We start from the raw sequence: 42,091 nt of genomic DNA, 5'->3' as shown, positions 1-42,091 counted from the left end.
CTACGTCGACGGCACCGCCGACCGGCTCTTCACCGCCCCGCCCGCCCTGCCCACCGGCACCCGCGCCCTCTCCTTCGGCACCTGCTCACTGGTCCTGGAACCGGGCGCGAGCGCCTACGAGGAACTGCTGCGGACCACCGCGGCCGAGGGCCTGTTCACCGCCCTGGACCCCAACATCCGCGCCGGACTGATCCCCGACCCCGACGCCTACCGGGCACGCTTCACCAGCTGGCTGCCCTCGGTCACCCTGCTCAAGCTCTCCCAGGAGGACGCCCGGTGGCTGGGCGGCACCCCACGCGAGTGGCTGTCCGCCGGCCCCTCCGCCGTGGTGATCACCCAGGGCCGCGACGGAATGACCGCCTTCACCCGCAACGGCGGCGTCCACCCCATGCCCGGCCGGAACGTGGACGTCGTGGACACCATCGGCGCCGGCGACACCGTCAACGCCGCCCTCCTGCACCGCCTCTCCCGACAGGACGCACTCTCCCCACACGCCCTCGACGACATGGGACCCACCGACTGGGAAGACCTGCTGCGCTTCGCGGCCCACGCGGCCGCCGTCACCTGCACCCGAACCGGAGCGGAACCCCCCTACGCGACCGAACTCGACGACCAGTAGCAGCCGTTGAGGCACGGCGAGGGCGGGACGGGACGGGGGTGGATTGGGATTCCTGACCGGATTCTCCTGTGCTGTTGTCAAGGTACGGTCGCCCTGCCGTACGGCGGGCCATGGAATCTCGGCGGCTGATGTGACAACGGACGGCGCCCCGCGGGGAGTTCCCGTGGGGCGCCGTGTTTTCGGGGATGCGAGGACGGTCAGGCCTTGCGGGCCCGGGTCGTCTTCTTCGCGGGCGTGGCCTTCGCCGTCGTCCCGGCGGCCTTCCCGGTCGCCGTGTTGTTGGCCGCGGTCGTCTTGGCCGCAGTCGTCTTGGCGGTGGTCGTCTTGGCGGTGGTCGTCTTGGCGGTGGTCGTCCTGGCCGTCGCCGTCTTCCTCGCCGTCGTCCGGGCCGCGACCGTCTTCTTCGCCGCCGTCTTGCGCGGGGCCTTCACCGGAGCCGCGTCGCTGATCCGGTCGGCGCCGAGGACGTCCCGCAGGAACTTGCCGGTGTGGCTGGCCGGGACCCCGGCGACCTCCTCGGGTGTGCCCTCGGCGACCACCAGACCGCCGCCGGCGCCGCCCTCGGGGCCCATGTCGACGACCCAGTCGGCGGTCTTGATCACGTCGAGGTTGTGCTCGATGACGATGACCGTGTTGCCCTTGTCGACCAGGCCGGCGAGGACCTTCAGCAGCTTGCTGATGTCCTCGAAGTGCAGCCCTGTGGTCGGCTCGTCCAGGACGTAGACCGTGCGGCCGGTGGAACGGCGCTGGAGCTCGCTGGCGAGCTTCACACGCTGGGCCTCACCGCCGGACAGGGTGGTCGCGGACTGGCCGAGCCGGACGTAGCCGAGGCCGACGTCCTTGAGGGTGTTGAGGTGGCGGGCGATCGCGGGGACGGCCTCGAAGAACTCCGTCGCCTCCTCGATCGGCATGTTCAGCACGTCGGCGATGGACTTGCCCTTGTAGTGCACCTCCAGGGTCTCCCGGTTGTACCGGGCGCCGTGGCAGACCTCGCACGGCACGTAGACGTCCGGAAGGAAGTTCATCTCGATCTTGATCGTGCCGTCGCCCGCGCAGTTCTCGCAGCGGCCCCCCTTGACGTTGAAGGAGAAGCGGCCGGGCAGGTAGCCGCGGACCTTCGCCTCGGCGGTCTCGGCGAACAGCTTGCGCACATGGTCGAAGACGCCGGTGTAGGTGGCCGGGTTGGAGCGGGGGGTGCGGCCGATGGGCGACTGGTCGACGTGCACGACCTTGTCGACGAGGTCGTCGCCGTCCACGCGCGTGTGCCGCCCAGGCACGCTCCGCGCGCCGTTCAGCTCGCGGGCGAGGTGCGTGTACAGGATGTCGTTGACCAGCGTGGACTTGCCGGAGCCGGACACACCGGTGACGGCGGTGAACACGCCCAGCGGGAAGGACACGTCGATGTCCTGGAGATTGTTCTCGCGGGCGCCGTGCACCGTCAGCCGGCGGGACGGGTCGAGCGGGCGGCGGATGTCGGGCACCGGGATGGCCTTCTTGCCCGAGAGGTACTGCCCGGTCTGCGACTCCGCGTTGGCGAGCAGCTCCTTGAGGGAGCCGCTGTGCACGACCTTGCCTCCGTGCTCACCGGCGCCGGGGCCGATGTCGACGATCCAGTCGGCGACCTTGATGGTGTCCTCGTCGTGCTCGACGACGATGAGCGTGTTGCCCATGTCCCGCAGCCGGACGAGGGTCTCGATCAGCCGGTGGTTGTCGCGCTGGTGCAGTCCGATGGACGGCTCGTCGAGGACGTACAGGACGCCGACGAGCCCGGAGCCGATCTGGGTGGCCAGGCGGATGCGCTGGGCCTCGCCGCCGGAGAGCGTGCCGGCGGCGCGGTTGAGGGAGAGGTAGTCCAGGCCGACGTCGACCAGGAACCGCAGCCGCTCGTTGACCTCCTTGAGCACCCGCTCGGCGATCTTCTTGTCGCGGGCGGTGAGCTTCAGTTCGCCCAGGAACTCCGCGCAGTCGCTGATGGACATGCCGGAGACCTCGGCGATGGACTTGTCCATGATCGTGACCGCGAGGACGATCGGCTTCAGGCGCGTGCCCTCGCAGGTGGGGCAGGGCACCTCGCGCATGTAGCCCTCGAAGCGCTCGCGGCTGGCGTCGCTCTCGGACTCGCTGTGCCGGCGCTTCACGAACGGGACGGCGCCCTCGAAGGGGGTCGTGTAGACGCGCTCGCGGCCGTACCGGTTGCGGTAGCGGACCTCGATCTGCGTCTTGTGGCCGTGGAGCAGAGCCTTCCTGGCGCGCTGCGGCAGGCCAGCGAAGGGGATGTCCGTCCGGAATCCCAGCGCTTCCGCGAGGGCACCGATGAGCCGGCCGAAGTAGTCCTTGGTGTGGCCGTGCGACCAGGGGTGGATGGCCCCCTCGTCGAGCGACTTGTCCTCGTCGGGGACGATCAGTTCGGGGTCGACCTCCATGCGCGTGCCGATGCCGGAGCAGTCGGGGCAGGCGCCGAAGGGCGAGTTGAAGGAGAAGGAGCGGGGCTCGAGCTCCTCGAAGGACAGGTCGTCGTACGGGCAGTACAGGTGCTCGGAGTACATGCGCTCGCGCTCGGGGTCGCCCTCGGGGAGGTCGACGAAGTCGAGCACGACCATGCCGCCGGAGAGGCCGAGGGCGGTCTCCACGGAGTCGGTGAGCCGGCGTTTGGCGGAGTCCTTCACCGTGAGGCGGTCGACGACCACCTCGATGGTGTGCTTCTCCTGCTTCTTCAGGGTGGGCGGGTTGGAGAGCTGGACGGTCTCGCCGTCCACCCGCGCGCGGGAGTAGCCCTTGGTCTGGAGGTCGGCGAACAGGTCGACGAACTCGCCCTTGCGGTCGCGCACGAGCGGCGACAGCACCTGGAAGCGGCTGCCCTCGGGAAGCTCCAGGACCTTGTCGACGATGGCCTGCGGCGACTGGCGCGAGATCGGGCGGCCGCACTCGGGACAGTGCGGCTTGCCGATGCGCGCGAAGAGCAGGCGCAGGTAGTCGTAGACCTCGGTGATGGTGCCGACGGTCGAGCGCGGGTTGCGCGAGGTCGACTTCTGGTCGATCGAGACGGCCGGGGAGAGGCCCTCGATGAAGTCGACGTCCGGCTTGTCCATCTGGCCGAGGAACTGGCGGGCGTACGAGGAGAGCGACTCGACGTAGCGCCGCTGGCCCTCGGCGAAGATCGTGTCGAAGGCCAGCGAGGACTTGCCCGACCCCGACAGGCCCGTGAAGACGATGAGCGAGTCGCGCGGCAGGTCGAGCGAGACATTCTTGAGGTTGTGCTCGCGCGCGCCACGGACGATGAGACGGTCGGCCACGCCGGTCCGCACCTTTCTTGAGAGAAGTGACAGGGGCGGGGCCCCCGTCTTTCTCAGACTAGGGGGAGCCACTGACAACGCCGGTCGGATTCACCGGTTGACAACAATCCCCGGCCTTCCAGCATGCCCGACGCCGCCACCGACCATATAGCACGTGCATTCGATTTTGGGTTGTGGTCCGCCACCTTCACCCGAAGGTGTGGCGAGGCTAGGGTCAGCACCATGATTGATCACGCTCATGACCTGGTGTCTGTACGTGACGCGACGGAGCAGCTGCTCACCGCAGTCGCCAAACTGGACAACTCATCGCTGGCCGAGCCGTCACGTCTGCCCGGCTGGAGCCGCGGCCACGTCCTCGCCCACATCGCCCGCAACGCGGACGCCCTCGCGAACGTCCTCGAAGGCCGTCCCATGTACGCCGACGCGCACGTCCGGGACGCCGACATCGAACGGGACGCCCCGCGCCCCCTGGACGTGCAGCTCACGGATGTCCGGGAGAGCGCGGCCCTCTTCCAGGAGACGGGGGCCGCGCCCGCCGACTGGTCCCGCACGGTGGAGCTGCGCAACGGGGTCACCGACAGCGCCTCAAGGGTGCCCTTCCGGCGGTGGGCGGAGGTCGCGCTGCACCATGTGGACCTCGGGATCGGCTACGAGCTGGAGGACCTGCCGGCGGAGTTCACCGAGCGGGAGACCGTGTTCCTGGTGGAGCGGTTCGCCGGGCATCCCGAGGTGCCGCCGACCCGTCTGACGGAGGGCACACGCGCGTGGCACACCGGCCGCGCGTCCGAGGAGCCCGAGGGATCCGAGGTGACCGTCACGGGATCACCCGCCGACCTCCTGGGCTGGCTCGCCGGGCGACGCGACGGATCCGGCCTGACCGTCGTCGGCGGACCCCTCCCGTCCCTTCCGCCGCTATAGGCTGGCCGTCATGACGTACAGCGGAGAGGTGACGGTCGGCGGCCCGGCGGACGTCCACGAGCTCAAGGACCTGATGATCACCAAGATCGCGGTCGGCCCGATGAACAACAACGCCTACCTGCTGCGCTGCCGGGCAACGGACGAGCAGCTGCTGATCGACGCGGCCAACGAGGCCGGGGCACTGATCGGCATGATCGGTGACGACGGCATCGCGTCCGTCGTCACCACGCACCAGCACGGCGACCACTGGCAGGCGCTCGCCGAGGTCGTGGCGGCCACGGGCGCGCGTACGTACGCCGGCCGGGAGGACGCCGGGGGCATCCCGGTGGCGACCGACGTCCTGGTCGACGACGGCGACGTGATCCGGGTGGGCCAAGTGCAGCTGACCGCACGCCATCTGGTCGGGCACACACCGGGCTCGATCGCGCTGGTCTACGACGACCCGCACGGGCACCCGCACGTGTTCACCGGCGACTGCCTCTTCCCGGGCGGCGTGGGCAACACCTGGAAGGACCCGGAGGCGTTCGCCCGTCTGATCCACGACGTCGAGACGAAGATCTTCGAGACGCTGCCGGACGAGACGTGGGTCTACCCGGGGCACGGCAACGACACCACGCTGGGCGCGGAGCGGCCGCACCTTCCGGAGTGGCACGCGCGCGGGTGGTGATTCCTCCCTCGCCGTTGCTCCCTCGCGATTCCACTGTCGCGATTCCACTGTCGTGACTCCACCGTCGTGACTCCGCTGTCGTGATTGCTCGCACGGCGGTGGTGTATTTCCCTCCACGGGGCGCGCGTTGCCGAACGCGCGCCCCGTGTGAATCGCGCGCACACTCCGGTCCCTCGCGCGCGCTCCCCACCCACGTCGTTGCGCGGTCAACTGGTGCCAGCCCCGCGCGGGATGACGGCTCCGGCGCGGTATGGGCCGCCGGTCTACGTTCCCCGCCCTCGGCCGGCGGCCCGGGCAAGCCTTCTCGCCCCTGTTCACGAGACTGCAACACCCGTTCCCAGCATGCGGACGCATCATGGTGTGACCTCGACAATCAGGGCTCCGGGCTGCCACTCTCCCGCCATGCACCTCGCCCCCCGCGTTCTGCGCCGCGCCGTCGCCGGCGCCACCGTGGCCCTCCTCGCGACCGCTGTCGGCTGCGCCCCGCAGCCCGAGGAGGACGCGGCCGCGAAGCCGTCCGGATCGGCCGCGAACACCTGCACCCAGGGCAAGTTGGCCACCGAGACCTCCGGCAGGCTGACGATCGCCACCGACCAGCCCGCGTACGAGCCGTGGTTCAAGGACGACAAGCCGTCCAACGGCGAAGGCTTCGAGTCGGCCGTCGCGTACGCCGTGGCGAAGCAGCTCGGATACGACAAGAGCGCCGTCGTCTGGCAGAGCGTGCCGTTCAACAAGGCTTTCGCGCCCGGCGAGAAGACCTTCGACTTCGACATCAACCAGGTGTCGATCAGCGACGAACGCAAGAAGGCCGTGGACTTCTCGTCCGGCTACTACGACGTGCGACAGGCCGTCATCGCGCTGAAGGACTCCCCGGCCGCGAAGGCGACGAGCGTCGCGGACCTCAAGGGCCTCAAGCTGGGCGCCCAGGTCGGCACGACGAGCCTCGACTACATCGAGAACGTGGTGAAGCCGACCCGGGAGCCGGCCGTCTACTCCAAGAACGACCAGGCCAAGTCCGCGCTGAAGAACGGTCAGGTCGACGCCGTCGTGGTCGATCTGCCGACCGCCTTCTACATCACCGCCGCCGAGGTGACCGACGCGAGGATCGTCGGCCAGTTCGAGAACCAGGGCGGTACGCCGGAGCAGTTCGGGCTCGTGCTCGACAAGGGCAGCGCGCTCACCTCGTGCGTGACGGACGCCGTGGACACCCTCCGGGAGAACGGCACCCTGGCGAGGATCGAGCAGGAGTGGCTCTCCGACGCCGTCGACGCCCCGGTGCTCAAGTGACCGTCACCGAGGAGGAGTCCGGCCCGGAGGGAGCGGACGACAAGGGCGCCCCCTCCACCGCCGCGGCCGGTCCCGACGACGGGTACGTGCCGTCGCAGCGGCGGCTGGAGCGGGAGCGCCACCGGCGCAGACGGGCCCGCCGCGCGACGGCGATCGCCGCGCTCTCCACCCTCGTGACGGCGGTCGTCCTCTACCTCGTCGTGGTCGGCGCACCCGGCTGGCCGCGCACCAAGGAGACGTTCTTCAACGGGCAGTACGCGCGCGAGGCGTTCCCCAAGGTCCTGGAAGGCCTCTGGCTGAACGTCCGGCTGCTGCTGATCTGCGGCGCCGCCGTACTCGTCCTCGGCATGCTGATCGCCGTGGCCCGCACCCTGCGCGGTCCCGTCTTCTTCCCGCTGCGGGTGCTCGCGGCGGCCTACACGGACTTCTTCCGGGGGCTGCCGCTGATCATCAACCTGATGATCGTGGTGCTGGGCGTCCCCGCGCTGCGGCTCCAGGGCGTGACGGTGGATCCGGTGCTGCTGGGCGGCACGGCGCTGACGCTGACGTACTCGGCGTACGTCGCCGAGGTGTTCCGCGCCGGCATCGAGTCCGTGCACCCCTCGCAGCGCGCCGCGGCCCGCTCCCTGGGCCTGTCCAACCGGCAGGCGCTGCGGTACGTGGTGCTGCCCCAGGCCGTACGCCGCCAGGTGCCGCCCCTCCTGAACGACCTGGTGTCCCTCCAGAAGGACACCGGCCTGGTGTCGATCGGCGGCGCCATCGACGCCGTCCGCGCGGCCGACATCATCGTGGGCCGCAGCCTCAACTACACGCCGTACATCGTGGCGGGGCTGGTCTTCGTCGCGCTGACCATTCCGATGACCCGCTTCACGGACTGGGTGACGGCCCGGATGGACCGTCAGCGGGCCCAGGGAGGAACGACATGAGTGACGCGCCGGTGCTGCGGATGGAGTCCGTCCGCAAGACCTTCGGCGGTTCGGTCGTCCTCAGGGACGTCGATCTGGAGGTCGCCCCGCACACGGTGACGGCGCTGATCGGCGCCTCCGGCTCGGGCAAGTCCACGCTGCTGCGCTGCGCCAACCTGCTGGAGGACATCGACGACGGCGCGATCTGGCTGGACGGCGAGGAGATCACCGATCCGCGGGCGGACCAGGACGCGGTGCGGCGCCGTATCGGCGTGGTCTTCCAGGCGTACAACCTGTTCCCGCACATGACCGTGCTGGAGAACATCACGCTCGCGCCGCGCCGGGTGCACGGTGTCGCCCGGGCGGAGGCCGAGGAGCGGGCCGGGGAGCTGCTGGAGCGGCTCGGGCTGGGCGGCAAGGCCGGCGAGTACCCCGACCGGCTCAGCGGCGGCCAGCAGCAGCGTGTGGCGATCGTGCGTGCCCTGGCCGTACGTCCCCGGCTGCTGCTGCTCGACGAGATCACCGCGGCCCTCGACCCGGAGCTGGTGGGCGAGGTCCTGAACGTCGTCCGCGATCTGAAGGGCGAGGGGATGACCATGGTGCTGGCCACGCACGAGATGGGCTTCGCGCGCGAGGTCGCCGACCAGGTCTGTTTTCTGGACGGAGGGGTCGTGCTGGAGCGCGGCACCGCCGAGCAGCTCTTCGGGGACCCGCAGCAGGAGCGCACGCGGCGCTTCCTGCGACGGATCGTGGAGGCCGGACGTCTGTAAGGGACGTTCGCCTGGAGGCCGGTGCTTACGCGTCGGCCTGGGCCGCCCCCGCCAGCGCCGCCACCCGCTCCACACCGAACACGTACCCCTGCACCCCGCAGCCGGCGATGACCCCGTCGGCGCGCAGGGAGACGTACGAGTGATGCCGGAAGGACTCGCGCCGGTGGATGTTGGAGATGTGGACCTCCAGGACCGGCAGGCCGTCGCAGGTGTTGAGCGCGTCCAGGATCGCGACCGAGGTGTGCGAGTAGGCGCCCGGGTTGATCACGATGCCGCAGTGGCCGAGGCGCGCCTCGTGGATCCAGTCCACCAGCAGGCCCTCGTGGTTGGACTGCCGGAAGTCCACCGTGCCGCCGTGCGCGGCCGCCGCCTTCACACACATCGCCTCGATGTCGGCGAGCGTGTCGGACCCGTAGATCTCCGGCTGCCGCTGGCCCAGGAGGTTCAGGTTGGGGCCGTTCAGGATCATGATCGGGGCGTTGGCCAGGGTGCGGGGCACGGTTCCTCCGGTCCGTCGGGAGCGGCCCGTCCGGGACCGCTGCTCGGACCGGTTTATCACGGTGAAACCGCGGGGCCGGAGCCCGTACCCTCCCCGCATGATCACTCCCGTGTATCCGCCGAAGCCGTCACCCGGAGATCGCGTAGCCGTCCTGTCGCCCGGCGCCGGCCTGCCCGCGCTCTTCCCGCGCCCCCATGAACTGGGCCTTCGGCGGCTGCGCGAGGACTTCGGCCTGGAGCCCGTCGAGTACCCGACGACCCGCACGATGGGGGCGACTCCCCAGGCGCGGGCGGACGACATCCACGCGGCCTTCGCCGATCCCGACATCAAGGCGGTCATCGCCTCGATCGGGGGCGACGACCAGATCACCGTGCTGCCGCTGCTGGACCGGGAGTTGATCCGGGCCCACCCCAAGCCGTTCTTCGGGACGAGCGACAACACCAACCTGCTCGCCTTCCTCCACGGCACGGGGATCGTCGGCTACCACGGCGCGACCGTGATGGTCCAGCTCGGGCGGCCCGTGGCCATGGACCGGCTCACCGCCGATTCCCTGCGCGCCGCGCTGTTCACCTCGGGCCCCTACGAGCTGCGGCCCGCCGAGCGCTGGAACGACGTCGACCGCGACTGGGCCGACCCGGCGACCTTCGAGACGGAGCCGGAGACCCGGCCCGGCGGTGGCTGGACCTGGCGGGGCCCCGACCGCGTGGTGGAGGGCCGCAGCTGGGGCGGCAACCTGGAGATCCTCTCCTGGCTGCTGATGGCCGATCGCGAGATCGCGCCCGACCCGTCGGCGTACGACGGCGGTGTGCTGTTCCTGGAGACCTCGGAGGAGCTGCCGAGCGCCACGGAGGTCTACCGGATCCTGCGCAACATGGGTGAGCGCGGGCTGCTGGGGCGCTTCCCCGCGCTGCTCATGGGCCGCGCCAAGACCTGGTCCTTCGACCACCCCCACACCCCGCAGGAGGCCGCCCGGTACGCCGACGAGCAGCGCGCGGCGGTGGAGCGCGCGCTGGCGCAATACGCCCCCGACACGCTGGCCGTCTTCGACGTGGACTTCGGCCACACGGACCCGCAGCTCGTCATCCCCTACGGCGGGACGGTCCGCGTCGACGGCCCCGCGCGGCGCATCACCGTCACCTACTGACCCCGCCCGTCACTCCGCGCGCCCCCGTAACCGGCCGTCACCGTGGGTAGTTGACCTCCCATGCACGACGTACGCACCGTGAAGACGCCCTCCATGCCACGGCTCGCGGCCGCCTCGCTCGCCGGGACGGCCATCGAGTTCTACGACTTCTTCGTCTACGGGACCGCGGCGGCGCTGATCTTCGGGCCGCTGTTCTTCCCCACGTTCTCGCCGCTGGCGGGGACCCTGGCCGCGTTCGCGACGTTCGGCGTGGGCTTCGTGGCACGGCCGCTGGGGTCGGTGCTCTTCGGGCACATCGGGGACCGGCGCGGGCGCCGGCCGGTCCTCGTCCTCTCCCTGCTGCTGACCGGCGCGTCGACGGTCGCCGTCGGCTGTGTGCCGACGTACGACACGATCGGGGTGGCAGCTCCCCTGCTGCTGCTCGTGCTGCGCTTCCTCCAGGGGCTGGGGCTCGGCGGGGAGTGGGGCGGCGCGGTGCTGCTCACCGTCGAGCACGCGCCGGTCGAGCGGCGGGGGCTGTGGTCGAGCTTCCCTCAGATCGGGCCCGCGGTGGGCTTCGTGCTCGCCAACGGTGTGGTGCTGGTCCTGTCGGCGACCCTGACCGAGGCGCAGTTCACGACGTGGGGGTGGCGGGTGCCGTTCTGGGCGGCCGGGGCGCTGGCCGTGCTCGGGCTGTGGCTCAGGTCGTCGCTCCCCGAGAGCCCCCGGTTCCTGGAGATCGGCGACCACGCGCGTGTGCCGCTCGCCGAGGTCGTGCGCGACCACTGGCGGCTGGTCCTGCTGACCGCCGGCGCACTCGCCGTCGGGTACGCGGTCTTCTACGCCGTGACCACCTGGTCCCTGGCGTACGCGACCGAGCGGCTCGGCGTGAGCCGGACAGTCATGCTGGCCTGCATCATGGCCGCGGTGGTGGTGAAGGGCGCGCTGACGCCGGTGGCGGCGATGCTCGGCGACCGCCACGGACGGCGGCCGATGTGTCTGGCCGGATGCGCGGCGGCCGCGCTGTGGATGTGCCCGATGGTCGCGCTGCTGTCGACGGGCGCCCCGCTGCCGATGTTCCTCGGCTTCCTGGGCGCGCTGATCGCGTTCGTGACGATGTTCGCGGTGATCGCGGCCTATCTGCCGGAGCTGTACGAGCCGCGGGTGCGCTGCACGGGCGCGGCGGTCGGCTACAACCTCGGCGGGGTCCTCGGCGGCGCGCTCACGCCGATCGTGGCGACGGCGCTCGCGGAGCAGCAGTCGGGGCGCGTGCCGTGGGGCGTGGGGGTGTATCTGACGGGGATCGCGCTGCTCAGCCTGGGCTGCTTCGCGTTGCTGCCGGAGACGCGCCCGGTACCGGTGGCCTCGGTGCGGCCGGCCATGGACTGACCGGGGACGCTGCCACGTGGCTGGGTCCCCCTCCGGAGGGGGCGTACCGGGCGTCACGGGCCGGACGGGACTGCGCGGGCGCGGCCTAGGGGGTGTCTCGTCGATCAGGCCGGATCAGGGAGCGGGGTCCGGTGCCGTGCATCGCAAGGCGGAGGAGGGCGTCATGGCGGAGCCATGGCAACCGACCACAACGCCGCGAGGCGCGGTGCCGGACCCCGCGAGCCCGGCATGATCGACGAGACACCCCCTAGGGATTGATGGCCAGCTCCAGGTAGGCCGCGAACAGCACGAGATGGACGCCGCCCTGGAGCGGTGTGGCCCGGCCCGGCACCACCGTCAGGGAGCTGACCACGATGGTGAGGGCGAGCAGGACCATGTGGGTGGGGCCCAGGCCGAGGACGAGCGGGCCGGAGAGCCACAGGGAGGCCAGGGCGACCGCGGGGATCGTCAGGCCGATGCTCGCCATCGCGGAGCCGAGGGCCAGGTTGAGGCTGGTCTGGACCCGGTCGCGGCGGGCGGAGCGCAGGGCGGCGATGGTCTCGGGGAGCAGTACGAGCAGTGCGATGACCACGCCGACGACGGCCTGGTGCAGGCCCGCCGCGTCCACGCCGGACTCGATCGTGGGCGAGACCCCTTTGGCGAGGCCGACCACGCCGATCAGGGCCAGGCCGAGCAGGCCGAGGCTGATCTGGGCGGTCCGGGCGGAGGGGGCGTCGGCGTGGCTGTCCGCGGTGATGACCTCGCCCTGTCGGGTGATCGGCAGGAAGTAGTCGCGGTGCCGGACGGTCTGGGTCGCCACGAACAGCCCGTAGAGGATCAGCGAGGACAGCGCGGCGAAGGTGAGCTGGACGGTGGAGAACTCCGGGCCGGGTTTGCTGGTCGTGAAGGTCGGCAGGACCAGGCTGAGCGTGGCCAGGGTCGCGACGGTGGCCAGGGCGGCACCGGTGCCCTCGGGGTTGAAGATCGCCGTGCCGTGGCGCAGGGAGGCGACCAGGAGGCAGAGGCCGACGATGCCGTTGCAGGTGATCATCACGGCGGCGAAGACCGTGTCCCTCGCCAGCGTCGAGGACTTGTCTCCGCCGTCCACCATCAGGGTGACGATCAGGGCGACCTCGATGATCGTCACGGCGATCGCGAGCACGAGGGAGCCGAAGGGTTCACCGACCCGGTGGGCGACGACCTCGGCATGGTGCACGGCGGCCAGTACGGCTCCGGCGAGGACCAGCGTCACCAGCACGACGACCGCTCCGGGCAGGTCGCGGCCCCAGGTCAGCACCAGCAGGACGACCGCGAGCACCGGCACGAGGGACGTCCACCGGGTTGTGAGCGACCTGAGCCTAGCGATCATGGAGCGATCGTCGCAGAGCCCTATGTCCTTCGCACTCCGGCCGGGGCCCGGGGGTTACCCGAACGTGGCCCTGTCCTCGACATCACAGTCGGTGAAGACCGGCGGCCTGGTGCAGAGCGTGGCCATCTGCTCGGCGAACTTGCTCGTCTCGGGGTCCTCGCTGTTGCGCATGGCCTCCTCGTGAGAGGCGAACTCGACGAGAACGAGGTAGCGGTTCGGCTGGTTGCGGTCCTTCAGGACCAGGCGGTACGAGGGACCGCCGTCGCGGTCCGCGAGCCGCTGGTCCGTTTCCTCGGCCAGGGCCCGCATCTCCTCGATGCGGTCGGTCTCGAACTCGATGATCTGCACGAACTTCGTCGATGCACCCACGACTGCCTCCACCCTGTCGTGGCGTCCCGTGCTGGAAACGCCCCGCACCCAAGGAAGCACCGGGAGCGGTGCCCGGCAATTCGCCGCGCACCGCTCCCTGGGGTGGTTGTTCCTACGTCGTCCGTGGTCAGGCCTCGATGCTGTCCTTCGGAGCGCCTTCGCTCTCGGACTGCGCCGCCTCGGCCGCCGCCTGCTTCTTCGAGGCGCGCAGACTGGTGATCGTGGTGACGATCAGGACGGAGCAGATCACTCCGAGGGAGACCGGGATGCTGATCTCGGGGACGTGGACGCCCGACTCGTGCAGCGCGTGCAGCACCAGCTTGACGCCGATGAAGCCCAGGATGACCGACAGGCCGTAGCTGAGGTGGACCAGCTTCCTCAGCAGGCCGCCGATGAGGAAGTACAGCTGCCTCAGGCCCATGAGCGCGAACGCGTTGGCCGTGAAGACGATGTACGGGTCCTGCGTGAGACCGAAGATCGCGGGGATCGAGTCCAGGGCGAAGAGCACGTCGGTGGTGCCGATCGCGAGCATCACGACCAGCATCGGGGTCATGACCCGCTTGCCGTTCTGCTCGATCCACAGCTTGGTGCCGTGGTAGCGGTCGGCGACACCGAACCTGCGCTCGGCGGCCTTGAGCAGCTTGTTCTCCTCGAACTCCTCGTCCTCCTCCTCGGCCCGGGCCTCCTGGATGAGCTTCCAGGCGGTCCAGATCAGGAAGGCGCCGAAGAGGTAGAAGACCCAGGCGAAGCTGGCGAGGATCGCGGCGCCCGCGGCGATGAAGATGGCCCGCAGGACCAGGGCTATGAGGACGCCGACGAGCAGGACCCGCTGCTGGTACTGCGACGGGACCGCGAACTTCGCCATGATCAGGACGAAGACGAAGAGGTTGTCGACGCTCAGCGACTTCTCGGTGATGAAGCCTGCGAAGAACTCGCCGGCTGGCTGGCCACCACTGAAGAGGAGGAGGCCGAGACCGAAGAGTCCGGCCAGGGCGACCCAGACGACCGTCCAGATCCCGGCTTCCTTGAGGGATACGTCGTGCGGCTTGCGGCCGATGAAGAAGTCGACCGCGATGAGGGCGGCTAGGCCCACGATGGTAAGGACCCAAAGGGTCACGGAAACATCCACTGCGCCTCCGGCAGTACGTAACGGCAAATGTCAGCGTCGTCGCTGCCGGAGGTCTCTTCCACCCATGGGATGGGCCGGCGCCCCGGGATCTGGCCTGATCCGTATTGACGGGAACGCCGCAGTCAGGGAGTACTCCCCTCCGCACGGAAGACAATACCCAATTACCAAGGAAGAGTAAAGGGATTGGCAAAGGGGAGATCAAATTACCTGGTCAGAGGCCCTTTACCTGTACTTGGCGCGGGCCGCCGCGACCTGGGCGAGCACCTGCTCGAGCACCTGGCTGCCGTGCGGCACGAGCGGCGGTTCGTACGTCCAGGCGTGCCCCACCCAGGGGTCGGCGAGGTGGTCCTCGGGCACCGGCGTCAGCCGCAGCAGACCGCGCCACAGCGGGTCGAGCAACGGGCCGTAGGCGCTGGAGTCCTCCCGGTCGGCCACCATCATCAGGTGGACGCCGACGGCGGGACCCTCGTCCGCGAGATAGCGCAGCTGGTTCACCGCGCGGTCGTCGAAGCCGTGCGGGAAGTCATTGACGAGCAGGAGCTGCTGGGAGGTGTCGAAGCCGGGCGGGAGCGAGTCGGCCGCGCCACCGCGCACCGCCATCTGCACCAGGTCGACGCGCTGGGTGAGCCGCGCCAGGACGTCCGCCACACCGGCGGCGCCGGCGGTGGGCGGGGTCGCGAGCACACCGGTCCGCACCAGCGGCGCCAGCGCCTGCGCCCCGGAACCGGCCGGATCGATCACATGCACGGTGAACTCGTCGGCCGGATGCACGGCCAGCAGCCGGGCCGTGTGCGCCACGGCCGACTCCATGGCGAGATGCCGCAGCTCGTGCGAGTCCACGAACGACCCGTCGGACGCGGCCGTGCGCCCGCTGTCGATCCACAGACCGCGTTCGAGCGGCAGGCGGACCAGCATCGGGATGCGCAGCGGATCGCTCTCGGGCAGCTGGAGGTCGCCCAGGCGCAGCGCCATGGGCATCTCCATGGGGACCCGGTAGGCGTGCCAGGCCGGATTGTCCCAGCGCGCGTACGCCACGGGCAGCGCCGGTTCGACGACGTCGGCCTCCGCCGTGAGCTGGGCGAGGTCCCGCTCCAGGGCCTCACGGGCCTGGTCGACGAGCTGGACGTGCTTGGCCTGGGCGGCCTCGCGGGCGGCGTCGCCCTGGCCGCCGATCCGGCTGCGCGGGTCGGACAGGACCTGGTCCAGCTCCCGCTCCAGGCGCGTGTCGGCGAAGTCCACCGCGCTGCGGTAGGCGGCCGTGCTGCGCGCCAGGTCCTCGAACATGCCCCAGACCTGGTTGTACAGCCGCTCCTCCATGGACCAGCCGGTCGCGTCCCCCGCGACGGGCCGGGCGGGCTGCCCGGGCTGGGCCGGGGGTGCGGTGGGCGGAGGCGGCGGCGGGGCCCCGTTCTGTCGGCGCGGGTGGCTGTAGTCGATCGGGCCGCCGGAGGCGGGCGCGGCCGGGGACGCCGGCTGGGTGGCGGACGGGTCCGTGGGCGAAGTGCCGTCCGGGCAGCCCGCGGCGCCCTGGGAGCCGCTGTAGGGGCTGCCGGCGCCTTGCGTTCCCGCGTACGGTCCACCGGCGCCCTGGGTGCCCGGGGCACCCGCCGGGTACGGACCGGTGGCGCCGCCCTGGGTGCCGTACGGCGAGCCGCTCTGGTCCGGCCCGAGGGCAGAGGTGGCCGTCTGGCGGGAGCGGTCGCCCTCGGGGGTGCGCGGCGGCGGGGCCGGCACCGAGCGGGCCAGGCCCTCGACGACGGCGTCGTTGATGGTGGTGGCGAGCTGGTGGGCCTGCGGCAGGCCCTGGTCGCCGAGCAGTTCCGCGAGACCGCCCGCGTAGCCCTGGCCGACGGCGCGCACCTTCCAGGCACCCTGGCGGCGGTAGAGCTCGAGCGCGACCACGGCCGACTCGGCGTCCAGGCTGGTGATCGTGTAGGTGGCGACCTCGGTCCCGTCGAGACCGGTGACCGCGACGAAGGGGACGGCGGCGGAGCCGAAGCTGACCGGCCCGCCGACGCCCATGGGCAGGGCGAGCAGGACATTGACCCGGTGCACGGCCGCGGGCATCGCGTCCAGGTCCACCGCGAGGCGGTGGTTGGCGGCGGCCTGCCGGGAGACCTCGAGGCCCGGCAGTACGGGCGCGCCCGGGTGGGCGACCCATTCGACGCTCTGCGCCCTGCCGTTCTCGTCTCCCAGCGTCGCCGCGGCCACGACAGGCGTGCCGGCCGAGACCCTGATCTCGAGGCGGGCCTGGGAGAGCGGGTGGTTCTGCCCCCGCACCAGCTCGGCCGTCATCGCCTGTCGTCCCCCTGTGTCGCGTGTGGTGTTGTCGAGTGGCGCTCGCCCGGCCGCCTCAGAGCGCCGGCAGGATCGCCGGCATCAGGTCCTGGAAGGTACGGCCGTTGGCCGGGGTGCCGAGGGCCGTCATGTTCCAGCCCGCGCCGACCCGGTGCACCTTGGCCATGATCTGGGCCGTGTAGGCGCCGCCGCCGGCGAGCGTGTAGCGCGCCAGCTCCTGGCCGTTGGTCTCGTCGACCAGACGGCAGAAGGCGTTCTGGACCTCCTGGAACGTCTGGCCCGTGAAGGAGTTCACGGTGAAGACGATCTGGTCGATGTGGACCGGGATGCGCCCCAGGTCGACGAGGATCGCCTCGTCGTCGCCACCCTGACCGACACCACCGACCAGGTTGTCACCGGTGTGACGGACGGAGCCGTCGTCGCTCACCAGGTGGCGGAAGAAGACGACGTCGACCGGCTGCTTGTCCGCGAAGAGCACGGCGGAGGCGTCGAGGTCGATCTCACGGGTGCGGGAGCCGAACAGGCCGCGCCGGGGGGCCGCCTGCCAGCCGAGACCCATACGGACCGCGGTCAGGCTGCCGCCGTCGTTCTTCTGCAGACTGATGGCCTGACCCTTGGTCATGTTGACGGTCACGCGCTGATTCCCCTCTCGAACTGTCCCCTGTTGCCGCGGCGCCCGCGGTTGTCCAAAACCCTACGCAAGGGCACTGACAGTGCCGTACCCAGGCCCGCAATTTGTGTCGGTCTTGCAACACAGCGCGTACAGAGGCCGGGCACGGCTTCCGTCCGGGCCGGGCCGTCAGGCCAGACCCGCCTCCTTCATCTGGCGCAGTTCCTTCTTCATCTCGGAGACCTCGTCACGCAGCCGGGCGGCGACCTCGAACTGGAGGTCGGCGGCGGCGGCCCGCATGCGTTCCGTCATCTCCTCGATCTGCTCGGTGAGTTGGGCCGCCGGGCGGTCGGTCGGAACCGTCTCCCTGGCCTTCCCCTTGGCGGACTTGGCGGATTTCGCTCCCTTGGCCGCCTTGTCGCCGAGCGACGGCACCGGGGCCTTGGTGCCGCGGCCGTCCTTCTTCGCGCGGTAGCCGGTGCCGAGCAGCTGCTCGGTGTCGACCTCCTCGCGGGCGATCTGGACGACGATGTCGTTGATCTTCTTGCGGAGCGGCTGCGGATCGATGCCGTTCGCCGTGTTGTAGGCGACCTGCTTCTCACGGCGGCGGTTGGTCTCCTCGATGGCCCGCTCCATCGCCGGGGTGATCTTGTCGGCGTACATGTGGACCTGGCCGGAGACATTGCGCGCCGCGCGGCCGATGGTCTGGATCAGCGAGGTGCCGGAGCGCAGGAAGCCCTCCTTGTCGGCGTCGAGGATCGCCACCAGGGACACCTCGGGCAGGTCGAGGCCCTCCCGGAGCAGGTTGATGCCGACCAGGACGTCGAACTCGCCGGCGCGCAGCTCGCGGAGCAGCTCGATGCGGCGCAGCGTGTCGACGTCGCTGTGCAGGTAGCGCACATGGATGCCCAGTTCCAGGAAGTAGTCCGTGAGGTCCTCGGACATCTTCTTGGTGAGCGTGGTGACCAGGACGCGTTCGTCCTTCTCCACCCGCTTGCGGATCTCGTGCACCAGGTCGTCGATCTGGCCCTCGGTGGGCTTGACGACGACCTCGGGGTCGACGAGGCCGGTGGGGCGGATGATCTGCTCGACGACGCCGTCCCCGCGCGACAGCTCGTACTTGCCGGGCGTCGCCGACAGGTAGACGGTCTGCCCGATGCGCTCCTGGAACTCCTCCCACTTCAGGGGGCGGTTGTCGAGGGCGGAGGGCAGGCGGAACCCGTGGTCGACGAGGGTGCGCTTGCGGGAGGCGTCGCCCTCGTACATGGCACCGATCTGCGGAACGGTGACGTGGGACTCGTCGATGACGAGCAGGAAGTCGTCCGGGAAGTAGTCGATCAGGGTGTTCGGCGGGGAGCCGGGCGAGCGGCCGTCGAAGTGCATCGAGTAGTTCTCCACGCCGGAGCACGAGCCGATCTGGCGGAGCATCTCGATGTCGTACGTGGTGCGCATGCGCAGGCGCTGGGCCTCCAGCAGCTTGCCCTGCTTCTCCAGCTCGGCCAGACGCTCGCCCAGTTCCTTCTCGATGTCGTTGACCGCCCGCTCCAGGCGCTCGGGGCCGGCGACGTAGTGGGAGGCGGGGAAGACGTACAGCTGCTCGTCGTCGCTGATGATCTCGCCGGTGAGCGGGTGCAGGGTGGAGAGGGCCTCGATCTCGTCGCCGAACATCTCGATGCGGACGGCGAGCTCCTCGTAGACCGGGAAGATCTCGATGGTGTCGCCGCGCACCCGGAAGGTGCCGCGGGTGAACGCCATGTCGTTGCGTGTGTACTGGATGTCCACGAAGCGGCGCAGCATCTCGTCCCGGTCGATCTCCGCGCCGACCCTGAGGGGGACCATCCGGTCCACGTACTCCTGCGGGGTGCCGAGGCCGTAGATGCAGGAGACGGAGGCGACCACGACGACGTCCCGCCGGGTGAGCAGGGAGTTGGTCGCGGAATGGCGCAGGCGCTCGACCTCCTCGTTGATCGAGGAGTCCTTCTCGATGTAGGTGTCCGACTGCGGGACGTAGGCCTCGGGCTGGTAGTAGTCGTAGTACGAGACGAAGTACTCGACCGCGTTGTTCGGCAGCAGTTCCCGGAATTCGTTCGCCAGCTGGGCGGCCAGGGTTTTGTTCGGCGCCATCACCAGGGTGGGGCGCTGGAGCTTCTCGATCATCCACGCGGTGGTGGCGGACTTGCCGGTGCCGGTCGCACCGAGCAGGACGACGTTCCTCTCGCCGCCTTCGATGCGCCGGGCCAGCTCGGCGATGGCCGCCGGCTGGTCGCCGTTGGGCTGGTAGGGGCTGACGACCTCGAAGGGCGCCACCGTGCGTTCGATCTGGGAAACGGGCCGCATGGCATCCACCGTACGACCCCCCACTGACAACGAGGCCGGATCAGCGGTTCTGCGGGGTGCGGGCTTCCCGGTGGGCGACCTGTCGGCGGGTCCTGAGCCGGGTTCGGCCCGGGGTGTGCGCGGACGGCTGGTGGGCCGGGACGCCGGGCTTGTGCTCGACGGGGGGCCAGTCGGGCCTGCCCATGACCATCAGCGGGTCGAAGACGACGACGATGCCCGCGAGGCAGAGGAAGGCGAGGGGGCCGATCAGCATCGGCGCGAGGAGCGCGGCGGGCGCGTCGCCCGGGGTGGGGGCGCCGGTGTGCAGATGGACGTTCACGGCGGCCATGCCCGTGTAGTGCATGCCGGTGACGGCCAGACCCATGACGAGGCTGGCGCCCACGCTCCAGAGGAAGCCCCTGATCTGTCCCGCGGCCCACAGCGCGGCGGTGGCGGCGGCCATGGCTATCGCGACGGAGATGGAGACGGTGAACGTGTTGTAGTCCATCGTGCCGTTGAAGCGCATGCCGGCCATGCCCAGGTAGTGCATCGACGCGATGCCCAGTCCGGTGATGGTGCCGCCGGTGAACAGCGCGGTCCCGGTCGCTCCCCGGTAGCCGACGATGAAGATCCCGATGCCGACCATGACGATGGCGACGCCGAGGCTGGCGTAGGTCGTCGGCTTGTCGTAGTGGATCGGGGCGTTCTCGATCGTGAAGCCCATCATCGCGATGAAGTGCATGGTCCAGATGCCGGAGCCGATCGCCGCCGAGCCGAGGGCGAGCCATCCGGGGCGCCAGGAGTGGGCGACGAGCCGGGCTCTGGTCGTGCAGCGCAGCCCGAGGGCACCGCCGAGGCAGGCCATGACGTAGGCCACCAGCGGTGTGACGAGGCCGTAGCTGAATCCGTCGACCGTGCCTTGCATGCGCGGCTGCCCTTCCGCCGTGTTGCTTGGTGTTCCGTGACGCGCCCCTCCCCCAGGACCGCGCGAGCGGCCAAGGCTGAGAGAGAGTATGACTGCCACCGGAATGGTCGAACGATTTTCCGGCAAAGAAACACGTCCTTGCCCCACATGTGCGCCATCGGTGAGCAGGTTCGGGCATCACCTTTCATTCTGTGGCCATCCCGCACCCCCTCCGTCGTTGACTCTGTGCTGTCACAGTTGAGCTGTACGTGATCGCTCGACGCGAGGAGTGCACATGCACGCGCGCGCAGTTGCCGCCACGACCACCGCGCTCCTGGGCACCGCCGCCCTGCTGCTGCCCGTCCACGACGCCCGGGCGGGCATCGTGGCCCGGCCCGCGGTGATCGCCCACCGGGGTGCCTCCGCGTACGCACCCGAAAACACTCTGGCCGCCGTCGACGAGGCCGCCTCCCGGGGCGTCCTCTGGGTGGAGAACGACGTCCAGCGCACCAGCGACGGCGAGCTGGTGGTGATCCACGACGACAGTCTGCGCCGTACGACCGACGCCGAGGAGGTGTTTCCCGGCCGTGCGCCCTGGAAGGTGAAGGACTTCAGCGCGGCCGAGATCGCACGGCTCGACGCGGGCGGCTGGTTCGGGCCGGCCTACGCGGGCACGCGCGTGCCGACGCTGAAGCAGTACGTGGACCGGGTGGAGCACCACCACCAGAAGCTGCTTCTGGAGATCAAGAACCCCGGCCTGTACCCGGGCATCGAGGCACAGACCCTCAAGGTGCTGAGCAACGAGGGCTGGCTGGACCAGCGGCATCTGTCCGGCCGGCTGGTCGTGCAGAGCTTCAGCGCGGGCAGTCTGCGGACCGTCCACGATCTGCGGCCGGCGGTGCGCACCGGCCTGCTCGGTGCGCCGCCCGTGGCCGACCTGCCCTCGTACGCGGGCTTCGCCGATCTCGTCAACCCGTCGCACACCTCGCTGTCCCGGTCGTACGTCGACGCCGTGCACGCGCTCACCGGGCCGCACGGCAGGCGGCTCGAGGTCTTCGCCTGGACCGTCGACGACGCCGCCACCGCCCGGACCGTCGCCGGGTACGGCGTCGACGGCATCATCTCCAACAGGCCGGACGTGGTGCGGCGGGCCGTGTACTGGTTCTGACACCGGGCCTGCCTCGCGTGCGGGGCGGGCCCGGGGAGGGGCCTTCCCTGCCGGTGGGGGCGGCCCGGCGGGGGCGTCGAGTGGTGGTGGGGGCGTTCAGCCGTGGCAGGGCCATGGCCTGTGGCTGGAGCATCGCCGGTGCCCGGGGCGTTGTCAGTGGCGGGTCGTACGGTGGGTCGCATGAGCAGCCATGGGCAGTACGAGCAGCAGGTCGTATGGACCGTAGTCGGCACCGACATCGGCCCGCTGCTGCTGGCCGCGACCCACGCAGGTCTGGTCAACGTCGTGTTCCACGCCACCGACGCGGTCCGGGACAAGGCGCTCGGCCGGCTCGCCGACCGGCTCGGCACGGAGCCCGTCGAGGAGCCCGGCTCCCCGCTGCTCGCCGAGGCGATACAGCAGGTCGACGCCTACTTCGCGGGGAACCGGCGCGCCTTCGAGCTGCCGCTGGACTGGTCCCTGATCTCGGGCTTCAACCGGCAGGTGCTGCGCGAGCTGGCGTCCGGCGTTCCGTACGGGGCGGTCGTCGGCTACGGCGACCTGGCCAAGCGGGTCGGGCAGCCGGGCGCCGCCCAGGCGGTGGGGGTGGCCATGGGTGCCAATCCGCTGCCGGTCGTGGTTCCCTGCCACCGGGTCGTCGAGAGCGACGGGGGCATCGGCGGGTTCGGGGGCGGCCTGGAGACCAAGCGCAAGCTGCTCGCACTGGAAGGGGTCCTGCCCGAGCCGCTGTTCTGACAGGGCGAGACCGCGCCCTGCCGAAAGGGGGAGACTGCGCCGGTGACCACACTCACCGTCCATCCGTACGGCCGCGCGACACCGGGGTGCCGGCCGTGACCGCCGTCGAGCGCGCCACCACGGCGCCCGTCCGCGCCGAGCTGCTGCCGGCCCTGCGGCGTCGTACGACCGCGGTGCTGATCGTCAGCCAGATCCTCGGCGGGCTCGGCGTTGCCACCGGCATCGGACTGGCCACCGTCCTCGCCAAGCAGGTCAGCGGCACCGAGGCACTGTCCGGGCTGGCGCCCACCGCGACCGTCGCGGGGACGGCCGTGCTGTCGATGCCGCTGGCCGCGCTGATGACCGCGCGCGGACGCCGGCCGGGGCTCGTCCTGGCCTATCTCATCGGCGCCCTCGGGGCCGCGGTCGTGGTGGTCGCGGCACGGGTCGGGAGTTTTCCGCTGCTGCTGTGCGGCATGGCGGCCTTCGGCGCGGCCTCTTCGGCGAACCTCCAGGCGCGGTTCGCGGCCGCCGATCTGGCCGAGCCGGACCGCCGGGCCCGGGCGATCTCGCACGTGGTGTGGGCGACCACCATCGGCGCGGTGGTGGGTCCGAACATCGCCGCGCCCGCCGGCCGCAGTGTCGCCGGTCTCGGGATACCCGCGGCGGCGGGCCCCTTCCTGTGGGCGGCCGGGATCTTCGTCATATCGGCGGTCGTGGTGGCCGTGCTGCTGCGACCCGACCCGCTGCTGACCGCCCGCGCGCTCGCACCGGAGGACGAGCGGTCCCCCGCGGCCCGCTCCCTGCGCGCCGGCTGGTCGGCCATCGCCGAATCCCCGCTCGCCCGGCTCGCGCTGGTGACGGTGGCCGTGTCGCACACGGCGATGGTCTCCGTGATGTCCATGACCCCGGTCGACCTCGCCCACCACGGGGCGAGCATCGACCTGATCGGGCTGGTCATCAGCGGGCACATCGCCGGCATGTACGCGTTCTCCCCGCTGATGGGCCGGCTCGCGGACCGGGTGGGGCGGCTGTCCGTGACGGGGCTCGCGGCAGGGCTGCTGGCTTGCGCGCTGTTCCTGGCGGGTACCGCGGGCGGTAGTAAGGGGCAGACCGCCGCGGGGCTCTTCGTACTCGGCCTGGGCTGGTCGGCCGGGCTCGTGTCCGGCTCCGCGCTGCTGACGGACGCGGTTCCGCAGTCGGCGCGGGCGGCCGCTCAGGGGTTCTCCGACCTCACGATGAACACCTCGGCCGGCATCGGAGGGGCGATCGCCGGGCTGGTGGTGGCGAAGGCCGGCTACGCGTGGCTGAACCTCGCGGCGGCCTGCCTGCTCGTGCCGCTGGCCGTTCTGGTGCTGTTCACGCGGGGCAGAGGCGGCGGCGCGGTGGCGGGCGAGGCGGCGGGCGGCTGAGTGCCGGCCATGGGTGCGGCCTCCGTCCTGCGCGCCGCCCGAGCGCGCCTCCGTTCTGAGTTCCGGCCGGGGGCGCCTCCGTCCTGCGTACCGACGGGGGGCCTCTTGCGTGCCGACGGGGGTACCTCCCGTACGAGCGAGTGCCGACCGGGAGTGCCTCGGTCAGGCGTCGGGAGCCGTTCGTGGCTCCTCCATGCGTCGGGGGCCGGTGGTGTCTCCCACAGGGCGCCGGGGTTTGACCCGGTGCGGCGCTCGCCAGGGATGAGGGGAGACCGACGGACAGGAGGCGGACGTGGTGCTGAGGGTGTCGGAAGAGGTGCGGGAGGCGGTCGACGCGCGTCGACCCGTGGTGGCCCTGGAGTCCACGATCATCGCGCACGGGCTGCCTCGCCCGCGCAATCTCCAGGTGGCGCTGGAGCTGGAGGCGGTCGTCCGTGAGCAGGGCGCCGTGCCGGCGACGATCGCCGTGCTCGACGGGCGGCCCCATGTCGGCCTGGACAAGGAGCAGTTGGAGCGGGTCGCCAACGAGGACGGGATCCGCAAGCTGGGCCATCGCGACCTGCCGCTGGCGGTGGCCTCGGGCGCGAGCGGGGCGACCACCGTGTCGGCGACGGCGCTGCTGGCCGCGCTGGCGGGTGTGCGGGTGTTCGCGACGGGCGGGCTCGGCGGTGTGCACCGGGAGTGGACGGTCACGCAGGACGAGTCCGCCGACCTCGGCCTGCTGGCACGCACGCGGGTCACGGTGGTGTGCGCGGGGGTCAAGTCCATCCTGGACGTTCCTGCGACCCTCCAGCGGCTGGAGACGCTGGGCGTGGCCGTCGCCGGATACGGCACGGACCGCTTCCCCGGCTTCTATCTGTCCGACTCGGGGCATCCGGTGGACTGGACGCTGGAGTCCCCGGAGCAGGTGGCCGAGGTGATGCGGGCTCAGGACGCGCTGGACGTACCGGAGTCGGCGCTGATCGTGGCCAACCCGGTGCCCGAGGAGGAGCAGCTGGATCCCGCGCTGCACGCGCGCGTGCTCGCCGACGCGCTGCACGCGTGCGAGGCGGCGGGCGTCACCGGCCAGGGCGTGACGCCGTTCCTGCTCGACTACCTGGTGCGGCACACCGACGGGGCGTCGCTGAGCGCGAACCTGGCGGCGGTGCGCGGCAATGTACGGCTGGCGGGGAGGATCGCGGCGGCTTGGGCCGGGGCATGACCGGGCTGACGGGCGGAAAGGAGCCGCGCGACCCGGGCGGCGGCCCGGAGCCGGGCGGGGCCGGCGCGGGTGGGGCGCTGCTGGTGGTCGGGGACGTCGTGACGGACGTCGTCGCACGGCATCGGGGGCCGCTGGCCTCGGGGACGGACACGGCCGCCGTGATCCGCACCCTGCCGGGTGGCGCGGGCGCCAACGTGGCGTGCTGGGCGGCCCACTGGGGCAGCGCGGACGTACGGCTGCTCGGCCGGGTGGGTGCGGACGCTGCGGCCTGGCACGAACGGGAGCTGACCGCCTGCGGGGTGCGGCCCCGGCTGGTCGTCGATCCGCAGGCGCCGACCGGGACGGTGATCTGCCTGGTCGACACGGGTGCCGCGGCCGAGCGGACGTTCCTCACCGACAGCGGGGCGTCTTTGCGGCTCGATCCCGGCGACTGGTCGGACACCCTCCTGGACGGGGTGGGACGGCTGCATCTCTCGGGCTACCTGCTGTTCTCCGAGTCCGGGCGGGCGCTGGTCGGTACGGCCCTGGCATCGGCACGCGCGCGTGGGGTGCCGGTCAGTCTCGACCCCGCGTCGGCGGGTTTCCTGGTGGAACTGGGCATCGAGCGGTTCCTGGCCCTGGTCCGGGGCGTGGACCTGCTGCTGCCCAGCCGTGACGAGGCGTGTCTGCTCACCGGGCTGCCGGACGGTGCGGGCGCGGCGGCCGAGCTGAGCCGTCGCATCCCGCTGGTGGTGGCGAAGCAGGGGGCGGACGGCGCACTGGTGGCGAGGAACGGTGCCGTACTCGCCCGCATCCCCGCGACCCCCGCGACGCCCCGGGACACCACGGGCGCGGGTGACGCTTTCACCGGCGCTTTCCTCGCCACCTTGCTCACGGGCGCCACTCCCGTGGTCGCGGCGGCCGAGGGGTGCCGGGCGGGGGCCCGGGCCGTGGAACGTGTCGGCGGCAGACCTCCGGCGGCGAGCCACGACCCGAAGTCCTCTGATGCCCCGGCCGCCCTCGGTGGGGCGGAGACGGTGGAGACGACCCGCGCGGGGGCACTACCTCACTGATGCCGGACCGGCGACGGGTCCGGCACCCACCGCGCCTCCTGTCCCCCGTCCCCGTCCCCCGTCCCTCTACGGCCACGACGTGCCCCACGCCCGCCGTGCGCCGAACGGCCCGTGCCCCCAACGCCCCCTCGACCCACCACAACTCCCCGGCCTCTACCCCTTCCTCCCCCACGCCGAGATCAGCGGCGCTGTCGCCAGGTCCATGCTGCCCGAGGCCACGTTGGCCAGGTGGCGGTCGACGTCGTCGTCGGTCGCAAGGCCGGCGGTGACGAGCCTGCCGCGGATCTGACGGACCGTCGCGGACTCCAGGGCCGCGCAGGCGGGCGAGCTGACCGGGAAGTAGGCGTCGGCCTCGACGCGGCGCAGCCCGGCCTCGCGCAGGAGACGCGGCAGCTTGCGGCCGTAGGAGAGGTCGGCGCCCCGGTCGGCGAGCAGCTTGCGGAAGCCGTGCCGCAGGCGGTTGGCCAGCTGCTGCTCGGGGCCGTACTCGTCGGGGCAGATCAGGGGCTGGAGGGCCGGATCGCCGTCCTCGACGAGGAGGCGTCCGCCGGGCCGCAGGGCGTTGACCATCGATCTCAACGCCCCTTCCCGGTCCGGGACATGGACCAGTACGAGCCGGGCGTGCACCAGGTCGAAACCCTCGCCCGGCGATTCCTCGGCACCGACGTCGTGGACACGTACTTCGACCGGCGGGCGGTCGACGGCGGACAGCAGGCTGATGTCGATGTCGGTCGCGACGACCTTGCCGGTGGGCCCGACCTTCTTGGCGAGCCAGGACACCACGGAGGTGCCGCCCGCTCCGACCTCCCAGCAGCGCCAGCCGGGGCCGACGCCGAGCCCTTCGAGGTGGCGGAACGTCGTGGGGTCGAAGAGGGCGGCGAAGGCGTCGAAGCGTTCGGCCGCCTCGGTCTGCCCGTTGTCCAGGAGATACCCGTCGGTTCGCGTCATGCGGTGATCATCCCAGTTGCCCCGCTTGTCCGAGGTGGTAGACGCGGCCGGATTGCGCACGCCGGAGGCGGGTAGACGCCGTCGAGGACCGGGCGGGGAAGGGCCGGAATCGGCGTCACCGCCGCTTCGTCGCAGCGTTGTCCACAGGCGGGAACAAAGCGGAATCCTCCCCTTCCACAGGCTTACCCACGGCATACGCGAGCCTGGCAGACTGGCGCGCCAGGGCGCAGGTGTGCGGCGCGAGGAGATACACGCAAGGAGACCCAGATGACCATGGCGGGGAATCTGCGGAAGGTCACCGGCCTCGACAAGGTCGGCGGTCTGCGCAAGGTGGCGCGGTTGGGCCGACGGCGTGCGCGGGTCGACCTGAGCCACCACGCGCGCTCCCCACTGGGCTCCTCGGTGGTGAACTGCGTTTCGTACCGGGACGGTGTGCGCGCCCCGGTGGCCGGCGATCTCGTCGACATGGTGGAGCAGGTCCGCAAGAACCGTCACGGCTTCGTCTGGCTCGGTCTCCACGAGCCGACGAACGACGAGTTCGCGGGCATCGCCGAGCTGTTCGACCTGCATCCGCTGGCCGTCGAGGACGCGATCGAGGCCCATCAGCGGCCGAAGGTCGAGCGGTACGGCGAGACGCTGTTCGCGGTGTTCAAAACGGTCTGCTACGTCGAGCACGAGCAGCTGACGTCGACCAGCGAGGTGGTCAACACCGGCGAGATCATGGTCTTCGTCGGCCCGGACTTCGTCATCACGGTGCGGCACGGACGGCACAGCTCGCTGGGCCCGCTGCGAGAGGAGCTGGAGTCCGATCCCGGCCAGCTCACCAAGGGCCCCTCGGCGGTGCTGCACGCCATCGCGGATCATGTGGTCGACGACTACCTCAACGTCATCGACGCCGTGCAGGCCGACATCGACCAGGTCGAGGCGGATGTCTTCGCGGAGAACGGCGCACGGGCCGACCCGGGTCGGATCTACCAGCTCAAGCGGGAACTCCTGGAGCTGAAGCGGGCCGTGGTGCCGCTGAAGCGTCCGCTGCTGGACCTCGCCGACCGGCCGGTCCGGGTGGTCGACCCGGAGATACAGGCGTACTTCCGGGACGTCTCCGACCATCTGCTGAGGGCCACTGAGCAGATCGCCGCATTCGACGAACTGCTCAACTCGATCCTTCAGGCGCACCTCGCCCAGGTCACGGTCGCGCAGAACGAGGACATGCGGAAGATCACCGCCTGGGCCGCGGTGATCGCCGTCCCGACGATGGTCTGCGGGGTCTACGGCATGAACTTCGACCACATGCCGGAGCTGCACTGGAGGTTCGGCTACCCGCTGGTGCTCGGCGTGATATCCGTCGTCTGTCTGGTGCTGTACCGCGGCTTTCGGCGCAACGGCTGGCTCTGAGACGCGCCGGCCGACAACGCCGACGCCCGCACGGACGGTGCCCGCACGGACAGTGCGTCAGTGCCGGCTCGTCCCGGCCATGGCGTAGACGCTCTCGGCCCAGGACGCGATCTGATCCTCGGTCAGGTGCCGGGCGAGGTCGGCCTCGCTGATCATGCCCACCAGCCGCTTGTTCTCGATGACGGGCAACCGGCGGATCTGGTGGTCCTGCATCTCACGGAGAACCTCGTCGACGTCGGCGCTCGCCTCGATCCAGCGTGGGGTGCCCTGGGCCATCTCTCCGGCGGTGACCTTGGACGGGTCGTGGCCCATGGCCACACAGCCCACGACGATGTCGCGGTCGGTGAGGATGCCACAGAGCCGGTCGCTGTCGTCGCCGATGGGCAGGGCTCCGACGCCCAGTTCGCGCATCAGCTGGGCGGCGCGGTCGAGGGTCTCGTGGGCGGGGATCCACCGGGCGCCCCGGTGCATGATTTCTCCGGCGGTGGTCATGCGTACCTCCTGGTGCCGGACGGCCGGCGCGGCGCGGGAGCACCGCTAGTCCCGGCGCCCTACATTCTCGCCGGACCAACGGGCGCCCGCACCCGGAGCCGTGCGGCGGCGGGCCCGCCAACCGGTCCGTGATCAGGCCGAGAAGCCCACGATCCGCCGCGGGACGACCCGGACGATCACGCGGATCTCGTCCTCCTTCTCGGCGGGCGGGTCGATGCCGAGGTACTTGTGCGAGAGCTCGTGCGGGAGCCGCTTGTCCGGATCGGGGAGGATCTCGGCGGTGCCGCGGATCTCGACCGAGGTGTAGGGGTTCGCGAGGTCGTACACCGAGACGCTGACACGGGGGTCGCGCAGGAGGTTGCGCACCTTCTGGCGTCCTTCGGTGGAGGAGAAGAGGACGGTGTCGCCCTCGCGTTTGATCCAGACCACCGAGTTCTGTGGGGCACCGTCGGGGCCGAGGGTGGCGACGGCGGCGAAGTTCCGCCCGTCCAGCAGCTCACGGACCGAGTCGGAGAAGGAGACAGAGGGGGCGGGGGCGCCAGGAGCGGCAGCGGAAGCCGAGGAGCCAGAGGCGTCGGAGGCGTCGGAGGAGCCCGAGGAACCGGAGGATGCGGCGGCGCTCGATGGGATCGACATGACACCCACGCTAGTTATATGCACGCGCATTTAAAAGGGGTTTGGCGGATCAGCCTCCCCACGCCGGGTGGCGCGGGTCGTCCGCGCGGACGAGGACGTCGGCCGTGGCCGCCGGGCCGGTCTCCCGCTCGTAGCTCTCGAAGGCGGGCAGCGTCCAGTGGTCGGCCTCGGGGGTGCGGCGGCGCAGGGCCCCCGGGGAGAGGAGGACATGGACGCTGAGGTCGAAGGGGAACCAGTGGCGCAACAGGAGGGGACCGTGCAGCAGCAGAAGGCCGCCGGGCGGGAGCTCGACGTAGGAGCTGCGGGTGGCGCGGTCGGTGACCGGGTCCCAGAGGTCGGGCAGGATCCGTCCGTCGCCGCCGGCTTCGAGGGGGCCGAACACCTCGCGCCACAGGGCGCCGGTGTCGAGCCAGCCGTCGTAGTAGGCCTCCGCGTCGTGGTGGCCGTACTCCAGGCGGACGGATGCGGGGCGCAGGAAGCCGTGCGCGTCCACGACCCGGGAGGGCCGGCCGCGTATGCGCAGGGCCTCCGCGACGCGTTCGGCGAGGTCGCCGGGCCGGGCCGCCGGGGCGCCGTCGAAGGCGATGCGCGGCCAGGGGCTGCCGTCGGCGGGCTTCAGGTCGAGCAGCCGCTCGGCGAGCAGGTCTCCGAGCCGTTCCCAGGTGATCGCTTCGAGTCGCACACGGCCCATGATGCGTCAGGCACCCGGCGAACGGGGACGGTGATCACCCGAGGAAGCCGCAGAAGCCGCAGAAGCCGAGAAAGCCGAGGAAGCGGGAGAGGCCGGAGAAGCGAAAGCCCACAGAAGCCGGCCGGAGCCGGTCGGCGAGGCCGGCCAGGCGTGCGCGGACCGGGCGGCAACAGCGGCCGTTCGGCGGGCAGAACGGGTCCTTGACGACGTGCCGCCACGCCCACCAGCGGGAATGAAGCCCTCATGGCAGCCGCAGCACCCGCAACTCCCCTGACCCGCACCGGTCTTCTCGTCATCCAGCCGCAGCGGCGCAGACACTGCGCCGGGTGCCGTCGCGGTCCGTCGCCGATGGTGGTCGTGGAGGACGACGGGCCGCGCTGCCTGGACTGCGCCGACCTGGGGCACCTGGTGTTCCTGCCGCGCGGCGACACGGCGCTGACCCGCAGATCCCGGGAGGAGAGCGGGCTGTCGGCGGTGGTGGTGCGGTTCAACCGGCGCAGGGGGCGCTACGAGCGGCAGGGCGTCCTGGTCGAGGAGGAGGGGCTGGCGCGGGCCGAGGCGCGGTGCCTGGCGGACGCGGAGGCGCGGCGGCGGCGCCGCGTGCGGGACGCACGGCGGCGGGCGGAGCAGGACGTGCGGTTCGAGGCGGCGTTCACGGCGGAGATCCTGCGCCTGTTGCCGGGCTGCCCCGAGGACCGTGCCCGGGCGGTGGCCGCGCACGCGTCGGTGCGGGGCAGCGGGCGAGTGGGGCGCAGCGCGGCCGGGCGGGCGCTGTCCGAGCGTGCCGTGGTCTCGGCGGTCGTGGCGTCCGTACGGCATCTGGAGACGCCGTACGACCGGCTGCTGATGAGCGGGGTGCCGCGGTACGAGGCGCGGCGGCGGATCTCGGTGGAGGTGGAGCGGATCCTGTGCGAGTGGGGGTGGGAGGCGGGACTGGGCCCCGCGTGATCATGAGCGGCGGCCGGGGTCGCGGCGCGCGAGGCCACCGCACGAGGAGCCGTCGCCCCCGCGCGCGAGACCGTCGTCCCGGGTCGGTCGCCCGTGGGTCTGGACGCTCGCTTATGTTTCGGCGCCGCTCGGCCATGGTCACCGTTCACGTACGGGCATTCACTGGTGAGGACGGATGATTCCGGGTGTGATCCGGTTCGAAGCGGGAGTTGACGTTGACATGATCGATGGGCCGTACTTCGTGCTGACGGTGCTGGGCGTGCTCGGCACGGGGCTGGTGGCCGGGGTGTTCTGCGGGTTCTCGACCTTCGTGATGCGAGGGCTTGCCGCGCTGCCGCCCGCGCAGGGTGTCGCCGCGATGAACGCGATCAACGTGACGGCGGTGCGGCCGGCGTTCATGCTCGTGTTCGTCGGGTCGGCGGGGCTGGCCGCGGTGATCGCCGTGGTGACGTTCGTGCTGTGGCCGGACGAGGGGACGGTGGAACTGCTGCTGGGCAGCGCGCTGTACCTGTTCGGCTCGTTCGGGGTCACGATGATCGCCAACGTGCCGCGCAACGACGCGCTGGCCCGGCTGGAACCGGGCACTCCGGAGGCGACGACGTACTGGCCGACGTACGTGCGCGAGTGGACGGCGTGGAACCACGTCCGCACGGTCGCCTCGGCCGCGGCCTCGGTCTCCTACGTGCTGGCCATCGCCTGACGCCAGGCCGCGGGGCCGCGGGCGGGCGCGGGTCACGCACCCGGGGAAAGCGGTGTCCGGCGCTCTGCGCGGCGGGCCGGTGAGACGTATCGTGGCCGGAAGAGTGCCGCCCGATGACGCACGGCCTGTCGCGCACACGCACGCGAGGAAGACGGACATGGCCGATCCCAAGGGATTCATGACCACGCCCCGCCAGGACTGGCCCCGCCGGCCCGTGGAGCAGCGAGTCCGGGACTGGGACGAGGTGTACGTCCCGGGGGCGCTCCTGCCCATCGTGAGCGGGCAGGCGGACCGCTGCATGGACTGCGGCATACCGTTCTGCCACGACGCGTGTCCGCTCGGGAACCTGATCCCGGAGTGGAACGACCTGGTGTCCCGGGAGGACTGGCGGGCGGCGAGCGACCGGCTGCACGCGACGAACAACTTCCCCGAGTTCACCGGGCGGTTGTGTCCCGCGCCGTGCGAGGCGGGGTGTGTGCTGGCCATCAACCAGCCGGCCGTCACCATCAAGAACGTCGAGGTCGCCGTGGCCGACCGGGCCTGGGCGGACGGGTTCACCCCGCCGAAGCCGCCGGACCGGCTCTCCGGGCGAACGGTCGCGGTGATCGGCTCCGGCCCCGCCGGGCTGGCCGCCGCCCAGCAGCTGACCCGCGCGGGCCACACGGTCGCCGTGTACGAGAAGGACGACCGGATCGGCGGCCTGATGCGGTACGGCATCCCCGCGTTCAAGATGGAGAAGCGTCATCTGGAGCGGCGGATCGAGCAGATGCGCGACGAGGGGACCAAGTTCCGTACGGCGACGGCGGTCGGGCGGGACGTCGGGGCGGTGGAGCTGCGGTCCCGTTACGACGCCGTGGTGATCGCGACCGGGGCGACGGCGTGGCGAGAACTTCCCGTACCAGGGCGGGAGTTGACCGGGATCCACCAGGCGATGGAGTATCTGCCGCTGGCCAACCGGGTGTGCGAGGGGGACCTGGAGGTCTCGCCGATGTCCGCGGCCGGCCGGCACGTCGTCATCGTGGGCGGCGGCGACACCGGGGCGGACTGTCTCGGGACGGCCGTGCGCGAGGGGGCCGCGTCCGTGACACAGCTGGACATCTACCGGCAGCCGGGCGCCGACCGCGACGAGGACACGGAACCCTGGCCGACGTATCCGAAGATCTACCGGCTGTCGGCCGCGCACGAGGAGGCGCGCGATCTGCGGACCGCGCCGGCGGCCGACGCGGACGCGCGCCTGTTCGCCGCGTCCACGCTCCACTTCACGGGCGACGGGGACGGCCATGTGCGGGCGCTGCACCTCGTCGAGGTCGACGATCGGCGCACGCCGGTGGACGGCAGCGGGCGGGAGCTCCCCGCCGACCTCGTGCTCCTCGCCCTCGGCTTCTCCGGGCCCGACCGGGCGGACGGGCTCACCGACCAGCTCGGGCTGACGCTGGAGCCGCGCGGCACGATCGCCCGGGACGGCGGTTTCACGACGAACGTCCCCGGGGTGTTCGCCGCCGGGGACGCGGCGCGCGGCCAGTCGCTGATCGTGTGGGCGATCGCGGAGGGGCGGGCGGTGGCGGCGGCCGTCGACCGCTATCTGACGGGTGCCTCGCGGCTGCCGGCGCCGATCTCGCCGTACGACCGCCCGCTGCACGTGTGACCGCTCCCCCGGGTATCGGTCAGCGGCGCTCGTCCGTGCCCGCCACCTTGCCGGTGGCCAGCGCGACCCTGTTCCAGGTGTTGATCGCGCAGATCAGGGCGATGACCTGGGCCAGTTCCCGCTCGTCGAAGCGGGCGGCCGCCTCGGCGTAGACGTCGTCCGGAACACCGCCGTCGGCGACCAGGGTGACCGCCTCGGTCAGGGCCAGGGCCGCCTGCTCCTTGGCCGTGAAGAAGTGGCGCGCCTCGCGCCAGACGGCGACCAGGTGCAGCCGGTCCTCGCTCTCGCCGGCCTTGCGGGCGTCGTTGGTGTGCATGTGCAGGCAGTAGGCGCAGTGGTTGATGTGGGACGCCCGGATCTGGATCAGCTCGACGAGGGCCGGGTCGAGGCCCTCGCGGGCGGCGGCGTCGAAGCCGATGAGGGCGCGGAACGCCGGCCGGGCGGACCGGCCGAAGTCCAGCCGGGTGCGCGCGGCCTCGGCGGAGGCGATCGCGGTGGCGGGATCGGGCAGGGCGGCCTCGGCAGCGGTGGAGGGAGCGGCGGTGGCGGAGGAGGCGATCTCGGCGGTGGCGATGCTGTTCGTCGTCATGTCCTCCAATCTAGGGTCCGGAAAGACCCCCTGTAGGGTGCATTTCCATGGAGGATTCGTGGGTCAATTCCGCGCAGCGGATCGGCGCCGACCTGCACCTGGAGCTGTCCGGTCCGGGTGGGCGGCGGGCCGCGCTCATCCGGGCGCTGCGGGACGCCGTACGCGAGGGGCGGCTCGTTCCGGGCACCCGGCTGCCGCCGTACCGGTCACTCGCCGCCGATCTCGGGGTCGCCCGCAACACGGTGGCCGACGCCTACGCCGAGCTGGTCGCGGAGGGCTGGCTGACCGCGCGCCAGGGCTCCGGGACCCGGGTCGCCGAGCGGGCCGACCCCCTGCGTCCCGCCGAGCGGACACCGGTGGAGACACCCGCACGCGCGCGTGGGCCGCTGCACGATCTGAGGCAGGGCACGCCGGACGCGTCGGCGTTCCCGCGCACGGCCTGGCTGACCTCCTACAAGCGAGCCCTGCAACAAGCGCCCAACGAGGTGTTCGGGCCCGGTGACCCGGCCGGGCGCAGGGAGTTGCGCGAGGCCCTGACCGAGTACCTGGCCCGCGCGCGTGGGGTGCGTACCGAGCCCGAGCGGATCGTGATCTGCTCCGGCTTCGCCCACGCGCTGCGGCTGCTGTTCGCCCCCGGCGGCGTGCTGCGCGGTCCGCTGGCCGTCGAGGCGTACGGACTGGGCTTCCACCGGGAGCTGCTCGCGGCGGCGGGCGTACGGACGGTTCCGCTGCCGCTGGACGAGGACGGGGCGCGCGTGGGCCGGCTGGGGCGTGAACGGGCCGTCCTGCTCACGCCTGCGCACCAGTTCCCGACCGGCGGCCCCCTGCACGCGACCCGCCGGACCGCCGTCGTCGACTGGGCACGCGCGCGTGGCGCGGTGGTGCTGGAGGACGACTACGACGGCGAGTTCCGCTACGACCGCAAGCCCGTCGGCGCCGTCCAGGGCCTCGACCCGGAGCGGGTGATCTACCTCGGCTCGGTCAGCAAGAGCCTTTCGCCCGCGCTGCGGCTGGGGTGGATGGTGCTGCCGCGGCGGTACGTCGACGGGGTGCTCGCCGCCAAGGGCGAGCGCGAGGCCTGGGCGAGCGTCCCGGACCAGCTGGGTCTGGCCGACTTCCTCGCGTCCGGCGCGTACGACCGTCATGTGCGGCGGATGCGGCAGCGCTACCGGGGGCGCCGGGACCGGCTGGTCGCGGCGCTCGCCGCCCAGGCGCCGCACATCGAGGTCACCGGGGTCGCGGCCGGGCTGCACGCGGTGCTGCGGCTGCCGCCCGGCACCGAGCGCTCCACGGTCAAGGCGGCCGCCTGGCAGGGCATCGCCCTGGACGGCCTCGCGGCCTTCCGGCACCCCGAGACGGACATGACGGCGCCGGACGGACTCGTCGTCGGGTACGCGACACCGTCGGAGCACGCGTACGGGGCGGCGCTGGACGCACTGTGCGGAGTACTGCCGCCCGGCGCACGCCGGGGGCCCGCCTCCCGGTGAGGCATCGCGTGCCGGTGCCGCCTCCCAGCTCGCCTCACCGCGCGACGCCGGGCTGAACGTCGTACGGCTGCCGATCCGCGACGGGCGGACGCCGAAGCCCGCGCAGGTGCAGCAGCTCCTCGACACGGTCACGGCGGCGCCCGGCAAGGTGTTCGTGCACTGCGGTGCCGGCGTCGGCCGTACCGGCACGATGGCGGCGGCGTACCTGGTGAAGACCGGGGAGCAGTCCTCGTCGTCGGCCGTCCGGCGCAACCTCGCGGTCGGGCCGCCGTCGATCGAGCAGATCTACTACGGACTGCACCTCAGCAGGAGCGAGGCCGAGCAGCCGCCGCTCCCGATCGTCGCCCTGAGCCGCCTGGTGGACGCCCCGCGGCGCATGCTGACCTGGTTCTGAGCCACCTGGCCCCCCCTCCGCCCCCGGCGAACGACCGGGGGCGGAGGCTTGTGCACGCCGGGGGCTACTGCTTTATATGCACCGAGGGCTACGGCTTGCGGGCCACCGCCCCGTAGCCGGGGATGACGCCGTCGTCCTGGCCGGGCACGGGTTCGCCCAGCTCCGGGTGCCAGTCGGGTACGACCGCCACGCCCGGTTCGACGAGGTCGAGCCCGTCGAAGAAGCGGCTGAACTCCTCACGGGAGCGCAGGGCCAGGGTAACGCCCGCGGCCTTGAGCTTCTCCGTGGCCGCCGCGGACTCCTCCGGGGTGAAGTCGGCGGTGGCGTGGGTCATCATCAGGTAGCTCCCCGAGGGCAGCTCGGCGAGCAGCCGGTCGACGAGTTCGTGCGCGCCGTCCTCGTCGGAGACGAAGTGCAGCAGCGCGACCAGCGACAGGGCCACCGGCCGGCCGAAGTCCAGGATCTTCCTGGCCCCCTCGACGATGGTGGCCGGGTCGCGGACGTCCGCCTGGAGATACTCCGTGACGCCCGAGGGCGTGCTGCGGAGCAGGGCGGCCGCGTGGGCCAGCACGATCGGGTCGTTGTCGCAGTAGACGACCCGGGCGTCCGGGGCGGTCTCCTGCGCGACCTGGTGCAGATTGGGCTCGGTCGGGATGCCCGTGCCGATGTCCAGGAACTGGCGGATGCCGTTCCCGGCCAGCCAGCGCGTGGCGCGGTGCATGAAGGCACGGTTGACTCGTGCCATCACCGGGACGCGCGGGTCGAGCGCGAGCATCTGGCGGCCCATCGCCTCGTCGACAGGGTAGTTGTCCTTGCCGCCGAGGTACCAGTCGTACATCCGAGCCGGATGGGGCTTGCTGGTGTCGATCCCGACAACCTCAACAAGGGGGACAAGGGGGGTGGGGTCCTGCCCGGTCATGAAGCACTCCGTAAGCGTCTGACGCGGTCAATGTTGATCAATTGAGTACCAAGATAAGGAAGTTGAGCGGGAGAAAGACAATCGAAAGACGGCCGGGACATAGCAGAAACGTCACGGCAGTCACGTCAGGACAACAGGAAGTCCGCCTCTCCCGCCTTCGCGCCCTCGATGAAGGCCGTCATCTCGTCGGTGGTGTAGATCAGCGCCGGACCGTCGGGGTCGGTGGACTGACGGACGGCGATCCGGCCGTCGGCGAGCTTCATCGCCTCCAGACAGTTCCCGCCGTTCCCGCCACTCCACGGCTTGTGCCAGCCTTCGCTTCCCAAGTCCCGCGCGGGCATGCCGTTGTAGACCCGTTTGCGCGGCTTGATGCGATCCATTCACAGCTCCTTGCGGAAATCCCGGAGGATCTCCTTCGTGCGATGTGCAGTAGCGGCCTGCGCCGCCATGCGGTCCATGACCTCGAGGTGGGTCGCCACCTCGTTGCGCGCGTCGAGATAGACGGCGCCGGTCAGGTACTCGCTGTAGACCATGTCCGGAAGCTCCGGCATGGCGAATCGGAAGAGCACGAAGGGGCCGTAGGTGCCCGGGTGCGGCCCGCCGGCGAACGGGGCGACCTGGAGGGTCACGTTGGGCAGCTTCGTGGCTTCGAGCAGTTTGTCGATCTGCGCGCGCATCACCTCCGGGCCGCCCACCGGGCGGCGCAGCACCGTCTCGTCCATCACGACCCACAACCGGGGCGCGTCCTGACGAGTGAGCAGTTCCTGGCGTTGCATGCGCAGGTCGACGAGGCGCTCGATGTCCTCCGGCCGGGTCTGGCCGATGGCACCGGACCTCAGCACCCCGCGCGCGTAGTCCTCGGTCTGGAGCAGGCCGGGGACGAAGTGGGGCTCGTACTGGCGGATCAGCGCCGCGGCGCCCTCCAGGCTGACGTGCATCGAGAACCAGCCGGGCAGGACGTCGTGGAAGCGCTGCCACCAGCCGGGTCTGTTGGCCTCCTCGGCCAGCTGCACGAACCCCTCGGCCTCCTCGTCGGTGATGCCGTAGGCCTTCAGCAGCAGCTGGAGGTACGGGATCTTGAGGCCGACCTCGGCCATCTCCATCCGGCGGACGGTGGCGGGCGCGACACGGAGGATACGGGCGGCCTCCTCGCGCTTGAGCCCTGCGCGTTCCCGCAGGTCCAGCAGGCGCCGGCCGAGGACGACCTGTCCGACGGTCGGCGCGGACCGCGGTTCGCTCACGCTCCACCTCCACCAAAAGCCCTGGACGGCCGGTCGCCTGGCCGCACTGGGCCGCGACCGGCCGGTAAAACGAGACGAATCCTGACAGCCTTACGGCGCCATTCGAAGACCCATTTTCGAAGATCTGTACGAATACGTACGGATCTCCGGTGATCCCAACTGGCGCCGCTCAACGTGCTGTTGCGAGCAGTCTGCCACGGCGTCGCACCGCGTCACACAGCACTCTGCATTTTTCAGAGTGACACTTGCCAAGTGTTCACGGCGGGGCGATAGTGGCAAGCGTGATTCCGTCCGCGCCCTTAGGAACAGACGCCGCCGCAGGCCGCCCCCAGGGTCTCGGTGCCGCCTTGGGAGCAGGCCCCGACCAGGCCGCTGCCGAGCGCCGGTTCCGATTCGAGCTGGCCGCACACCCGGGTTCCCCCGCCCAGGCCAGACGCCTGGCCAGGGCGCGACTGACCGGTTGGTCGGTGTGCGAGGACACCTGCGACACGGCTGATCTCGTCATATCCGAGCTGGTCACCAACGCGATCGTGCACACCGCGAGCAACGTCGTCGTGTGCGAGCTGCACGACGGCGACGACATGCTGCGCATAGCCGTGCGGGACGAGGGATGCGCTCCCGGCGAGCCGCACCCGTCCCCGCAGCGTCCCGAGGAGGAGCACGGGAGGGGATTGCTTCTCGTCGAGGCCCTCTGTCACGCCTGGGGCGCCCAGGAGCACGGCCCCGGCCTGCTGGTCTGGGCCGATCTGCCCCGCAGCGCGGACGCCCCGCGCGTCCACGCCGACCCCGGCGAGGGGATGCGGGTGGACGCCCTGGCGCTCTGCGCGGATCTGGGGCTCGAGCCCCGCGACGACCTCGGATGGGGCGCCCGCCCCAAGCCCGGACCGGCCGACGGTTCGGACGAGGAGGACGCGGCGGCGGAGCCGGCGTACCAGGAGGACACGCCTGCCGAGCAGGCACACCGCGTCGAGCGTGCCGGTGAGGCCGCTGGCGAGGCCCCGGTGGCCCCGACGAGTCCGGTGTCCCCGACTGTTCCGGCCGCCCCGACTGGTCCGATGGGTCCGGCGGGCCCGGTGGGTCCGGCGGGCCCGGCTGTCACCCGGAGCGGCGATCCCGCGCTCCGGAGCGACGCCCCCGCCCCGCACACCGCACGTCGGAGCGACCCCCCGGCCCCCGAGCCCACGCGCCCGAGCGACAGCCCGGTGCCGCGCGTCGGGCACCAGAAGGACGGGCTCGCTCCCCGGCTGTCGCCCCAGGGCGACGGGCCGGCGCACCGGACGGCCCGCCAGGGCGACAGCCCGGCTCCCCGGACGGCTCACCCGAGCGAAACCCCGGCGCCTCGGACCGCACACCAGCTCCACCGCGCGCAGGACGCCGGAGCGCACGCCGCGCACCCCGTCCACCGCGCGCCGGAAACGGGCACCCACCCGACCCACCGGGCGTCCGAACCGGCCACGCACCCGACCCACCGCGTCCCTGAACCGGGCACGCACGCCACTCACCGCGCGCCGGAAGCAGGCACGCACCCCACTCACCGCACAGCCGACGCAGGCGTGCACACCACTCACCGCACACCCGACGCAGGCGTGCACACCACTCACCGCACACCCGACGCAGGCGTGCACACCACTCACCGCACACCCGATTCGGCCACGCACCCCGCGCGAGCGCCGCACCACGCCCCGGAGTCCTCCGGCCCGGCCCCGCGCGTGGCGTCGCAGTGGCACCGTGCCGCCCCGGAGCACGACGGACGGCCGACGGCCGGTCACCCGGTGAGCGCCGACGCCGACGACACCTCCGTCCGGCGGCCGCTCCCCGGCGCGGGGGCCGACACGGGGGCGGGCGCGGTGGCAGGCGCGGGCGCAGGGGCACCCAGAATCGTCCCGATCGAGCGCAGCTGGGAGTGGGGCCGGGCATGAGCGCCGTGTCCGGCCGCGTTCCGGTCCTCAGTCTGGACACGCTCGTACGTCTGCGGCGCGGCCTGGGCAGCACGCCCCAGGCCCCTCGCCGGCTCACCGTGCCGGACGGCATGACCGCCCCGCTGGGCTGCGACGCCGTCGCGGTCCCCGCCGACCTCGGCCCGCTGCTCATGCCGCGCCTCCCGCGCGTGGGCTGCGTGTACGCCGACGCGTCGCACTGGTGGTGGCTCGTCCCGTCCGACTCCGACTACGCCCTGGAGTGGCCGGCCCCCGCGCGGTACGCCACCGGCGCGGTCGTGCCGGACGTCCCGGACGTCCCGGACGTCCCCGGCCTCATCCACCGACCGGACGGCACGCTCCCGTACACCCCGCCGATCCCTCTCTACCTGGCCCTGTGCCGCCTGACCGGCACCGCGCCTGCGTGGTCCCGGCCGATCAGCGCGTAGCCTCCCGCGGCAGGTCCGGCACCTGACCGGCGCACGCCCGCGCGCGCCTCGTCCCTTTTGCTGCGCCCTGTCCTCCCGCAGCCCCTCCCGCAATAGTGGCCGTTCGTCCACGATCGGGGGAGGTCACCGGTGGGGAAGGCGCGGAAACGACAGAGTCCCGACGAACGCGCGGTCTCCGAGTCGGAGCGGCTGCTCTTCGGCGGCCCGCTCCGCTACGACATGGGCTGGAACCAGCACCGGGACGCGTTCCTGGAGCTCGGCTTCCGCGCCATGGTGACCCGGTTGCCGTCGCTGCTCTCGGTGAGTCTGCGGCTGGCCCGGCAGGCCGACCCGCAGGCCGCGCGAGTCGTCCTGACCGCGGAGGTCGCCCGGGGCGCGGCACAGGCCGTGAGCCTGCTCGCGGTGAACACCGTGCTGAGCCGGCTGATCGGCGACGGCCCCATCGAGGACCGGCTGCGCGGCGCCGCCCCGGCACTGGCCACCATGGCCGTCGTCCTCCTGGTCGGGGCGCTGCTGCGGGCCGCGTCCACGTACGCGACCGGGCGGCTCGAACCCAAGGTGGAGCGGGTGGCGACCGAGCTGTACCTGGAGCGGGCGGCCGCGGTCGAGCTGGCCGCGATCGAGGACCACGCGTTCCACAAGCTGCTGGACACCGCGCAGTACGGCGCCCAGTCGGCCCGCCGGATGATCATGTACGGGTCGCGGGTGGTGAACGCGGTGATCTCACTGGTCGCGGCGGCGGGTGTGCTGACCGTGCTGCACCCGTTGCTGCTGCCCCTGCTGGTGACGATGACGCTGCCCAGCGCATGGAGCGCACTGACGAACGCCCGGCGCCGTTACGAGTCCTTCCACACCTGGGTGCAGCACGCGCGCGCGGGTCATCTGATCGCGAGCCTGCTCACCGAGCCCGCGGCCGCGCCGGAGATCCGGGTGCACGGGGTGGGTCCGTTCCTGCTGCGGCATTTCCGGGCGATGTCGGAGACGGCGGAGGCGGAGCAGGCCCGGCTGGCCCGGCTGGCCGCCCGCACCGGGCTGATCGCGGCCACCTGGACGGGCGTGGCGACGGTGGCGACGTACGCGACGCTGGGCGGGCTGCTGCTGACGGGGACGATGGCGCTGGCGGTGGCGGGCACGGCCGTGATCGCGATCCGCAGCGGCTCCATGAGCCTGAACACCCTGGTCCTGGAGGTGAACCAGCTGCATGAGGAGGCCCTGTTCGTGGGCGACCTCCAGCGTCTGTACGTCGAGGCGGCCGAGCGGGCGATCCCGGTGGGCGGTGTGGCGCTGCCGGACGATCCCCGGGAGATCCGCTTCGAGAACGTCACCTTCGGCTATCCGGGGGAGGCGGCCCGGCCCGCCCTCGACGACGTCACCCTCACGCTGCCGCTGGGCCGGATCGTCGCGCTCGTCGGGGAGAACGGCTCGGGCAAGACGACCCTGGTGAAACTGCTGGCCGGGCTGTACCGGCCGGACCGGGGGCGGATCCTGTGGGACGACGTGGATGTGGCGGACGCGGACCGGCATCAGCTGGCCGAGCGCATCGCGATGGTGGCGCAGGACTTCAAACGCTGGCCGTTCACCGCCCGGGTCAATGTGGCCGTCGGGCGGTCGTCGGCGGCGCTGACGGAGGATCGGCTGGCCGCGTCGATC

37 protein-coding genes and 2 pseudogenes (1 of these 39 only partly in view) are annotated in these 42,091 nt (G+C 71.7%); 22 read left to right on the top strand and 17 right to left on the bottom strand.

The features are described 5' to 3' along the window. On the top strand, positions 1-619 hold a 619-nt coding region (locus IE275_RS35450; RefSeq protein ID WP_189716751.1), incomplete at its 5' end, for a PfkB family carbohydrate kinase. A gap of 197 nt (positions 620-816) precedes the next feature. Here IE275_RS35450 and uvrA read toward each other — a convergent pair. Then, entirely contained in the window at positions 817-3,912 is a 3,096-nt protein-coding gene (uvrA, locus tag IE275_RS35445; protein ID WP_189716750.1) for an excinuclease ABC subunit UvrA, read from the bottom strand. Between the two features lie 222 nt (positions 3,913-4,134). Between uvrA and IE275_RS35440 the strand changes: the two genes are divergently transcribed. From IE275_RS35440 to IE275_RS35420, 5 genes are all read left to right on the top strand, one after another. Next, complete coding sequence (locus tag IE275_RS35440) at positions 4,135-4,830, top strand: maleylpyruvate isomerase family mycothiol-dependent enzyme (RefSeq protein WP_189716749.1); 696 nt, start codon at positions 4,135-4,137, stop codon at positions 4,828-4,830. 10 nt (positions 4,831-4,840) lie between these two features. Next, positions 4,841-5,497, top strand: a complete 657-nt coding sequence (locus IE275_RS35435) for an MBL fold metallo-hydrolase (protein ID WP_189716748.1) — start codon at positions 4,841-4,843, stop codon at positions 5,495-5,497. 402 nt (positions 5,498-5,899) lie between these two features. Continuing rightward, a complete protein-coding gene (locus IE275_RS35430; RefSeq protein ID WP_189716747.1) occupies positions 5,900-6,784 on the top strand; it encodes an ABC transporter substrate-binding protein in 885 nt (294 codons plus the stop codon). Further along, positions 6,781-7,710, top strand: coding sequence for an amino acid ABC transporter permease (locus tag IE275_RS35425; RefSeq protein WP_189716746.1), 930 nt, complete (start codon positions 6,781-6,783; stop codon positions 7,708-7,710). The genes IE275_RS35430 and IE275_RS35425 overlap by 4 nt, the downstream gene beginning before the upstream one ends. Beyond that, complete coding sequence (locus IE275_RS35420; RefSeq protein WP_308435738.1) at positions 7,707-8,459, top strand: amino acid ABC transporter ATP-binding protein; 753 nt, start codon at positions 7,707-7,709, stop codon at positions 8,457-8,459. The genes IE275_RS35425 and IE275_RS35420 overlap by 4 nt, the downstream gene beginning before the upstream one ends. 25 nt (positions 8,460-8,484) lie before the next feature. Here IE275_RS35420 and aroQ read toward each other — a convergent pair whose 3' ends face one another. Further along, complete coding sequence (gene aroQ / locus IE275_RS35415) at positions 8,485-8,958, bottom strand: type II 3-dehydroquinate dehydratase (protein ID WP_189716745.1); 474 nt, start codon at positions 8,956-8,958, stop codon at positions 8,485-8,487. Between the two features lie 97 nt (positions 8,959-9,055). On the opposite strand from aroQ, the gene IE275_RS35410 reads away from it, so the two are divergent. Together IE275_RS35410 and IE275_RS35405 are read left to right on the top strand one after the other, a co-directional pair. Continuing rightward, positions 9,056-10,102: a S66 family peptidase gene (locus IE275_RS35410; protein ID WP_189716744.1), complete on the top strand. Its 1,047-nt coding sequence runs from the start codon at positions 9,056-9,058 to the stop codon at positions 10,100-10,102. Between the two features lie 60 nt (positions 10,103-10,162). Further along, positions 10,163-11,470, top strand: a complete 1,308-nt coding sequence (locus tag IE275_RS35405; RefSeq protein ID WP_189716743.1) for an MFS transporter — start codon at positions 10,163-10,165, stop codon at positions 11,468-11,470. A gap of 247 nt (positions 11,471-11,717) precedes the next feature. Here IE275_RS35405 and IE275_RS35400 read toward each other — a convergent pair whose 3' ends face one another. The 7 genes from IE275_RS35400 to IE275_RS35370 all read right to left on the bottom strand — a co-directional run bounded on the left by IE275_RS35400 (position 11,718) and on the right by IE275_RS35370 (position 20,465). Beyond that, positions 11,718-12,818: a calcium:cation antiporter gene (locus tag IE275_RS35400; RefSeq protein ID WP_189716742.1), complete on the bottom strand. Its 1,101-nt coding sequence runs from the start codon at positions 12,816-12,818 to the stop codon at positions 11,718-11,720. 54 nt (positions 12,819-12,872) lie between these two features. Continuing rightward, positions 12,873-13,187 (bottom strand): hypothetical protein, encoded by a 315-nt coding sequence (locus IE275_RS35395; RefSeq protein WP_189716741.1) that lies wholly within the window; start codon positions 13,185-13,187, stop codon positions 12,873-12,875. Positions 13,188-13,314: 127 nt separating this feature from the next. Then, positions 13,315-14,316 (bottom strand): TerC/Alx family metal homeostasis membrane protein, encoded by a 1,002-nt coding sequence (locus IE275_RS35390; RefSeq protein ID WP_189716740.1) that lies wholly within the window; start codon positions 14,314-14,316, stop codon positions 13,315-13,317. Positions 14,317-14,538: 222 nt separating this feature from the next. Next, positions 14,539-16,611 (bottom strand): TerD family protein, encoded by a 2,073-nt coding sequence (locus IE275_RS35385; RefSeq protein ID WP_189716739.1) that lies wholly within the window; start codon positions 16,609-16,611, stop codon positions 14,539-14,541. 58 nt (positions 16,612-16,669) lie between these two features. Beyond that, complete coding sequence (locus IE275_RS35380) at positions 16,670-17,248, bottom strand: TerD family protein (RefSeq protein WP_189716738.1); 579 nt, start codon at positions 17,246-17,248, stop codon at positions 16,670-16,672. A 165-nt stretch (positions 17,249-17,413) separates the two neighbouring features. Continuing rightward, the gene (gene uvrB, locus IE275_RS35375; RefSeq protein ID WP_189716737.1) at positions 17,414-19,561 is read right to left on the bottom strand and encodes an excinuclease ABC subunit UvrB; all 2,148 of its coding nucleotides are present in this window, start codon (positions 19,559-19,561) and stop codon (positions 17,414-17,416) included. 40 nt (positions 19,562-19,601) lie between these two features. Then, complete coding sequence (locus IE275_RS35370; protein WP_189716736.1) at positions 19,602-20,465, bottom strand: MHYT domain-containing protein; 864 nt, start codon at positions 20,463-20,465, stop codon at positions 19,602-19,604. A gap of 274 nt (positions 20,466-20,739) precedes the next feature. Between IE275_RS35370 and IE275_RS35365 the strand changes: the two genes are divergently transcribed. The 5 genes from IE275_RS35365 to IE275_RS35345 all read left to right on the top strand — a co-directional run bounded on the left by IE275_RS35365 (position 20,740) and on the right by IE275_RS35345 (position 25,991). Beyond that, entirely contained in the window at positions 20,740-21,612 is an 873-nt protein-coding gene (locus IE275_RS35365; protein ID WP_189716735.1) for a glycerophosphodiester phosphodiesterase, read from the top strand. Between the two features lie 180 nt (positions 21,613-21,792). Beyond that, entirely contained in the window at positions 21,793-22,347 is a 555-nt protein-coding gene (locus tag IE275_RS35360) for a methylated-DNA--[protein]-cysteine S-methyltransferase (protein WP_189716734.1), read from the top strand. Positions 22,348-22,442: 95 nt separating this feature from the next. Beyond that, positions 22,443-23,738, top strand: coding sequence for an MFS transporter (locus IE275_RS35355; RefSeq protein ID WP_189716733.1), 1,296 nt, complete (start codon positions 22,443-22,445; stop codon positions 23,736-23,738). A 295-nt stretch (positions 23,739-24,033) separates the two neighbouring features. Further along, positions 24,034-24,939: a pseudouridine-5'-phosphate glycosidase gene (locus IE275_RS35350; RefSeq protein WP_189716757.1), complete on the top strand. Its 906-nt coding sequence runs from the start codon at positions 24,034-24,036 to the stop codon at positions 24,937-24,939. Then, a complete protein-coding gene (locus IE275_RS35345; protein WP_189716732.1) occupies positions 24,936-25,991 on the top strand; it encodes a carbohydrate kinase family protein in 1,056 nt (351 codons plus the stop codon). Before IE275_RS35350 ends, IE275_RS35345 begins: the two co-directional genes overlap by 4 nt. 153 nt (positions 25,992-26,144) lie before the next feature. Here IE275_RS35345 and IE275_RS35340 read toward each other — a convergent pair whose 3' ends face one another. Continuing rightward, positions 26,145-26,939, bottom strand: coding sequence for a methyltransferase (locus tag IE275_RS35340; RefSeq protein WP_189716731.1), 795 nt, complete (start codon positions 26,937-26,939; stop codon positions 26,145-26,147). A gap of 267 nt (positions 26,940-27,206) precedes the next feature. Between IE275_RS35340 and corA the strand changes: the two genes are divergently transcribed. Continuing rightward, positions 27,207-28,334 (top strand): magnesium/cobalt transporter CorA, encoded by a 1,128-nt coding sequence (corA, locus tag IE275_RS35335; RefSeq protein WP_189716730.1) that lies wholly within the window; start codon positions 27,207-27,209, stop codon positions 28,332-28,334. A 57-nt stretch (positions 28,335-28,391) separates the two neighbouring features. Here corA and IE275_RS35330 read toward each other — a convergent pair whose 3' ends face one another. The 3 genes from IE275_RS35330 to IE275_RS35320 all read right to left on the bottom strand — a co-directional run bounded on the left by IE275_RS35330 (position 28,392) and on the right by IE275_RS35320 (position 30,153). Further along, on the bottom strand, positions 28,392-28,826 hold the full coding sequence (locus IE275_RS35330) for a CBS domain-containing protein (RefSeq protein ID WP_189716729.1): 435 nt from the start codon (positions 28,824-28,826) through the stop codon (positions 28,392-28,394). A 132-nt stretch (positions 28,827-28,958) separates the two neighbouring features. Then, on the bottom strand, positions 28,959-29,462 hold the full coding sequence (locus IE275_RS35325; protein WP_189716728.1) for a PPOX class F420-dependent oxidoreductase: 504 nt from the start codon (positions 29,460-29,462) through the stop codon (positions 28,959-28,961). 49 nt (positions 29,463-29,511) lie between these two features. Beyond that, on the bottom strand, positions 29,512-30,153 hold the full coding sequence (locus IE275_RS35320; protein ID WP_189716727.1) for a nucleoside/nucleotide kinase family protein: 642 nt from the start codon (positions 30,151-30,153) through the stop codon (positions 29,512-29,514). Between the two features lie 243 nt (positions 30,154-30,396). Here IE275_RS35320 and IE275_RS35315 point away from each other — a divergent pair, with 243 nt between their 5' ends. From IE275_RS35315 to IE275_RS35305, 3 genes are all read left to right on the top strand, one after another. Beyond that, on the top strand, positions 30,397-31,101 hold the full coding sequence (locus IE275_RS35315) for a DUF2293 domain-containing protein (protein WP_189716726.1): 705 nt from the start codon (positions 30,397-30,399) through the stop codon (positions 31,099-31,101). Positions 31,102-31,321: 220 nt separating this feature from the next. Continuing rightward, the gene (locus IE275_RS35310) at positions 31,322-31,801 is read left to right on the top strand and encodes an anthrone oxygenase family protein (RefSeq protein WP_189716725.1); all 480 of its coding nucleotides are present in this window, start codon (positions 31,322-31,324) and stop codon (positions 31,799-31,801) included. Positions 31,802-31,958: 157 nt separating this feature from the next. Next, positions 31,959-33,446 carry a glutamate synthase subunit beta gene (locus tag IE275_RS35305; protein WP_189716724.1) on the top strand — a complete coding sequence of 496 codons (1,488 nt, stop codon included), beginning with the start codon at positions 31,959-31,961 and terminating at the stop codon, positions 33,444-33,446. 19 nt (positions 33,447-33,465) lie between these two features. Here IE275_RS35305 and IE275_RS35300 read toward each other — a convergent pair whose 3' ends face one another. Beyond that, positions 33,466-34,035 (bottom strand): carboxymuconolactone decarboxylase family protein, encoded by a 570-nt coding sequence (locus IE275_RS35300; RefSeq protein ID WP_189716723.1) that lies wholly within the window; start codon positions 34,033-34,035, stop codon positions 33,466-33,468. Positions 34,036-34,082: 47 nt separating this feature from the next. On the opposite strand from IE275_RS35300, the gene pdxR reads away from it, so the two are divergent. Together pdxR and IE275_RS35290 are read left to right on the top strand one after the other, a co-directional pair. Next, on the top strand, positions 34,083-35,522 hold the full coding sequence (pdxR, locus tag IE275_RS35295) for a MocR-like pyridoxine biosynthesis transcription factor PdxR (protein ID WP_189716722.1): 1,440 nt from the start codon (positions 34,083-34,085) through the stop codon (positions 35,520-35,522). Between the two features lie 34 nt (positions 35,523-35,556). Continuing rightward, positions 35,557-35,916, top strand: a pseudogene (locus IE275_RS35290) (protein-tyrosine phosphatase family protein); the annotation flags it as partial. A gap of 88 nt (positions 35,917-36,004) precedes the next feature. On the opposite strand, the gene IE275_RS35285 reads toward IE275_RS35290, so the two are convergent. The 3 genes from IE275_RS35285 to IE275_RS35275 form a co-directional block, all read right to left on the bottom strand. After that, entirely contained in the window at positions 36,005-36,835 is an 831-nt protein-coding gene (locus IE275_RS35285; RefSeq protein ID WP_189716721.1) for an SAM-dependent methyltransferase, read from the bottom strand. Between the two features lie 125 nt (positions 36,836-36,960). After that, entirely contained in the window at positions 36,961-37,215 is a 255-nt protein-coding gene (locus IE275_RS35280) for a DUF397 domain-containing protein (protein ID WP_057580268.1), read from the bottom strand. Further along, the gene (locus IE275_RS35275; protein ID WP_189716720.1) at positions 37,216-38,076 is read right to left on the bottom strand and encodes a Sco1979 family transcriptional regulator; all 861 of its coding nucleotides are present in this window, start codon (positions 38,074-38,076) and stop codon (positions 37,216-37,218) included. Between the two features lie 245 nt (positions 38,077-38,321). On the opposite strand from IE275_RS35275, the pseudogene IE275_RS35270 reads away from it, so the two are divergent. From IE275_RS35270 to IE275_RS35260, 3 genes and pseudogenes are all read left to right on the top strand, one after another. Further along, positions 38,322-38,999 (top strand): annotated as a pseudogene (locus IE275_RS35270) (ATP-binding protein); the annotation flags it as partial. 992 nt (positions 39,000-39,991) lie between these two features. After that, positions 39,992-40,441 (top strand): hypothetical protein, encoded by a 450-nt coding sequence (locus IE275_RS35265; RefSeq protein WP_189716719.1) that lies wholly within the window; start codon positions 39,992-39,994, stop codon positions 40,439-40,441. A 219-nt stretch (positions 40,442-40,660) separates the two neighbouring features. After that, positions 40,661-42,091, top strand: the 5' portion of a protein-coding gene (locus IE275_RS35260; protein WP_229870915.1) for an ABC transporter ATP-binding protein. 432 nt of this gene lie beyond the right edge of the window; only the first 1,431 of its 1,863 coding nucleotides appear in the window; the start codon lies at positions 40,661-40,663; the stop codon falls past the right edge of the window.

This window comes from Streptomyces phaeofaciens (assembly GCF_014648915.1).
GTDB classification, from domain to species: Bacteria; Actinomycetota; Actinomycetes; order Streptomycetales; family Streptomycetaceae; genus Streptomyces; species Streptomyces phaeofaciens.
Note: the sequence above shows the minus strand (reverse complement) of the source record. Positions and strands in the feature narration are given on the sequence as shown.

Bases quoted from the DNA above. Each gene is read 5' to 3' on its own strand.
- IE275_RS35440 (WP_189716749.1), top strand. From the start codon at position 4,135: ATGATTGATCACGCTCATGACCTGGTGTCTGTACGTGACGCGACGGAG.
- IE275_RS35435 (WP_189716748.1), top strand. From the start codon at position 4,841: ATGACGTACAGCGGAGAGGTGACGGTCGGCGGCCCGGCGGACGTCCAC.
- IE275_RS35430 (WP_189716747.1), top strand. From the start codon at position 5,900: ATGCACCTCGCCCCCCGCGTTCTGCGCCGCGCCGTCGCCGGCGCCACC.
- IE275_RS35420 (WP_308435738.1), top strand. From the start codon at position 7,707: ATGAGTGACGCGCCGGTGCTGCGGATGGAGTCCGTCCGCAAGACCTTC.
- IE275_RS35410 (WP_189716744.1), top strand. From the start codon at position 9,056: ATGATCACTCCCGTGTATCCGCCGAAGCCGTCACCCGGAGATCGCGTA.
- IE275_RS35405 (WP_189716743.1), top strand. From the start codon at position 10,163: ATGCACGACGTACGCACCGTGAAGACGCCCTCCATGCCACGGCTCGCG.
- IE275_RS35400 (WP_189716742.1), bottom strand. From the start codon at position 12,818: ATGATCGCTAGGCTCAGGTCGCTCACAACCCGGTGGACGTCCCTCGTG.
- IE275_RS35385 (WP_189716739.1), bottom strand. From the start codon at position 16,611: ATGACGGCCGAGCTGGTGCGGGGGCAGAACCACCCGCTCTCCCAGGCC.
- uvrB (WP_189716737.1), bottom strand. From the start codon at position 19,561: ATGCGGCCCGTTTCCCAGATCGAACGCACGGTGGCGCCCTTCGAGGTC.
- IE275_RS35370 (WP_189716736.1), bottom strand. From the start codon at position 20,465: ATGCAAGGCACGGTCGACGGATTCAGCTACGGCCTCGTCACACCGCTG.
- IE275_RS35365 (WP_189716735.1), top strand. From the start codon at position 20,740: ATGCACGCGCGCGCAGTTGCCGCCACGACCACCGCGCTCCTGGGCACC.
- IE275_RS35360 (WP_189716734.1), top strand. From the start codon at position 21,793: ATGAGCAGCCATGGGCAGTACGAGCAGCAGGTCGTATGGACCGTAGTC.
- IE275_RS35345 (WP_189716732.1), top strand. From the start codon at position 24,936: ATGACCGGGCTGACGGGCGGAAAGGAGCCGCGCGACCCGGGCGGCGGC.
- IE275_RS35340 (WP_189716731.1), bottom strand. From the start codon at position 26,939: ATGACGCGAACCGACGGGTATCTCCTGGACAACGGGCAGACCGAGGCG.
- corA (WP_189716730.1), top strand. From the start codon at position 27,207: ATGACCATGGCGGGGAATCTGCGGAAGGTCACCGGCCTCGACAAGGTC.
- IE275_RS35330 (WP_189716729.1), bottom strand. From the start codon at position 28,826: ATGACCACCGCCGGAGAAATCATGCACCGGGGCGCCCGGTGGATCCCC.
- IE275_RS35325 (WP_189716728.1), bottom strand. From the start codon at position 29,462: ATGTCGATCCCATCGAGCGCCGCCGCATCCTCCGGTTCCTCGGGCTCC.
- IE275_RS35320 (WP_189716727.1), bottom strand. From the start codon at position 30,153: ATGGGCCGTGTGCGACTCGAAGCGATCACCTGGGAACGGCTCGGAGAC.
- IE275_RS35315 (WP_189716726.1), top strand. From the start codon at position 30,397: ATGGCAGCCGCAGCACCCGCAACTCCCCTGACCCGCACCGGTCTTCTC.
- IE275_RS35310 (WP_189716725.1), top strand. From the start codon at position 31,322: ATGATCGATGGGCCGTACTTCGTGCTGACGGTGCTGGGCGTGCTCGGC.
- IE275_RS35305 (WP_189716724.1), top strand. From the start codon at position 31,959: ATGGCCGATCCCAAGGGATTCATGACCACGCCCCGCCAGGACTGGCCC.
- IE275_RS35300 (WP_189716723.1), bottom strand. From the start codon at position 34,035: ATGACGACGAACAGCATCGCCACCGCCGAGATCGCCTCCTCCGCCACC.
- pdxR (WP_189716722.1), top strand. From the start codon at position 34,083: ATGGAGGATTCGTGGGTCAATTCCGCGCAGCGGATCGGCGCCGACCTG.
- IE275_RS35285 (WP_189716721.1), bottom strand. From the start codon at position 36,835: ATGACCGGGCAGGACCCCACCCCCCTTGTCCCCCTTGTTGAGGTTGTC.
- IE275_RS35280 (WP_057580268.1), bottom strand. From the start codon at position 37,215: ATGGATCGCATCAAGCCGCGCAAACGGGTCTACAACGGCATGCCCGCG.
- IE275_RS35265 (WP_189716719.1), top strand. From the start codon at position 39,992: ATGAGCGCCGTGTCCGGCCGCGTTCCGGTCCTCAGTCTGGACACGCTC.